General features: G+C 68.8%; 54 protein-coding genes (1 of these 54 cut by a window edge). 29 read left to right on the forward strand and 25 right to left on the reverse strand.

All coding sequences use genetic code 11. The features are described 5' to 3' along the window. Positions 1-786: PucR family transcriptional regulator ligand-binding domain-containing protein (locus B0F77_RS39955; RefSeq protein WP_169731054.1), on the reverse strand; the 786-nt coding region annotated here is incomplete at its 3' end. 115 nt (positions 787-901) lie between these two features. On the opposite strand from B0F77_RS39955, the gene B0F77_RS39960 reads away from it, so the two are divergent. Genes B0F77_RS39960 through B0F77_RS39975 form a run of 4 tightly spaced genes read left to right on the forward strand, consistent with a single transcriptional unit; the run spans position 902 to position 6,286 of the window. After that, positions 902-2,344, forward strand: a complete 1,443-nt coding sequence (locus B0F77_RS39960; RefSeq protein ID WP_086668266.1) for a sodium:solute symporter family protein — start codon at positions 902-904, stop codon at positions 2,342-2,344. Beyond that, entirely contained in the window at positions 2,341-3,279 is a 939-nt protein-coding gene (gene speB / locus B0F77_RS39965) for an agmatinase (RefSeq protein WP_086668267.1), read from the forward strand. Before B0F77_RS39960 ends, speB begins: the two co-directional genes overlap by 4 nt. Beyond that, positions 3,276-4,901 (forward strand): thiamine pyrophosphate-binding protein, encoded by a 1,626-nt coding sequence (locus B0F77_RS39970; protein WP_245849281.1) that lies wholly within the window; start codon positions 3,276-3,278, stop codon positions 4,899-4,901. Before speB ends, B0F77_RS39970 begins: the two co-directional genes overlap by 4 nt. Continuing rightward, positions 4,898-6,286 carry an aminobutyraldehyde dehydrogenase gene (locus tag B0F77_RS39975; RefSeq protein WP_086668269.1) on the forward strand — a complete coding sequence of 463 codons (1,389 nt, stop codon included), beginning with the start codon at positions 4,898-4,900 and terminating at the stop codon, positions 6,284-6,286. The genes B0F77_RS39970 and B0F77_RS39975 overlap by 4 nt, the downstream gene beginning before the upstream one ends. Here the strand turns inward: B0F77_RS39975 and B0F77_RS39980 are convergent. Continuing rightward, entirely contained in the window at positions 6,261-7,049 is a 789-nt protein-coding gene (locus B0F77_RS39980; RefSeq protein ID WP_245849282.1) for an oxygenase MpaB family protein, read from the reverse strand. The two genes, B0F77_RS39975 and B0F77_RS39980, sit on opposite strands and share 26 nt — an antisense overlap. A gap of 4 nt (positions 7,050-7,053) precedes the next feature. Here B0F77_RS39980 and B0F77_RS47430 point away from each other — a divergent pair, with 4 nt between their 5' ends. The 9 genes from B0F77_RS47430 to B0F77_RS40020 all read left to right on the forward strand — a co-directional run bounded on the left by B0F77_RS47430 (position 7,054) and on the right by B0F77_RS40020 (position 14,865). After that, the gene (locus B0F77_RS47430) at positions 7,054-7,236 is read left to right on the forward strand and encodes a hypothetical protein (protein ID WP_143467171.1); all 183 of its coding nucleotides are present in this window, start codon (positions 7,054-7,056) and stop codon (positions 7,234-7,236) included. Positions 7,237-7,280: 44 nt separating this feature from the next. Next, positions 7,281-8,363 (forward strand): sensor histidine kinase, encoded by a 1,083-nt coding sequence (locus B0F77_RS48295; protein WP_086668271.1) that lies wholly within the window; start codon positions 7,281-7,283, stop codon positions 8,361-8,363. Continuing rightward, a complete protein-coding gene (locus B0F77_RS39990) occupies positions 8,360-9,010 on the forward strand; it encodes a response regulator (RefSeq protein ID WP_086668272.1) in 651 nt (216 codons plus the stop codon). Before B0F77_RS48295 ends, B0F77_RS39990 begins: the two co-directional genes overlap by 4 nt. A gap of 114 nt (positions 9,011-9,124) precedes the next feature. Continuing rightward, positions 9,125-10,051, forward strand: a complete 927-nt coding sequence (locus tag B0F77_RS39995; protein WP_086668273.1) for a hypothetical protein — start codon at positions 9,125-9,127, stop codon at positions 10,049-10,051. Beyond that, entirely contained in the window at positions 10,048-11,079 is a 1,032-nt protein-coding gene (locus tag B0F77_RS40000; protein WP_086668274.1) for a hypothetical protein, read from the forward strand. The genes B0F77_RS39995 and B0F77_RS40000 overlap by 4 nt, the downstream gene beginning before the upstream one ends. After that, the gene (locus tag B0F77_RS40005; protein ID WP_086668275.1) at positions 11,076-12,122 is read left to right on the forward strand and encodes a hypothetical protein; all 1,047 of its coding nucleotides are present in this window, start codon (positions 11,076-11,078) and stop codon (positions 12,120-12,122) included. Before B0F77_RS40000 ends, B0F77_RS40005 begins: the two co-directional genes overlap by 4 nt. Next, the gene (gene pgsB, locus B0F77_RS40010; protein ID WP_086668276.1) at positions 12,122-13,303 is read left to right on the forward strand and encodes a poly-gamma-glutamate synthase PgsB; all 1,182 of its coding nucleotides are present in this window, start codon (positions 12,122-12,124) and stop codon (positions 13,301-13,303) included. Before B0F77_RS40005 ends, pgsB begins: the two co-directional genes overlap by 1 nt. Further along, on the forward strand, positions 13,297-13,779 hold the full coding sequence (locus B0F77_RS40015; RefSeq protein WP_086668277.1) for a poly-gamma-glutamate biosynthesis protein PgsC/CapC: 483 nt from the start codon (positions 13,297-13,299) through the stop codon (positions 13,777-13,779). The genes pgsB and B0F77_RS40015 overlap by 7 nt, the downstream gene beginning before the upstream one ends. Before the next feature lie 141 nt (positions 13,780-13,920). Next, complete coding sequence (locus tag B0F77_RS40020; RefSeq protein WP_086668278.1) at positions 13,921-14,865, forward strand: zinc-binding dehydrogenase; 945 nt, start codon at positions 13,921-13,923, stop codon at positions 14,863-14,865. 51 nt (positions 14,866-14,916) lie between these two features. Here the strand turns inward: B0F77_RS40020 and B0F77_RS40025 are convergent, their stop codons facing one another. The 4 genes from B0F77_RS40025 to B0F77_RS40040 all read right to left on the reverse strand — a co-directional run bounded on the left by B0F77_RS40025 (position 14,917) and on the right by B0F77_RS40040 (position 17,879). After that, entirely contained in the window at positions 14,917-15,627 is a 711-nt protein-coding gene (locus B0F77_RS40025; RefSeq protein WP_086668279.1) for an anti-sigma factor family protein, read from the reverse strand. Beyond that, positions 15,624-16,175, reverse strand: coding sequence for a sigma-70 family RNA polymerase sigma factor (locus tag B0F77_RS40030; protein ID WP_086668280.1), 552 nt, complete (start codon positions 16,173-16,175; stop codon positions 15,624-15,626). Before B0F77_RS40030 ends, B0F77_RS40025 begins: the two co-directional genes overlap by 4 nt. A gap of 121 nt (positions 16,176-16,296) precedes the next feature. Next, positions 16,297-17,220, reverse strand: coding sequence for a DUF1996 domain-containing protein (locus B0F77_RS40035; protein WP_245849284.1), 924 nt, complete (start codon positions 17,218-17,220; stop codon positions 16,297-16,299). Positions 17,221-17,369: 149 nt separating this feature from the next. Further along, positions 17,370-17,879 (reverse strand): hypothetical protein, encoded by a 510-nt coding sequence (locus tag B0F77_RS40040; RefSeq protein ID WP_086668282.1) that lies wholly within the window; start codon positions 17,877-17,879, stop codon positions 17,370-17,372. A 252-nt stretch (positions 17,880-18,131) separates the two neighbouring features. Between B0F77_RS40040 and B0F77_RS40045 the strand changes: the two genes are divergently transcribed. Genes B0F77_RS40045 through araD form a run of 3 tightly spaced genes read left to right on the forward strand, consistent with a single transcriptional unit; the run spans position 18,132 to position 21,371 of the window. Beyond that, positions 18,132-18,776 (forward strand): GntR family transcriptional regulator, encoded by a 645-nt coding sequence (locus B0F77_RS40045; protein WP_086668319.1) that lies wholly within the window; start codon positions 18,132-18,134, stop codon positions 18,774-18,776. Continuing rightward, a complete protein-coding gene (locus B0F77_RS40050; protein ID WP_086668283.1) occupies positions 18,763-19,668 on the forward strand; it encodes a dihydrodipicolinate synthase family protein in 906 nt (301 codons plus the stop codon). The genes B0F77_RS40045 and B0F77_RS40050 overlap by 14 nt, the downstream gene beginning before the upstream one ends. Further along, on the forward strand, positions 19,665-21,371 hold the full coding sequence (araD, locus tag B0F77_RS40055) for an L-arabinonate dehydratase (RefSeq protein ID WP_425435790.1): 1,707 nt from the start codon (positions 19,665-19,667) through the stop codon (positions 21,369-21,371). The genes B0F77_RS40050 and araD overlap by 4 nt, the downstream gene beginning before the upstream one ends. Here araD and B0F77_RS40060 read toward each other — a convergent pair. Then, positions 21,333-22,214 (reverse strand): alpha/beta hydrolase family protein, encoded by an 882-nt coding sequence (locus B0F77_RS40060; RefSeq protein WP_086668285.1) that lies wholly within the window; start codon positions 22,212-22,214, stop codon positions 21,333-21,335. The two genes, araD and B0F77_RS40060, sit on opposite strands and share 39 nt — an antisense overlap. 103 nt (positions 22,215-22,317) lie before the next feature. On the opposite strand from B0F77_RS40060, the gene B0F77_RS40065 reads away from it, so the two are divergent. Then, positions 22,318-22,866 carry a TetR/AcrR family transcriptional regulator gene (locus tag B0F77_RS40065; protein WP_086668320.1) on the forward strand — a complete coding sequence of 183 codons (549 nt, stop codon included), beginning with the start codon at positions 22,318-22,320 and terminating at the stop codon, positions 22,864-22,866. On the opposite strand, the gene B0F77_RS40070 is transcribed toward B0F77_RS40065, so the two are convergent. Continuing rightward, the gene (locus B0F77_RS40070; protein ID WP_086668286.1) at positions 22,853-23,080 is read right to left on the reverse strand and encodes a ribbon-helix-helix domain-containing protein; all 228 of its coding nucleotides are present in this window, start codon (positions 23,078-23,080) and stop codon (positions 22,853-22,855) included. The two genes, B0F77_RS40065 and B0F77_RS40070, sit on opposite strands and share 14 nt — an antisense overlap. Before the next feature lie 229 nt (positions 23,081-23,309). Here B0F77_RS40070 and B0F77_RS40075 point away from each other — a divergent pair, with 229 nt between their 5' ends. Continuing rightward, positions 23,310-23,633: a hypothetical protein gene (locus B0F77_RS40075; protein ID WP_086668287.1), complete on the forward strand. Its 324-nt coding sequence runs from the start codon at positions 23,310-23,312 to the stop codon at positions 23,631-23,633. Between the two features lie 44 nt (positions 23,634-23,677). Here the strand turns inward: B0F77_RS40075 and B0F77_RS40080 are convergent, their stop codons facing one another. From B0F77_RS40080 to B0F77_RS40090, 3 genes are all read right to left on the reverse strand, one after another. Next, complete coding sequence (locus tag B0F77_RS40080; protein ID WP_086668288.1) at positions 23,678-24,868, reverse strand: glycosyltransferase; 1,191 nt, start codon at positions 24,866-24,868, stop codon at positions 23,678-23,680. Positions 24,869-24,978: 110 nt separating this feature from the next. Continuing rightward, positions 24,979-25,761: a DUF3422 domain-containing protein gene (locus B0F77_RS40085; RefSeq protein WP_143467172.1), complete on the reverse strand. Its 783-nt coding sequence runs from the start codon at positions 25,759-25,761 to the stop codon at positions 24,979-24,981. 104 nt (positions 25,762-25,865) lie between these two features. Continuing rightward, on the reverse strand, positions 25,866-27,941 hold the full coding sequence (locus tag B0F77_RS40090) for a PQQ-dependent sugar dehydrogenase (protein WP_245849286.1): 2,076 nt from the start codon (positions 27,939-27,941) through the stop codon (positions 25,866-25,868). 138 nt (positions 27,942-28,079) lie between these two features. Between B0F77_RS40090 and B0F77_RS40095 the strand changes: the two genes are divergently transcribed. The 5 genes from B0F77_RS40095 to B0F77_RS40115 are packed head-to-tail and all read left to right on the forward strand — an operon-like array spanning position 28,080 to position 33,084. Beyond that, entirely contained in the window at positions 28,080-29,273 is a 1,194-nt protein-coding gene (locus B0F77_RS40095; RefSeq protein WP_086668290.1) for an extracellular solute-binding protein, read from the forward strand. Then, a complete protein-coding gene (locus B0F77_RS40100; protein ID WP_086668291.1) occupies positions 29,270-30,340 on the forward strand; it encodes an ABC transporter ATP-binding protein in 1,071 nt (356 codons plus the stop codon). Before B0F77_RS40095 ends, B0F77_RS40100 begins: the two co-directional genes overlap by 4 nt. Then, entirely contained in the window at positions 30,337-31,227 is an 891-nt protein-coding gene (locus tag B0F77_RS40105) for an ABC transporter permease (protein WP_086668292.1), read from the forward strand. The genes B0F77_RS40100 and B0F77_RS40105 overlap by 4 nt, the downstream gene beginning before the upstream one ends. Beyond that, positions 31,224-32,048 (forward strand): ABC transporter permease, encoded by an 825-nt coding sequence (locus B0F77_RS40110; protein ID WP_086668293.1) that lies wholly within the window; start codon positions 31,224-31,226, stop codon positions 32,046-32,048. Before B0F77_RS40105 ends, B0F77_RS40110 begins: the two co-directional genes overlap by 4 nt. A gap of 52 nt (positions 32,049-32,100) precedes the next feature. Next, entirely contained in the window at positions 32,101-33,084 is a 984-nt protein-coding gene (locus tag B0F77_RS40115) for a LacI family DNA-binding transcriptional regulator (protein WP_086668294.1), read from the forward strand. Between the two features lie 234 nt (positions 33,085-33,318). Here the strand turns inward: B0F77_RS40115 and B0F77_RS40120 are convergent, their stop codons facing one another. From B0F77_RS40120 to B0F77_RS40130, 3 genes are all read right to left on the reverse strand, one after another. Further along, positions 33,319-35,100 carry an AMP-dependent synthetase/ligase gene (locus B0F77_RS40120; RefSeq protein ID WP_086668295.1) on the reverse strand — a complete coding sequence of 594 codons (1,782 nt, stop codon included), beginning with the start codon at positions 35,098-35,100 and terminating at the stop codon, positions 33,319-33,321. Positions 35,101-35,188: 88 nt separating this feature from the next. After that, entirely contained in the window at positions 35,189-37,327 is a 2,139-nt protein-coding gene (locus B0F77_RS40125) for a molybdopterin oxidoreductase family protein (RefSeq protein ID WP_086668296.1), read from the reverse strand. A gap of 33 nt (positions 37,328-37,360) precedes the next feature. Continuing rightward, entirely contained in the window at positions 37,361-38,008 is a 648-nt protein-coding gene (locus B0F77_RS40130) for a zinc-binding dehydrogenase (protein ID WP_086668297.1), read from the reverse strand. 141 nt (positions 38,009-38,149) lie between these two features. Here B0F77_RS40130 and B0F77_RS40135 point away from each other — a divergent pair, with 141 nt between their 5' ends. Then, a complete protein-coding gene (locus B0F77_RS40135) occupies positions 38,150-39,097 on the forward strand; it encodes an MASE1 domain-containing protein (RefSeq protein WP_211294275.1) in 948 nt (315 codons plus the stop codon). Here the strand turns inward: B0F77_RS40135 and B0F77_RS40140 are convergent. Then, positions 39,094-41,844, reverse strand: coding sequence for an ATP-binding protein (locus B0F77_RS40140; RefSeq protein WP_086668298.1), 2,751 nt, complete (start codon positions 41,842-41,844; stop codon positions 39,094-39,096). The genes B0F77_RS40135 and B0F77_RS40140 overlap by 4 nt on opposite strands. A gap of 250 nt (positions 41,845-42,094) precedes the next feature. On the opposite strand from B0F77_RS40140, the gene B0F77_RS40145 reads away from it, so the two are divergent. After that, positions 42,095-43,300, forward strand: coding sequence for a serine hydrolase domain-containing protein (locus tag B0F77_RS40145; RefSeq protein WP_086668299.1), 1,206 nt, complete (start codon positions 42,095-42,097; stop codon positions 43,298-43,300). On the opposite strand, the gene B0F77_RS40150 is transcribed toward B0F77_RS40145, so the two are convergent. The 4 genes from B0F77_RS40150 to B0F77_RS40165 form a co-directional block, all read right to left on the reverse strand. Then, a complete protein-coding gene (locus B0F77_RS40150; RefSeq protein ID WP_086668300.1) occupies positions 43,297-44,868 on the reverse strand; it encodes an alpha/beta fold hydrolase in 1,572 nt (523 codons plus the stop codon). The genes B0F77_RS40145 and B0F77_RS40150 overlap by 4 nt on opposite strands. Positions 44,869-44,952: 84 nt before the next feature. Further along, positions 44,953-45,366 (reverse strand): DUF3237 domain-containing protein, encoded by a 414-nt coding sequence (locus B0F77_RS40155; protein ID WP_086668301.1) that lies wholly within the window; start codon positions 45,364-45,366, stop codon positions 44,953-44,955. Beyond that, positions 45,366-45,734: an SDR family NAD(P)-dependent oxidoreductase gene (locus B0F77_RS50650; RefSeq protein ID WP_086668302.1), complete on the reverse strand. Its 369-nt coding sequence runs from the start codon at positions 45,732-45,734 to the stop codon at positions 45,366-45,368. Before B0F77_RS50650 ends, B0F77_RS40155 begins: the two co-directional genes overlap by 1 nt. A 51-nt stretch (positions 45,735-45,785) precedes the next feature. After that, complete coding sequence (locus B0F77_RS40165) at positions 45,786-46,409, reverse strand: TetR/AcrR family transcriptional regulator (protein WP_158102956.1); 624 nt, start codon at positions 46,407-46,409, stop codon at positions 45,786-45,788. A gap of 74 nt (positions 46,410-46,483) precedes the next feature. Here B0F77_RS40165 and B0F77_RS40170 point away from each other — a divergent pair, with 74 nt between their 5' ends. Continuing rightward, positions 46,484-47,470, forward strand: a complete 987-nt coding sequence (locus B0F77_RS40170; RefSeq protein ID WP_086668304.1) for a PHP domain-containing protein — start codon at positions 46,484-46,486, stop codon at positions 47,468-47,470. On the opposite strand, the gene B0F77_RS48300 is transcribed toward B0F77_RS40170, so the two are convergent. Beyond that, positions 47,433-48,011 (reverse strand): hypothetical protein, encoded by a 579-nt coding sequence (locus B0F77_RS48300; RefSeq protein ID WP_086668305.1) that lies wholly within the window; start codon positions 48,009-48,011, stop codon positions 47,433-47,435. The genes B0F77_RS40170 and B0F77_RS48300 overlap by 38 nt on opposite strands. A 249-nt stretch (positions 48,012-48,260) precedes the next feature. Between B0F77_RS48300 and B0F77_RS40180 the strand changes: the two genes are divergently transcribed. The 3 genes from B0F77_RS40180 (at position 48,261) to B0F77_RS40190 (ending at position 50,217) form a co-directional block, all read left to right on the forward strand. Then, positions 48,261-48,902, forward strand: a complete 642-nt coding sequence (locus B0F77_RS40180; protein WP_086668306.1) for a sensor histidine kinase — start codon at positions 48,261-48,263, stop codon at positions 48,900-48,902. Beyond that, positions 48,899-49,525, forward strand: coding sequence for a response regulator (locus B0F77_RS40185; protein WP_086668307.1), 627 nt, complete (start codon positions 48,899-48,901; stop codon positions 49,523-49,525). The genes B0F77_RS40180 and B0F77_RS40185 overlap by 4 nt, the downstream gene beginning before the upstream one ends. Before the next feature lie 65 nt (positions 49,526-49,590). Then, a complete protein-coding gene (locus B0F77_RS40190) occupies positions 49,591-50,217 on the forward strand; it encodes a response regulator transcription factor (protein ID WP_086668308.1) in 627 nt (208 codons plus the stop codon). Between the two features lie 242 nt (positions 50,218-50,459). Here B0F77_RS40190 and B0F77_RS40195 read toward each other — a convergent pair whose 3' ends face one another. The 5 genes from B0F77_RS40195 to B0F77_RS40215 form a co-directional block, all read right to left on the reverse strand. After that, positions 50,460-51,755 (reverse strand): COG1470 family protein, encoded by a 1,296-nt coding sequence (locus B0F77_RS40195; protein WP_086668309.1) that lies wholly within the window; start codon positions 51,753-51,755, stop codon positions 50,460-50,462. An 86-nt stretch (positions 51,756-51,841) separates the two neighbouring features. After that, positions 51,842-54,802 carry a VWA domain-containing protein gene (locus tag B0F77_RS40200; protein ID WP_158102957.1) on the reverse strand — a complete coding sequence of 987 codons (2,961 nt, stop codon included), beginning with the start codon at positions 54,800-54,802 and terminating at the stop codon, positions 51,842-51,844. A gap of 2 nt (positions 54,803-54,804) precedes the next feature. Further along, complete coding sequence (locus tag B0F77_RS40205) at positions 54,805-55,749, reverse strand: NADase-type glycan-binding domain-containing protein (protein ID WP_086668311.1); 945 nt, start codon at positions 55,747-55,749, stop codon at positions 54,805-54,807. Beyond that, on the reverse strand, positions 55,746-56,282 hold the full coding sequence (locus B0F77_RS40210) for a phage tail protein (protein ID WP_086668312.1): 537 nt from the start codon (positions 56,280-56,282) through the stop codon (positions 55,746-55,748). The genes B0F77_RS40205 and B0F77_RS40210 overlap by 4 nt, the downstream gene beginning before the upstream one ends. 75 nt (positions 56,283-56,357) lie before the next feature. Next, on the reverse strand, positions 56,358-56,887 hold the 3' end of the coding sequence (locus B0F77_RS40215; protein ID WP_086668323.1) for a putative baseplate assembly protein. The gene runs 1,396 nt beyond the window's last position; the window shows 530 of its 1,926 coding nt (coding positions 1,397-1,926); its start codon lies off the right edge, out of view; its stop codon occupies positions 56,358-56,360.

Genomic DNA, 56,887 nt, shown 5'->3' on the forward strand with positions numbered 1-56,887 from the left:
CCCCAGCACGTTCCCCACCCCCGTCACCCGCGACCGCAGCAACGCCGAGGCCGCGAGCCGGGCGATCTGGCCGCGTTCGCTCGCCAGGTCCCGCCGCAGCAGCCCGAGCAACGCCAGCGCCACCGCGACGACGGCGCGTTCGGCGGGCGACAGCGACGTCGACCGGCGCACCACGAGCACCGCGGACTCCACGGGGTCGAGCGTGACGTGCTCTCCACCCACCTGGGCCGAGGCCGAACGGGGTCCCGAACCGGACGCGACCCGGCGGGCCAGCGTCGCGACGTCGTCCGGTGCCGAGGCGGGATCCACGAGATCGGCCCGGCAGTTCAGCACCACGGCCAGCGTCGTCAGCACCGACTCGACGGGACGGACACGGGTGGCCGCGCGGGTCAGGGCGCGCTGGCTGTCCGCGAGCATCCGCTGCTCCCGCACCGCGATCTCGGCGAGCAGCGCGCCCAGCGCCTGCGACACCGCGAGGAACGGCGTCGACGGCGGCACCTCCAGCAACGGCATCCCGTGCGCCTCGCAGGCCGGCACCAGCGACGACGGCACCGTCGGGAACTCCGGCTCGACGCCGAACCCGATCGCCGAGACCCCGGACGCGACCAGCCCGGCGACGTACGCGGACACGTCCGCCGGGAACCGCACCCCGGCCGTGAGCAGCAGCTCCTCCCCGACCAGGTACGGCGTCGGGTCCTCCAGCTCGGACACGTGCGCCCACCGGATCGGCCGGTCCAGCCCGTCGGCTCCACACAGGACGGTCAGCCCGAGATCGACTCGCGCCACCAGATCTCTGAGTGGGACGGTTTGCACAACCATAAGCCCAGGATTGTGCACAACGACCACTTACCGGCGCCAGCACGCGTTCCTACTGTGACCTGCAACCCAAGGAGGTCCAACAGTGGCTCTCGACTACGCGGTCATCGCCGCCTACGTGCTCGGCATGCTCGGCATGGGCTGGTGGGGCATGCGCCGCGCCACCAGCAAGAGCGAGTACCTGGTCGCCGGACGCAGGCTCGGCTTCGGCCTGTACTCCGGCACCATGTCCGCCGTCGTGCTCGGCGGCGCGTCGACCATCGGCGGCGTCGGGCTCGGCTACAAGTTCGGCATCTCCGGCGCCTGGATGGTGTTCGCCATCGGCCTCGGCATCCTGCTGCTGAGCGCGCTCTTCGCGCGCCGGATCGTGAAGCTGAAGGTCTACACCGTCTCCCAGATGCTCGATCTCCGCTACGGCGGCAACTCCAGCACCGTCTCCGGTCTGGTGATGGCGGCCTACACGCTGATGCTCACCGTCACGTCCACGATCGCGTACTCCACCATCTTCAACGTCCTCTTCGGACTGCCGAAGTCCGTCGGCGTGATCATCGGCGGCAGCATCGTGGTGCTGTACAGCGTTCTGGGCGGCATGTGGTCGATCACGCTCACCGACATCGTGCAGTTCGTCGTGAAGACGGTCGGCATCCTGTTCCTGCTGCTGCCGATCAGCCTCGCGACCGCGGGCGGCTTCGCCGGCATCAAGGAACGTCTCGACGATCCGGCGATGTTCGACGTGGGCAACATCGGCGCGAGCACGATCGTCACCTACCTGCTGATCTACGTGTTCGGCCTGCTGATCGGCCAGGACATCTGGCAGCGCGTGTTCACCGCGAAGTCGCCGGAGGTCGCGACGTGGGGCGGCGTCACCTCCGGCCTCTACTGCCTCGTCTACGCGGTCGCGGGTGCGCTGATCGGCCTCGCGGGCAAGGCGCTGTACCCGAACATCGCGAACAAGGACGAGGCGTTCGCGACGATCGTCGAGGGACTGCTGCCGACCGGTGTGCGCGGGCTCGTGCTCGCCGCCGCGCTGGCCGCCATGATGTCCACCTCGTCCGGCGCTCTCATCGCCTGCGCCACGGTGGCGTCCAACGACATCTGGCGTCGCAAAGCCACGGCCGGTCGCAACACCGCCTCGGACGTCCACGACAACCGGATGTTCACGCTCGTGATCGGTGTCGTCGCGATCGCCATCGCGGTGGCGCTCAACGACGTCGTGGCCGCGTTGACGGTCGCCTACAACATCCTCGTCGGCGGGCTGCTGGTCGCGATCATCGGCGGTCTGGTGTGGAAGCGCGGCACCCGGCTCGGCGCGATGGTGTCGATGGCCATCGGGTCGCTGACGGCGATCGGGTTCATGGTGTTCGTGGGCGTGTACGCGAACGAAGCCATCTACTACAGCCTCGGCGCGTCCTTCGTGACGTACGTCGTGGTCAGCCTGGCCACCCCCGCGACCGATGCCGCGGTGCTCGCGAACTGGGACCGCAGGCTGGCGGGAGAATCAACCGAAGAGGAACTGGTGACCGCATGATCGGCCCCGTCGACTCCTCCCAGGTCCCGCGCTACGCGGGCCCGGCGACCTTCGCGCGGCTGCCCCGCCTCGACCAGGTGGCGCACGCGGACGTCGCGGTGGTGGGAGTCCCGTTCGACACCGGCGTCTCGTACCGGCCGGGTGCGCGGTTCGCGCCCTCGGCCGTGCGGGAGGCGTCCCGGCTGCTCCGGCCCTACCACCCCGGCCTGGACGTGTCGCCGTTCGAACGGATCCAGGTCGCGGACGGCGGGGACATCGCGGTCAACCCGTTCCACATCGGCGAGGCCATCGAGACGATCGAGGGCGCCGCGTCCGATCTGCAGCGCGACGGGACCCGGCTGGTGACCATCGGCGGTGACCACACGATCGCGTTGCCGTTGCTGCGGGCCGTTTCGCGGATCCACGGGCCGGTGGCGTTGCTGCACTTCGACGCGCACCTCGACACGTGGGACACCTACTTCGGCGAGCCCCACACGCACGGGACGCCGTTCCGGCGCGCGGTCGAGGACGGAATCCTCGACACCGAGGCGATCTCGCACGTCGGCACGCGGGGTCCGTTGTACGGCAGGAAGGATCTCGAGGACGACCGGCGGCTCGGGTTCGGCATCGTGACTTCGGCGGACGTCATGCGGCGGGGCGTCGACGAGACAGTGGACGCGCTACGGCAGCGAATCGGCTCACGGCCGTTGTACGTGTCGATCGACATCGACGTGCTGGATCCGGCGCACGCTCCGGGTACGGGAACGCCGGAGGCCGGCGGGATGACCTCGCGGGAGCTGCTGGAGATCCTGCGCGGGCTGCGCGGACTGAACCTGGTCGGGGCGGATGTCGTCGAGGTCGCGCCGGCCTACGACCACGCGGACATCACTTCTGTGGCAGCGTCACACGTGGCTTTCGACCTGGTGAGCTTGTTGGCGCTGAAGGAGGGCAAGTGACTGTGCCGGCTTCTTCTCGGCGAAACGGTGGCGATGTCGTCGTCGAGACGCTCGAAGCGCTCGGCGCGCACACCGTCTTCGGCATCCCCGGCCAGCACGCGCTCGGGCTGTTCGACGCGCTTCGCCGATCCGAGCTGCGGTACGTCGGTTCGCGGACCGAGGTCAACGCCGCTTTCGCCGCCGACGGGCACGCGCGGATCACCGGTTCCGTGACGCCGTTGCTGGTGTCGACCGGGCCGGGCGCGCTGCAAACCCTTGCCGGGCTGCAGGAATCCGCCGCCGCCTCGGCACCGGTGCTGGGGATCTCGTCGCAGATCCCGGCCGCCGGTCTCGGTGGCGTGCGGGGCGGGTACCTGCACGAGCTGACTGATCAGCTGGCGTCGTTCCGGGACGTGGTCAAGCACGCTCGGGTGGTGCGGCACGCCTCGCAGATCCCGTCCGCGCTGGCCGAGGCCTGGGAGATCGCGCTGAGCGCGCCGTTCGGGCCGGTGTGGGTGGAGATCCCGCAGGACGTGCTGCTCGGACCGGCTTCCGTGCCGCCGGTGACCTCGGTGTCGTGGTCTCCGCGCGAGCTTCATCCACGTCCGGAGCTCGTGGCCGAGGCCGTCAGGTTGCTGGACGGGGCTGCCCGGCCGGTGATCCTGGCCGGTGGTGGCGCTGCCGCGGACGAAGTGCTGGAACTGGCGGAGAAGGTGCGGGCGCCGGTCGTGACGACGTTCGGCGGCAAGGGCAACTTCCCCTGGGAACACCCGCTTTCCGCGCAGTCGTGGCTGGAGGACCGGTACACCACCGAGTTCCTGGCGGACGCGGACGTGCTGCTGGTCGTCGGTTCGGGGCTGGGTGAGCTGTCGAGCAACTACCGGACGTTCCAGCCACGTGGTGCGGTGATCCAGATCGAGGCCGACCTCGGCAAGCTGGAGTCGAACTACCCGGCACTCGGCATCCACGCCGACGCGCGGCACGCGTTGCGCGCCTTGGTTTCCGGGGTGAGGGCCCGGCCGGCGGACGGGCTTGCGGAGGGCCGCGTCCGCACGCTCCTGGACCAGGTCCGGGAACGGTTGGCCACGCAGGAACTGGACCTGGAGTGGCAGGTGCTGGGCGCGGTGCGCGCGGCTGTCCCGGACGGCACGCCGACGTGCTGGGACATGACGATCCTGGCCTACTGGGCCTGGTCGGCCTGGGACCCGCGGGGTGGCGAGCAGTTCTCGGCCCAGGGCGCCGGCGGACTCGGTTACGGCTTCCCTGCCGCGCTCGGCGTCGCGGCGGCGGTGGACGGGCCGGTGCTCGCGGTGTCCGGTGACGGCGGCGCGATGTACGGGATCTCGGAACTGGCCGTGGCCGCCCAGCACGGTTCGCGCGTCGTGTGGCTGATCGTCGACGACGGCGGCTACGGCATCCTGCGCGAGTACATGTCCGACGCGTTCGGCCAGGCCACCGCCACCGAGCTGGCCCGGCCGGACTTCGTGGCGCTCGCCGAGGCGTTCGGCGTGCCCGCCACCCGCAGCACACCCGAGTCGCTGCGCGAAGATCTCGCCAAGGCGTTCGCCGGGGACGGCCCGCACGTGGTGGTGCTGCCCGCGGTGTTGCGCATGTTCGCCCCGACGCATCTGGAGCACACGTGACCGTCGCGAACTTCGTCAACGGCGCAGCGGCCTCCGCACAGGAGACCTCGGCGTTGATCGATCCCACGACCGGCGAGGAGTTCGGCCGCGCCGTCATCTCCCGCGCCGCCGAGGTCGACGCGGCGGTGCGCGCGGCGGAGGCGGCCTTCCCCGCGTGGTCCCGCACGACTCCCGGCGAACGCCAGCTGGCGTTGCTGAAACTCGCGGATCTGCTGGAGGCCAACGCGGAAGCGGTCGCCGACGCGGAGGTCCGCGAGACCGGCAAGATCCGGCCGGTCGTGCTCGGCGACGAGATCCCGCAGTGCGTGGACCAGATCCGGTTCTTCGCCGGTGCCGCCCGCGCGCTCGGCACCGCAGCCGCGGGCGAGTACCTCCCCGGCGCCACCTCCTACCAGCGGCGTGAGGCGGTCGGCGTGATCGCGCAGATCACGCCGTGGAACTACCCGCTGATGATGGCGGTGTGGAAGATCGCGCCGGCGCTCGCGGCGGGCAACACGGTCGTGCTCAAGCCCGCCGACACCACGCCGTCGTCGACCGTGCTGCTGGCAACCCTTGCCGCACAGGTGCTGCCGGCAGGCGTGTTCAACGTCGTGCTGGGCGATCGCGACACGGGCCGGTTGCTCGTCGAACACCCGGTGCCGGCCATGGTGTCGCTGACCGGCTCGACGCGGGCCGGCATCGAGGTGGCTCGCAGCGCGGCCGCGACCGTGAAGCGCACGCACCTCGAACTCGGTGGCAACGCGCCGGTTCTGGTGTTCGACGACGTCGACGTGACGGCCGCGGCGGAGGGCGTCGTGGGCGCCGCCTTCTACAACGCGGGCCAGGACTGCACCGCCGCCACCCGTGTGCTGGTGCATTCGGGCGTGCACGACGAGTTCGTCGCGGCGCTGACGAAGGCGGCGTCCGCGTCCGTGCCGGGGCAGGACTTCGGTCCGTTGAACAGCAAGGCCCAGCTGGACCGCGTGCTCGGGCTGCTCGGAAGGTCGTCCGCGACCGTCCACTGTGGTGGCAGGCAGCACGGTTCGGCCGGCTTCTTCCTGGAGCCCACCGTGCTCTCCGGGCTCGCGCAGGACGACGAGCTCGTGCAGGAGGAGGCGTTCGCGCCGGTGATCACCGTGCAGTCGTTCGCGTCCGACGATGAGGCTGTGGCGCTGGCCAACGGCGTGCCGCAAGGACTCGCGTCGTCGATCTGGACCCGTGACACGAGCCGTGCCGCGGCGCTGACGTCACGGCTCGACTTCGGCGTCGTGTGGGTCAACACGCACGGCCTGGTGGCGTCCGAGATGCCGCACGGTGGGTTCGGCGCCTCGGGTTACGGCAAGGACCTCTCGATGCACGGCCTTGAGGACTACACGCGCGTCAAGCACGTGATGATCGCGCACTGACCATTGCGCGGTAAGGCATCGGGTAGTGCAGCAGGCGGGTCGGGACGATCGCGGAGACCAACCGGATCGTCCTGATCCACCGGCGCAGCCTGCGCTCGTCGCCGTCCGTCCACTCCAGACCGAGCTTCGCCCGCAACTCCGGCGGCAGCGTGCCGACGGCGAAGTCCGGCAGCACCCGTGCCGCGACGGGCCGCACGAACGGCCAGAGCAAGCTCGGCAGGTGCTCACCTCCTGGCGCACGACCGGTCCGCAGTTCGAAGGCCTCCAACAGGCCTGGCACGCCGTCGGTGCGAGTCAGCTGAGTGGCGATCACCTCGTCGACGTACTCCCGCAACGCCGGGAGGTCGCTCGGCATCGTCCTGATGCCGAGCGACCTCCCGGTGTCCCGCCACTCCCGGTACAGCCGCGCTTCGTGGATCGCGGGCAGCCGGGGCCGCAGCAACCGGTACGCCGTGAGCAGCGAGTCGAAGCTGGTGGCGTGCACCCAGCGGAACAGTTCCTCGTCCGCGCCGGGAATCGAGGCGTGCGTCCGCTTCAGCCGTTCCGCTTCGGGAGCGGCCAGCTCACCACCGAACAACCGCAGCTGCGACGACGTGATCGTCCGCGACAGCCGCGCGAACGGGTCGGCGCGGTAGCCGTCGCTCACCGCGGCGGCGATCACCGGGTGGGCGACCTGCATCAGCACCGCCCTGCCCAGCACCACCAGCTCGAACCGGGTGTACCAGCCGAGCCGCCACGTCACCGACTCCGGTCCCAGCGTCACGACCATGATCATCCCGCCTGCCGTGCCGTCCGACGGTGATCATTACCCGAAGGGGTTACGCTCCCCCGCCGGCTGCGTGGAGCTCAAGACAGCCCTGCGGTTGTGCGGCAACGAACGCGAACGCGCTGCCCTGGCCCGCAGGCTCGACGGTCTTGTGCGGCCCGGAAACGCGACCCTGCACACTTGAGTCGCCACCGCTCGAGGGTTGGCGCAGCCCTGTCGTCGATTCGAATGAGACCGGTGGTCGTGATCAGCTCCGTGGTCCAGAGGTTCGAAGCGTGCCAACGGAGCTTTCGCAGGAGAAGACCGCAGCTGCTGGTCGACGTCGCGGCCGTCGTGGTGTGCGGGGTCGTCGACGTCGTCTCCGCGACCGAGCCCGGCGGGACGGCCGGTGCGGTCGGTGCCGCCGTTCTGCTCTTGTTGCGCAGGAAGTTCCCCGCCACCGTGGCGGTGCTGGTCGCCTTGATCGGCTTCCTGTCGCCGGTCCCCGTCTTCGCGGCGGCGTTCTGCGCCCTGTACACGGTCGGTACCCGCGCCCGCCTCGCCGCCGGTGCGTTCGCGGTCGCCGCGACGTCGGCGGTGCTGTTGTTCCCCCTGCCGGCCGACGAGGAGCCGTTCAACGCCACCTTCGTCGCGTCGGAGACGGTGTTGCAGATCGTCCTTCCGCTCGCGATCGGCCTGTACATCCGCCGTTACCGGCAGATGGCGGTGATGCAGCGGGACCAGGCCGTCGCCAGGGAACGTGACCGGATCGCCCGCGAGATGCACGACGTCCTCGGCCACAAGCTGAGCCTCATCGCGTTGCACGCGGGCAAGCTGGAACTCGCCGGCACCGCGGACACCGAGACCGCGCGGCTGCTCGGCGGGACCAGCCGTGAGGCCATGCGCGACCTGCGCCAGATCATCGGCGTGCTGGACGCGGAACCGGTGACGGTGGACGACCTGATCGAGAGCTCGCGCCGAGCGGGCGTGCGGGTCGAGTCGGCGTTGTCCGCTGACCTGCGCACTCTGCCGCCGGAGCTGTCCGACGCCGTGCGGCGAGTGGTGCAGGAGGCGTTGACCAACGTGCACAAGCACGCGGGACCGGTGGACGTCGTCGTCGAGTTCGGGATGATGGAGGGCAGGCCGCGCCTGAGGGTCCGCAACAGCGCACCGGCACGGCCACCGCGGACGTGCGGCACCGGCACCGGACGGGGCCTCGCGACGCTGGCGGCGGAGATCGACAGGCTCGGCGGCCGGTTGAGCTGGGGAGCGGAGGCCGACGGCGGCTTCGGTGTGACCGCGGTGTTCGGGACGAGCGAGGAGGTCGGATGATCTCCGTTGTCGTCGCCGACGACGAACAGCTGGTGAGGGCGGGCATCCGGGGTGTGCTGGAGACCGCGCGGGACGTCACGGTCGTGGCGGAGGCGGCCAGCGGATCCGAGGCGCTGCGGCTGGCTCACGAACATCGGCCCGACGTCCTGCTGATGGACATCCACATGCCCGACGGTGACGGGCTGGCGGCGGCCGAACTGGTGTGCAAGCACGTACCGGCCACCGCGGTCGCGATGCTGACCACGTTCACCTACGACCGGTACGTCCAGCGCGCGCTGCACTCGGGTGCCGTGGGGTTCCTGCTCAAGGACATGGAACCGCGAGCGCTCATCGACGCGGTGCGGGCGATAGCCGCCGGCGACGCCTTTCTCGCGCCCCAGGTGACCCGGTCGCTGCTCACCACGTTCCGCGGCCGGGATCCGCGGCGTGCGCACCACGCCCGAACCCGGTTGGCCGCGCTGAGCGAGCTCGAGCGCAAGGTCCTGCGGCTGCTCGCGGAGGGCCTGGCGAACGCGGAGATCGCGCGTTCCTGCGAGATGAGCGAAGGCTCGGTGAAGGCACACGTCAGCCGCATGCTCGTGAAACTCGACTGCGGCAACCGCGTGCAGCTCGCGATGATCGCCTACGACGCGGAGCACGACTACTGACGGGGCCGGTCACCACCCAGGTGACCAGCGGCAGGCCATCCGGGTGTCCAGTGGTGGTTGGACGATAGTTACATCGGGCGGCGACGCCCACCGTAGCCGTGTCACGTTCGATTTGTGATCAAACTCCGCCCGACGGCACGGGCGAGCGTGGCGCTGGTCTTCGCGATCTTCGTCGTCTGGCTCGTGCTGCTTCTTCTTCCCTCCGGTGAGAAGAAGGAAGACAAACCCGAAGCCGCCGGCAAGACCGACCTGCTGTCCGACGTTCAGCAGTTCGCCCAGGGCATGTCCGCCGAGACGGGCTACCAGCGGCCGACCCAGGCCGAGCGCACCGCCGTCCGCGACGGCGTGCAGCGCGTCCTCGACAACGTGCCGAACGAGGCCAAGGACGTGCTCGCCACGGCGGGCTACACCATCCGGGAACGCGTCGACACCGCGACGCAACGCACGTACCACGAGATCTCCGACAACGCCGAGCCCCAGCGCGGCTGGGGCCGGATCATGATCGACACCTCGGGGAGCTCCCGGCTGGGCGTCGAGGTCCCGCATCCCAAGGCCGACCAGGACAGCGAGTCGCTCGGTGTCGAGCTGTTCCGCAAGGTCCCCGGCTCGGTGCTGGTGGTCGCCGGGGCGCACCGCCGTGCCGCGGAGAACCGGGTGGCCGACATGGCGCACACGACCAACAGCGTCTTCGAGGACGTGCACGAGCTGCTGGTGACACGCCGGGTACCGGTCGTGCAGCTGCACGGGTTCCAGAACGAGACCGCCCCCGACAGCGATGTCGTCGTGTCCGCGGGACCGCCGCTGAACAGCCCGTCGGCGGTGCGGATCGCCCAGGGGCTGGAGTCGGCGGGCCTGTCGGTGTGCAAGCCCTGGGAGACCGGGTGCCCCGGTCTGGAGGCGACCACCAACGTGCAGGCGCGGTACTCCGCCGAGCAGAACGCCGACTTCGTCCACGTCGAGGTGTCCAGGGACATCCGCGACAGCCCTTCGGCACGCGACAAGGTCGCGACCGTGCTCGCTGGAAGGACGATCGGAAGATGAGCCGCACGCGTGTTCCCGGTGTGCTGGCCCCCTGGCTCGTCGGGCTGATCCTGTTCTCCCTGCTCGCAGGGGGCGCTACCGCCTACCTGGCGCGGCCGCGCGCGGTCGCTCCGGTACCCCAGTCCGTGCTCGACGCCCGGCGGGAGAGCACGGCCGCGGCCGCCCAGGCCATCACCCGCTCGCTCAACGGCGGGCTGAGCAGCATGGCCGAGATCGCCACCGTCGTCGAGGAATCGCTGAAGCAGCGCAACCGCGCACTGCTGATCCCGTTCCGGGCGCGGATCTGGAAGTCGCTCTACGTCCTGGACCAGACGACCAGGACCGTGGTCGCCCAGGTCGGTGAAGCCGCGCAGCCCGCGGTGCTGGGCGAGCCCCTGCCGAAGGAAGCGGGCATGAAGATCGCCCAGGTCGGCACCGCACATCAGATCGTGCAGTACACACCCGTCGGCAAACCAGCGGACGCGAAGTACCTCCTGGTCGGGCACTACGACCCGAACCGGCTCAGCGACCTGCTCACGGTGGCGGGCGCGGAGGGCACCTGGCTGGTCGACAAAACCGGCTCCGTGATCGCCGGCGTGGGCGCTGTCAAACAGCCACCGGACGGGTTCGTCCCACCGGCTGCGGATCCCGGTGAGAACGCCGTGGGCAGCCGGGCGCAGCAGACGGGCGATCGGACGGACGTGCTCGCCTGGTCCTCCCTGACCGGGCGGGCGCCGGCGAACGCCCTCGGCTGGAGCGTGGTGTCGAACAAACCCGTCACCGACGTCGCCGTGGCCACCGACGACTCCCGTCGTCGCGCCCTCACCGCCGGCGGGATGCTGGCGGCCCTGATCGTGGTCGTGTTCGCGGCCCTGTACCTGTTCGTGCAGCGTCCGATCCGCCGGCTCCGTCAGGTCAGCGGCGAGGCGGAACCGGCACGGCCCGGACCGAAGCACGGCGAGGCGGGACGTGTCGCGCGCACGTTCGCCCAGGCGCGCAGAACCAGGCCCGAGCGGCCGGCCGACGAACAGCTGGCAGGAAAGCTATGACCAAGCGGAACGCCAAGCGAAGCCGCCGCCACCTCCCGATCGCCGTCGTCATCTGGTCCCTCGGCGCCACCGCTTTCCTGGGCCTCGGCGCGGCCATCGCGACCGCTCCCTCGTCCTGGCTGGTCGAGGACATCCCGCAGAGCGTCATGGCCGAACAGCAGACGCGCACCGCGCTGGCCGCTCGCCAGCTGCAACGTTCACTGGACAGCGGCGCGTCCGACCTCAACGCCGTCGCCGCGGGCATCAAGACGCTGAAGGACGTCGAGACACCGGGCCGTCTGCTCACGCAGCTGGTGGCCACCCGAACCCGGTACCGCGGAGCCGCCTACCTCTCACCGAGCGGCGCCGTGCTGGCCAAAGCCGGCGAGGACGTCGACGCCGGCGTGATCGCCGCGTCGGACAAACCGGCGCTCGCCGCCGGCGCGCCACAGGGCGTGTCCCCGCGGGTCTTCGTCGCGGTACCGGTCACCGGTGACCAGGCGGGCCGGATCGTCGCCGAGTTCAAACCGCAGGCGCTGATCCAACCGCTCGCCCTGGCCGGTCCGGGGAACACGCGGCTGCTCAACGCCGACCGGCTGGTGATCGGCGCGACCTCCGGCTTCACCGCGTTCGAGTCGCTGAGCAGGCCGGACCTCGACCAGGCCGCCCAGTCCGCGAAAACCGCGGGAGCGGGCGCCGCCCTGCACGACGTGGACGGCCGCAGGCACGTCGTCAGCTGGGCGCCGGTGACCACGGCAGAACAGACCCGGCAGCTCGGTCTCACCGTGGTCACCGACCGGCCGGAGACATCGCTGACGCTTCCGCACTCATCGGAGAGAAACGAGCTGGTGCTGCTCGGCGTGCTCATCGCGACCTTCACCGTCGTGATCTTCGGCTGGCTCTACGTGGTGGTCATCGGCCCGCTGCGCACCCTGGCCCGCGATGCCGGGCGGATCGCCGGCGGCGACACGACCGGCGCGGTCATCGTCCGCCGCTACGACCACCTCGGCCTCGTCGCACGCGACCTCGAACGCGTCCGGCGCGGTCTGCTCGGGAGGCCCTGATGTTGTTCCTGTACACGGTTTTCGGCGTCGTCCTCGGCATCCTGCTCATCGCGGGCATCGCCGAGCAACGCCGTCACCTGCGCTCTCTGCACAGCATCCCCAACCGCATCCTGGTCAACGGCATCCGCGGCAAGAGCTCGGTCACCCGGCTGTGCGCCGGGGCGTTGCGCGGCGGCGGCATGACGGTCGTCGCGAAGACCACCGGCACGGCGGCCCGGTTCATCCACCCGGACGCCGGCGAGGAGCCGGTGTACCGCAAGTTCGACATCGCCAACGTGGTCGAGCAGATCGGCATCGTCCGCCGCGCCGCGGCGGCCAAGCCGGACGTGCTGGTCATGGAGTGCATGGCGGTCATGCCCCCGCTGCAGGAGGTCAACCAGACCAAGCTCATCCAGTCCACCATCGGCGTGCTGAGCAACGTCCGTGAGGACCACCTGCAGGAGATGGGCCCGACGCTCGAGGACGTGGCGCGGTCGCTGTCGCGGTCCATGCCCGTCGGCGGCGTCTGCGTCACGGCCGAACGCGACCTGCTGCACATCCTGCAGGAGGAGGCCGACAAGCGGTCGTGCCACCTGATCGCCGTCGATCCCGAGGACGTCGCCGACGAGGAGATGGACGGGTTCGCCTACCACAGCTTCAAGGAGAACGTCGCCATCTCGCTGGAGGTCGCACGCCTGGTCGGGGTGTCGCGCGAGGAGGCGCTGAAAGGAATGTGGGAGGCGCCGCCCGATCCCGGCGTGCTCACCGTCGAGTCCTACCGCTTCGGCGCGAAGACGTTGCGGTTCGCCAACGTCTTCGCGGCCAACGATCCAAGGTCCACCGTGATGAACGTGCGACAGCTCATCGAGAGCCGGCAGATCCAGTCCCCGATCTTCACCCTGATCAACTGCCGGCCCGACCGGGTCGAACGCAACGGCCAGATGGGCGAGATCGTGCCCGAACTGCTCACCGACAAACTCTTCGCGATCGGCCACCCCAGCCGGTCGGCACTGGCCAAGGTCCCACCAGGCTGGCAGGGCAAGGCCTTCGACCTGGGCGGTGGCAACCGGCCGGTCGAGGACATCCTCGAAGCGATCGTCGACCAGATCGACGGCGATGCGTCACTGATCGCCATCGGCAACATTCACGGTCAGGGCGAACTGCTGCTGCACCACCTCGAACAGGAGGTGGAACGGTGCTGACCGCGACGTTGACGCCCGAGGTGGCGGTGGTGGCCATCGCCATCGGGCTGGTGTTCTCGCTCGGCTGCTACCTGGTGTCGAACCTCTCGCCAGGCGGGATGATCACCCCCGGCTGGCTGGCCCTGGCCCTGATCACCGACCCGCGCCGGCTGTGGATCATCGCCGGGGTCACCGTCGTGACCTACTTCGGCACGAAACTGCTGCAACGGCTGGTGATCCTGTACGGCAAGAGACTCTTCGCCACGGTGCTGCTGCTCGGCGTGTTCCTGCAGCTGACGATCTTCTTGTTCCTGTCGAGCGACAAGCCGTTCCTGTTCTCCCACGGCACGCTGGGCTTCATCGTGCCCGGCCTGATCGCCTACCAGTGCGTGCGGCAACCGATCAAGGCGACGCTGATCTCGACGAGCGTGGTCACCGGGCTGTCCTACGTCGTCCTGCTCACCGGTGTCCTGCTCAACTTCCTGCCCCACCGCTAGCTCCACGTTCGGGTGACGCACGCGGGGCCCTTTCGCACTGTCAGAGTGCACGAAAGCGCCCCGCGTGCACCACGGCGACCACGTGGAGTGAACCTGCGACCCCTTGACCTCCAGTTAGGTGGAGTTCATAGCGTCGCGGGCATGTTCGCGATTCGGCAGTACGAGTTCGGCCCGGCTTCGAACCTCCTCTTCGAAGAGGTCCCCGACCCGGAGCCCGCCACCGGTCAGGTCCGCATCACCGTGGCGGCCACCGGCGTCCACCTCGTCGACACCACCATCCGCCAGGGCGGCTTCGGCCCCGTCGACTTCCCGATGACGCCGGGCCGCGAGGTCGCCGGTGTCGTCACGACCCTCGGCGACGACGTCTCCCCCGACTGGCTCGGCCGCCGGGTCGTCGCGCACCTCGGCCAGGCCGGCGGCGGTTACGCCGAACTCGCCGTCGCCAACGTGACCGCACTGCACGCGTTGCCCGACGACGTGTCGTTCGAGGCGGCGGTCGCCATGATCGGTACCGGCCGCACGGTCGTCGGGGTGCTCGACGCGGCACGGTTGACCGCTGACGATGTCGTGCTGGTGACGTCGGCGGCCGGCGGCATGGGCGCGCTCTTCGTGCAGGAGGCACGCAACGTCGGCGCGCGGGTCATCGGCCTCGCGAGCGGCGAGAAGCTCGACCACGTGATGGACAACGGCGCGGACGCCGCCATCGACTACACCCGGCAGGGCTGGGCGGACGGGCTCAAGGACATGACCGTGGTGCTCGACGGCGTCGGTGGCGAGGCCGGGACCCAGGCGCGTAAGACGCTGGGGCCGGGCGGGCGGCAGATCATCTACGGCTGGGCGTCCGGGGAGATGACGCAGATCAGCACGGCGGCGTTGTTCGCCAACAGCCTCACCGCGACCGTCGCGCTCGGGCCGGGGCTGATGCGGCGCGGACTCCGCAACCTCGAGGAGGAGTCGATGGCGGGGCTGGCGAGCGGGCGGTTCGTGCCGTCGATCAACCCGCCGTTCGCGCTGCGGGACGCCGCGAAGGCGCACGAGGCGCTGGAATCCCGTGCCACCGTGGGAAAAGTTGTGCTCAAGCCGTGAGAGAAGGGCCGCTCCCGGCAACGGAAGCGGCCCCTCCTTCCTACCCCTCGGTCACGCCTGGACCGGCACCTCGACGAACTTCTTGCCCGCGAAGTTCTCGACCACGACCGACTGGACGTCGGCCGGTGCGACGAGCGCGGACCCGTCGAGGTTGGTGCCCTCGGCGGCGCCCTTCTTGGACACCACCCAGGAACCCGCCTCCTGCCGGCTGCCGTCCTTCGCCACGACGAAGATCCGGCACTTCTCGCCCTCGGGAATGCCGCTGATCGCCATGTTCGTCCTGACCCAGCCCGCGGCGGGGACGACCTTCACGGTCATCGACGCCTTGGTCACCGGGTCGGTGAAGGTGGCGAGCTTGGTGCCCGTCGGATCCGGTGCGACCGTCGTCGGTGTGGGAAGGGCCACCTGCTCATTGGGAGAAGTGGCCTTACCGACGAAGACACCGGCGCCGAGCACCAGCGCGGCCACGACGGCCGCCGCGGCGCCGAGCGCGAACTGACGACGTCGGGCGACGCCGCCGCGTTCACCGCGCACCTGACGCAAGGTGCGCTGCAACAACAGATCGCCGCCCTCGGGCGGCCCGTCCAGCATGGCCTCCGGCGGCACTTCGCCGAGGTAGGCCTCCATGGCGCGCAGTTCTTCGAGCTCACGCGTGCAGTCAGGGCAGGACGCCAGGTGCTCGTCCATGGCATGCACCTCCTGCTCGTCCAGTGCTCCGAGAACATAGGCACCGAGCAGCTGCGGGTCGTGCTGCGTGGTCATCCGGCCACCCCCTTCAGTGCGACCTGTTGACCGACGAACGTCTCCCTCAGGGCTCGCAACGCGTAATACGATCTTGATTTGACGGTGCCCGGTGGTACCCCGAGCGCCTGCGCCGCCTCCGTCACACTGCGACCGCGGAAATAGATCTCCATCAGCACGTCGCGGTGATCAGAGGACAACCTGTCGAGCGCTTCCAGCACCACCACCGAGTCGACGACCTGGTCGGCGTGGTCACGCTCGATCGGTGGCGTCGCCGGAGACTCGGCCACCTCCTGCGGGCGCGCCGCCTTGGCGCGCACCCTGTCGGTGACGATGTTGCGCGCCACCGTGAGCAACCAGCCGCGCACCGATCCCTTGCCGTTCACGAGGGCGTCGGGATGGCGCCACGCTCGGACGAGGGTCTCCTGGACCACGTCCTCGGCAGCCGCCCGATCGCCGGTCAACCGCGTCGCGTACGCCAGCAGTGCCCGACCGTGCTCCTCGTAGAGCGACCGGATCAGTGCCTCGTCGGCCGCGGTCTCCCGTTTGCGGGAGAACAAAGCCGCCATCCACCCACTCCTCCCCGCCCGCGAACACCTCATGCGGGCGTTCTCTTTCCCAGACCTCAGCCGACACACGAGCAAAGACGGGCTTCGGTTCAACGAAAGTCGACTAAAAGATCTGCGGATGTTAGCGGGAGCCGTTGAGCTGCCGGACCAGTTCACTCATCAGGGCTACCGGCATGACGTTGATGAACATCGCGTGGTCGGTTGCCGGGTCCCGCATCTCCTCGGCAAAGCTGTCGATCGCGAACGGCCTGCCTGCCGGGATGTCGTAGCCGACCGTGACGTGCAGCCGCGGGATCGGGAACGTCCGCGGCGGGCATGCGCCGCCCACCAGAGGAAAGACCACGTGCGTGCGGTGTGATGCGCTGTCGGTGTTGTTGCCGTCCCAGCAGCTGCCGAAGTCGTAACTGCGCAACGTGGTCGCGCTGCCGCACAACGGGTATTTCGTCGTATAGCGGCCTGGTTTGTCCGCGCAGCCCCACCGCGCCCGCGTGTTCGGGCCGTGGTCGTTGGTGAACGCGCTCGGATCGCCGGTGATCAGGCGCACAAACCGCGGCATCGGCAGCACGGCGCTGACCGGGCTGCCCTCGTACCGGATCTCCACGCTCTTGGGCTTCAGCACCTCGCCGGTGTTGCCGTGCAGCCCGCCACCGTCGGCGTGCGCGTCGTGGCCCGTGCGGTCGGTCAGGCGCAGCACCGGCCAGTAGTACGTGGAGAGGTCGCCCTTCTCGCACGTGCTGGGCGCGGCCGCGAGAGAGTCGTTCGTCGACCTCGCGTCGGCCGACTTGTTGCCCACGTACTCGTGTGTGTGGTGCGCGCCGAACGGGATGCCCGGCGAGACGACCGGGTTGTCCGCGTTGAGGTGCCGCTCCTCGTTGGTGCCGCACTCGATGACCACGCTCGGCGTGTCCGGCTCGGTCAGCACCTGATCGAGCTCGCTGACGTACTGGTCAGCGTTGGAAGTCCCGTACAACACTGCGGCGGAGGCCCCGATGACGAGGACCACGACCGCCGCGACCACCAGGGTCATCGGTTTGTTCGGGGCCACGGCTACAGCTTGCCAAGCGGCGCGGTGAGACCAAAGGGGGGTGTCTCAGTTCGGGGGTTCACGTTGCTCCACGTCGTCGATGAAGGGACCCTTCCTCCACCTGAGGTTTATGAAGGGTCCCTTCATCGGGAGCTAGTGGCGTGTCGCTACTAGTTCGCGGTCACCAGCGGCTGGTGATCGTGGTTCATCACGCTGACCCCGGCCACGTCGCCGGCCCGCACCATCGCGGACCCGGCCAGAGTCACTTCACCGTCGTGCGCCCTCCACGAGCCGGCGGTGAACTTCCTTCCGTCCTTCGTGTGCACGACGAGCCAGCAGGCTTCCCCGTCCTGCATGCCGTCGACCGTGGCGACCAGCCTCAGGCCGCCCTCGGTGTCGGTGACCTTCACGGCCAGGTGCGCTCCGGCCGACGAGGTCCCCTGCAGGAGCTCGCCTGCGTCGTCCACGCCGCCGAGCCCCATGCCCTGACCCATCCAGACGCCACCGGCGAGCACGCCGGCGACCATGAAGGTCGAGGTCAGGGCCGTGATGCGGCCTCGGCGGCGCACGGCCTGGTGTCTTTCCTCGCGGACCGTGCCCAGCGTGCGCCGCAGCAGGTGGTCCGCGTTCTGCGGAGGCCCGTCGAGCGCGGCCTCCGGTGGCAGTTCTTCCATCAGCATGTGTCGTTCTCGTTCAACTCGTTGGTGCCCAGGGACGTTCGGTGCCATGCGCCGGCGGACGAGGCAATGGACACGGTCACGCGGAACGATGCACTCAATTTTCTCCATCTCCGGTCCCCGCGTACTTGCGGTGACCGACACCTTCAAAACGAGTGCGCGAGTGAGTTGGTTCAACGCAGATACAACGAGGTTGCGCAGCCCGCAGAAGACGGTTGACCTGGGCCTCCAGCACCTCCTAGGGTCTCGTATATGATGTATGACCGGGTGGAAGCGCCTCCTGCGTCGCGCACGGACTTTGTTCTGGAATCGATCAAAGAAGCGATTCTCAACGGAAAACTGAAGCCCGGTCAGGCGCTCGTGGAAACAGATCTCGCGGCCACGCTGAACGTGTCGAAGACGCCCGTGCGCGAGGCGCTCAAGACGCTCGCCGGGTCCGGGCTCGTCGTCATGAGCCCGTACAAAGGTGCCGCCGTTCGCACGGTCGACGCCGAGATGGCCGGCTCCGTCTACGACGTGCGCATGCTGATGGAGCCCGAGGCGCTGCGTCGCGCGGTCCAGCTGGGCGCCTCGTTCGACGACGCGGCGCTGGCGCTGGAGGACGTGGGCGATCTGGCCCGGCGGTCATTGGCCAACCGCCGTTTCCACCGCGCGCTGTACGCCGGGTGCGGCAACCCGTTGATGATCCAGATCCTGGACGGGCTGCGCGACCAGGCCGCGCTGATCACCGTCGCCGGCTGGGGCATCTGCCCGACCTGGGACGACGAGGCCGCCGAGCACCGCGCGATCCTGGCCGCCGCCGTCGCGGGCTGGGGCGACCTCGCGTCCGAACTCCTCCGCCGCCACATCCAGACCTTCGCCGACCGAGTAGTTGAGGAGCTTCCCGATGGCGTTCGATGACCTCTCCGAACGGCTCGCGTCCGTCGTGGCGATCACCGTCACGCCGTTCGACGCCGACGGTGCGATCGACGAGAAGAACTACGCGGCGATCGTGGACCGGATGGTGGAGGGCGGCGTTTCGGTCGTCACGCCGAACGGCAACACGAGCGAGTTCTACACACTCTCGCCCGCCGAGACCGAGCGTGCCCTGTCCATCACCGTGGACGCCGTCGGGGACCGTGCCGCGATCATCGCGGGCGTGGGACATGATCTCGCGTCGGCGGTGACGGCGGCGAAGTTCGCTGATCGGGCCGGCGCCCAGGGAATCATGATCCACCAGCCGGTGCATCCGTACGTGTCCCTGGACGGCTGGGTCGACTACCACCGGGCGATCGCCGCCGCGGTGCCCGAGCTGAGCGTGATCCTGTACGTGCGGAACCCGCGGATCGGCGGCGCGCAGATCGCGGCTCTGGCGGATTCCTGCCCGAACGTCGTGGGCGTCAAGTACGCGGTGCCGGACCCGGTTCGTTTCGCCGCGGTGGCCAGGGATGCCGGTCTCGACCGGCTGACGTGGGTCGCCGGGCTGGCCGAACTGTCCGCGCCGGGTTACTTCGCGGTGGGAGCGACGGGGTTCACGTCCGGGCTGGCGAACGTGGCACCGCAGCTGTCGGTGCAGATGTTCCGGGCGCTGCAGGCGGGCGAGTTCGGTGCGGCGATGGAGTTCTGGGAGTTCATCCGGAAGTTCGAGGAGCTGCGGGCGTTGAACGAGTCCGCGAACAACGTGTCCGTGGTGAAGGAAGCGTTGGCACAGCTGGGGTTGTGCCGTCGTGACGTGCGGCCGCCGGCTTCCGTGTTGTCCGAGGCCGATCGTTCTGCCGTTGGTGTGCTGCTGAACTCGTGGAGCCTGCTGTGAAGCTGCGCAGCGCGGAGTGGTTCGAGGGCGAGGGACTGCGGGCGTTCTCGCACAACGCGCGCATGCGCCAGCTCGGGATGAACCCCGCCGAGCACCTGGGCAAGCCGGTCATCGCCATCCTGAACACGTGGAGCGGCATCAACCCGTGCCACATGCATTTGCGCGAGCGGGCACAGCAGGTCGAGCGCGGGGTCTGGGAGGCCGGCGGATATCCGTTGGAGTTCCCCGTTTCCACGCTGTCGGAGACGTACCAGAAGCCGACGCCCATGCTGTACCGGAACATGCTGTCGATGGAGACCGAGGAGATCCTGCGGTCGTACCCGGTCGACGGCTGCGTGCTGATGGGTGGCTGTGACAAGACCACGCCCGCGTTGTTGATGGGCGCCGCTTCTGCTGGATTACCAACGGTTTTCGTGCCCGCCGGGCCGATGCTGCGCGGCAACTGGCGGGGCGAGAAGCTCGCGTCCGGCACCGACATGTGGCGGTTCTGGGACGAGAAGCGCGCGGGGACGATCTCGGGTGCCGACTGGGCGGAGATCCAGTCCGGGCTGGCCCGCTCCCCCGGCACGTGCATGACGATGGGCACCGCGTCGACGATGACCGCGGCGGCGGAGGCGTTGGGCCTCACTTTGCCTGGCGCGTCGTCGATTCCGGCCGTCGACTCGGCGCACTACCGGATGGCGGCCGCGTCAGGCATGCGGGTCGTCGAGATGGTGCGCGAGGGACTGACGATCGGTGACGTGCTGTCCGCGGAGGCGTACGAGGACGCGATCCGGACCGTGCTGGCGCTGGGCGGGTCCACCAACTCCTACATCCACCTGATCGCGATGGCCGGGCGGTCGCAGATCCCGTTGTCGCTGGACGACTTCGACCGGTTGTCGCGCGAGGTGCCGGTGCTGGCGTCCGTCCAGCCCGCCGGTGAGCACCTGATGGAGGACTTCTACTACGCGGGCGGGCTGCGCGGGCTGCTGTCGCGGTTGCGGGATTCGTTGCACCTCAAGCGGCTCACGGTGACCGGGCGGACGTTCGGCGAGGACCTCGAAGGTGCCGAGGTCTTCGACTCGTCGGTGATTCGTGCGGTGGACGACCCCATTTCTGCCGAAGGCGGGCTGGCCGTCCTGCGCGGCAACCTGGCGCCGGACGGTGCGGTGATCAAGTACGTCGCCGCGGAACCCGCGTTGTGGAAGCACACCGGACCCGCCGTGGTTTTCCACGGCTACAAGGATTTGCAGGCACGGATCAACTCGCCGGACCTGGAGGTCACGCGCGACTCGGTGATCGTGCTCGCCGGTGGAGGGCCCAAGGGCGGGCCCGGCATGCCGGAATACGGGATGCTGCCGATCCCGGACAAGCTGCTGCGCGAGGGTGTCCGGGACATGGTGCGCGTGTCGGACGCGCGGATGAGCGGAACTTCTTACGGCGCATGCGTTCTGCACGTCGCCCCGGAGGCGCACGTGGGCGGCCCGCTGGCGTTGGTGCGAGACGGCGACCTCGTCACGCTGGACGTCGAGGCGCGGGTGTTGCGCGTGGAGATCTCCGACGAGGAGATGTCACGGCGCCGGGCGGCCTGGGTCGAGCCACCGCCGAAGTTCGAACGCGGTTACGGCGCTTTGTACTACGAGCACATCACACAGGCCAACGAGGGCTGCGACTTCGAGTTCCTGTCACGGCCGGGACTGAACCCCGAACCCAACGCCCACTAGCACCGCCTTCTGCCAGTCGTCGGTGTTGTGGAGCTGACTGCGCAGGTAGGCGGTAGTGAGCCGCTGGACCTCCGCGACCCTCTCCGGGCTCTCGTCGGTGGTCTCGGCGACGTCGTAGCCGGCGACGCCGCCGAACCCGTGCTCGGCGCCTTCGAGCACGAGGAGGTCCTTCTGGCCGGGCGACAGGTGGTACGGGTCCATGTGCCACTCGGGCCCGTTGGTCGTGAGGTGCTCCGAGCCGTCCTTGTCGCCGGCGACGACGAGTGCCGGGGTGGTCATGTCGCTGAAGTCCGGGGTCAGCATGAACGCGTAGCTCCCCTTGACGACGTCGGTGAGCCCTTCGCCGCGGCCCGTCGAGCCGAGCAGCACGCCCGCCCTGATCCGTTCGTCCTTGAGACTGACGCCCTCGGTCGTCATGCCCAGCAACAGGCTCGCCGTGTGTCCGCCCATGGAGTGGCCGGCGACCGCGATCTTCGTGCGGTCGAGGCGGTTCTGCAACTGCGGCACGGCCTTCTCGATCTCGTCGAGCCGGTCGATGATCGCCGACATGTCCTCGGCCCTGGACCGCCAGTACATCGGCGCACCAGGGGTGTCCGCCGGGAGGTCGATCGTGCGGGAGCTCAGGTGCGTCGGCTGCAGGACGACGAAACCCTGCTCGGCCCAGTGGTTCGCGAGCGGCGCGTAGCCGTTCAGCGAGGAGAGGTGGTTCGAGTAGCCCTGGCCGTGGGACAGCAGGATGATCGGCAGCTCGGTGCCCTCGGTCGGCGCGCTCACCTTCAACTGCAGGTCAACGGGCCTTCCGGGAATTTCGAGCACGACAGGACTAACCGTGAAGACGGTCATGACGTTCCCTTCGGGTAAGCTCGCCGCTTAAGTGGAGCGACGTTCCGGAACGATACGGAGCGCTGTTCCGCTTTGTCAACCGATCCGTCCGAGGGGAGTGCGCGTGCCACCACGCAAGCGGGCCGACGCCGTGCGCAACGAGCAGACGCTGCTCGCGGCCGCGGCAGAGGTGTTCGTCAGGTCCGGCGTCGACGCGCCGATCCGCGAGATCGCGGCCGAGGCGGGCGTCGGCATGGGCACGATCTACCGCCACTTCCCCACCCGCGCCGACCTCGTCGTGGCCGTCTACCGCCACCAGGTCGAGGCGTGTGCGCAGGCGGGACCGGAGCTGCTGTCCACTTCGGACTCACCGTTCGCCGCGCTGCGGGCGTGGGTCGACCTGTTCGTGGACTTCCTGGTGACCAAACACGGGCTCGCCAACGCCCTGCAGTCCGACAGCAGCGGGTTCGAGTCGCTGCACGCGTACTTCATCGACCGGTTGGGGCCGGTGTGCGCCGAGCTGCTGGAGGCGAGCGAGATCAAGGACATCCAGCCGTACGAGCTGATGCGCGGCATCGGGAACCTCTGCATCGGCCGGGACGACGACCCGCGCTACAACCCGCGACGGGTGATCGAACTGCTGCTGGACGGGCTCACGGTCAGAAAATCTTGACGATGCGGTCGATGCCGTTCTCGTCCCGCACCACCAGTTCGTTGCCCTCACGCATCTGCGCTTCCACGAACTCGTAGAGCTGCACCGCGCGGTTCACGATGTCGACCTTCTTCATGCCGGTGCGCGCCTGGAGCTTGCCCAGCGCGGCAGCCGAGTCCGCGATCAACGCGACGTTGACGCGCTCGACGACGGCCGGCTTGTCCTGCTGAGTCATGCCTCCATCCTCGCAGATCACCACACCTTCGGCCACTTTTTGACACAGAAAATGTGGCGAATCGGTTGCGGAAGCCTGTCTGTATGGCGCTATGCTGACGACAGACCGCGCGACATCGGCGTCGGAAGCCTTGCCGGGGGGCGAGGCGTCTGACGACATCGCGACGGTCTGCCTGGCCGCCGCATTCAAGTCGGGTGCAACGGTGTGCCACGGGGAGAAAGGGACACTTGTGAAGGCAAGTGTTGAGGCTCCGGACCTGGGCGAGCCGGAACCGAACGAAGAGCCTGGCGACACGGCACAGCTGCGCATCGAGTTCGACGACAAAGCCGTGGCCGTCACAGGACCGTCGGGCCGGTTGAACGACCTGACCGACTCGATGTCGCTGACCATCGCCACCGTTGGTGGTGTGGCCGGACCGACGCTGGCATTGGGAGCACTTCCCGAGGGCACGCCGGTGTGGGCCACTGGAGCCGTGGTCGGTGCACAGCTGGTGTTTCTGGCGTACGTGGTCACCACGATCTTCATACGCCGCCGGCGGACGCGGTCCGCCTAGACGCTGAGGGGCACTCCACCTGGAGTGCCCCTCAAGGCGTTTTTCTAGCCCACCAACAACTTCGCGGCCACCTCCGCACCGTCCGCCCGGACCTTGCCCGCCACCTCGGTCGCGCGGGCCCGGGTCTCCGGAGCCAGGGCGGTCTTGAGCGCGACGGACAACGACTCGAAGGTCGGCGTCGGACCGTCGTGCGCCGCGCCGATGCCCAGCTCTGCCACCCGGCGGGCCCAGAACGGCTGGTCCACGATCTGCGGCACGATCACCTGAGGCGCACCGGCGCGGGCCGCGGTCGTCGTGGTGCCGCCACCGCCGTGGTGCACCACAGCGGCGACGCGGCGGAACAGTTCCTGCTGGTTGACCTCGCCGACGACGAAGCAGTCGTCAGCGGAGTCGATCCGGGCCAGGTCCGCCCAGCCGCGGGCCAGCAGCACGCGGCGCCCCTGGGCGCGGACCGCGTCCACGGCCACCTGGCCGATGTCCTTCGAGGTGTGCATCGGCATGCTGCCGAAGCCGACGTACACCGGCGGTTCGCCCGCTTCCAGGAACGCGACCAGGTCGGGCGCGAGCGGCCGGGTGTCCGGCAGGATCCAGGCGCCGGTCTGGGTGACCTCGAGGCCGAGCAGTTCCTCCGCCGGCCACAGCAGCGGGTCCGCCGCCAGCAACAGCTCGCCGGTGTAGACGTGGTCGCGGACGTTGTCCACCGGCGGCATGCCCAGCGCCGCCCGGTGGGTGTTCAGCGGCGGGCCGTACATCGCGTTCACGTTCTCCGCGTCGATGGCCCACAGCACCCGGTTGTCGGTCTCCTCCGGCGGGAGCGGCTTGCCCGGTCGTCCCGACGGCCTGCGGTGCGGCGACGGCAGCGAGATGGTGTGGAACATCGCCAGCACGTAACGGATCCCCAGGTTTTCGGCCACCGACCGCGCGCCCGCCGGCATCAGGCCGGTCACCACCATCACGTCACACCCCTCGGCCGCCCGCGCCACCGGGCCGAACCACTCGTCGACCAGCGCGGCCGCGACGGTGGGCGGATCCACCCGCCCGCTGGTCACCAGCTCGCGCACCGACTGTCCGAACGGGACGAACGGCACCTCGTGCTCGGCCAGCCTGTGCTCGAACTCCTCGTCCGGCGGCACGCACACCACCGCCTCCGCTCCCGCGGTCCGCAACGCCACGGCGAGCGCGATCAGCGGTTCGACGTCCCCACGCGAACCCCACCCTGCCAACAGAACACGCACTTCGAACTCCCCAGTGTTCGCCGAATCTGGCTGAGGCCGGAGAGTGTGCAGCATGAACGGGGTCTTGCCGCAAGCCCCCAGGTGCGCTATATGTTGAAGTGGGGAGAGAGCTATTCCTCGACTGGCTCCGGCTTCTCGCGCTTCTTGCGCAACCAGCGGATGAACGTCCACGCGGCGCCCGCGATCACCGGCACGCTCAAACCGGTCAAAGCGCCGTAGTCCTTCATGAACTTCCCGAAGCTGTAAGAGAAGTTGACCTCGACTTCGACCTCGTGCGCGTAAGTCCGGTAGTGGATCGGGACGCCACCGGTGTCCTTGGCGACGTACAGCACGAAGTCGAGGCGCAGGCTGCCGCTCTTCTGCGGGCGAACGTCCCACGCCCACTCGGCGAACCCTCCGTCGGGCAGTTCGCGCTGACCGTCGTCGCCACCGACGCTGGTGATCTGGAATTCCGGGCCGCTCAGATGGGCGGTGAGCGCGCTGCCGACCTTCGCGGGCGCCACGGAGACGCGCCCGGTGCCGGGCAGACCGGACGTCAGGTCGGGCGGCACGTCGCGGCCGGCCACCCGGACGGTGACGCGCTGGGCCTCGTTGACGCGCATGGGCGACGGGGCGCGGTAGACGACCTGGCCGTCCGCGAGCTGGAACCTCGTGGTGGACGGCGTGGCGGACCGCGTCGTGGGTGGTGTGGCGCATGGCAACAACGGATCGCACGGTGTCGGGGTGATCGGCCACCCCGTGAGATCGGGCGTGGACGTGGGCCACGGGGGCGTCGAAGGTGACGTCGTGACCGGAGCCGATGCGTGCTGGTTCTCGTTGAGAACAACGAGGAAACACACAGTCACCAACACCACGAACAACCCGAGCGAGACAAGGACGGCGCGCCAGTTCATCGCGGTCACCTCCTCCCCTTCCCAGGTCGGTCCTGCTCACCTCGCCGTTACGCGAGGAAGCCCCCGGACGAGGTGTCCAGGGGCTTCCAGTCAGGGAAGTGCGGCTAGTTCAGCGCCACCTTCAAGATCTTGGTGTTGCTGTTGCCCGCGGTGGAGTCCTTGTCACCGTTGGACGTGGTGACCCACAGCGAACCGTCCGGGGCGGGTTCCGGCGTCCGCAGCCGGCCGTAGGTGCCCTGGAAGTGCGACGTGGTGGTGCCGACCGACGAGCCGTTGATCTGCATGCGGTACAGACGTTCGCCGCGCAGGGCGGCCAGGAACAGCACGTCGTTCACGATCGCGAGGCCCGACGGGGACGCGGAGCCGACCGAGAAGGTCTTCTTCGGTGCCACGTAACCGCCGCACGAGCCGGAGGTGCCTTCGCAGGAGGGCCAGCCGTAGTTGCCGCCCTTCTGCAGCAGGTTGACCTCGTCCATGTTCGAGTTGCCGAGCTCGGCCTGCCACATGCGGCCCTGCGAGTCCGTGGCGAGGCCCTGGACGTTGCGGTGGCCGTACGTCCAGACGTAGCGCGCGTTGCCGCCCTCGCTGAAGAACGGGTTGTCCGAAGGCACGGAGCCGTCGGGGTTCAGGCGCAGGACCTTGCCGCCCAGGTTCTGCTTGTTCTGGGCGTTCGCGCCGTTCTGGCCGTCGCCGGTGCCCGCGTAGAGCTTGCCGTCGGCACCGAAGCGCAGGCGGCCGCCGTTGTGGAACTTGTTGCGCGGGATGCCGGTCAGCAACGTGGTCCAGCCGGTCAGCGAGTTGCCCTCGATCTTCGCCCGCACGATCCGGTTGTCGCCGGAAGCCGTGTGGTAGACGTAGATCAGGCCGTCCGAGGCGAACGTCGGCGACAGCTCGATGCCGAGCAGACCGCCCTCGCCGTTGGTGCCGGAAACGCCGGGGACCTTGCCCAAAGTCGTTTTGGTGCCCGACGGCGTGATCCTGACGATGTCCTGCGCGTCGCGGCGCGAGTAGACGCCGTCACCGTTGGGCAGGAAAGCGAGGCCCCACGGCACGTCGTTGTCGGTCGCGATCTGCGTGACGGCACCGACCTGGTCGCCACCGGACCTGGTCTTCACCGTCACCGCGTTCGAGGCGGGGCCGACGTTGCCGACGGCGTCGAAAGCCTTGACGGTGAAGGTGTACTCGGTGTTGGCCGCACGGCCGCCGATGGTCACGGACGTGCCGGTCGCGTCACCGACCTTCGTCACTCCGGTGTAGATCTCGTAGCGGGTCACGCCGACGTTGTCCGTCGCCGCGTCCCACGCCAGCGACACGGAGTTCGCCGTCGCGCCGGTGGAACGCAGGTTCTTCGGCGCGGTCGGCGGGATCGGGTCGTCCTCGGCCGGCGGGGTTTTGAACTCCGCCGTGTTGGACGCCTGCGAGATGTTGCCCGCCGCGTCCTTCGCGTTGACGTAGAAGCCGTACGTGACGTTCGGCTTCAGGCCCGTCATCACCGTCGAGGTCGGCGTGGCCGGCACGGACTTCACGAACTGGCCGAGGTTGTAGATCTCGTACGAGGTCACCGCGACGTTGTCCGTCGAGGCCGTCCACGTCAGCTTCGCGGAGTCGGACTTGATGTCTGACGCGACGAGGTTCGCCGGGGCCGACGGCGGTTCCGGGTCGACCGGGCCGGAGTTGCCGAAGACCTGGAACTCCTGCAGGGAGTAGCCGTACGAGGTGCCGGTGCGGCAACGCGTCGTGCCGTACACGCGGACATAACGGCCCCGCCCGGTGACCGCCAGGTCCTCGACACCACCCTTGCCGTCGGCGGTGTTGTGGATGGACGTCCAGCTCGAGTCGTTCTCAGAGGTCTCGACCCGGTACGCCTTGGCGCACGAGAGGTCCCACTGCAGCCGGACCCGGCTGATGTTCGCGGACGCGCCGAGATCGACGCGAAGCCAGGCCGGATCGGTGTTCGACTTGCTGGCCCAGCGCGTGGCCGAGTTGCCGTCGACCGCGTTCTTCGGCGCGTAGTTCGCACCGCCGGACGCCGACTCGGTCGCGGGCTTGCCTTGGGACAGCAGGACATCGGCTGCGACCGCCGCGGGTGCGGCGGACACGAGCGAGGTCACCGCCACTGCGAGCGCAGTGGCCAGGATGCCGGTTCTGGTGACCGGCAGCCGCCGTGAACGGGGTGCCACAGGAGCCTCCCACTTTCGTTGGGAACGGAGGGTGCGGCGGCGGGCATTGCGTTCGGCTGGCGGCGGGTGTACGAGTGTTACAGAAAAACCGTAAACGTTTTCGAGCGCCAGGTCCAGAGTCAGTTAGGGAGCCCCCAGATGCGCTGGACAAGGAAGTTACAGCTCGTCATCCCCGCCCTGTTGGTCGTCACCGCGTGTGGTGCGCCGGAGACCCCGCAGGCGCAGGACGCACCCACGACAGTGCCGGACAAGCCGTCGAAACCGGTCGAGCTCAACGTCCTCGACGTGGCCGGCAACCTGCAGCTCACCCAGGGCATGATCGACGAGTTCGTCAAGGCCAGCCCCGACTTCGTCAGCAAGGTCAACTACACCAAGGCGACCGCGCCGGACATGCCGGGCAAGCTCAAGGCCGAGCAGAACTCCGGCACCTCCCAGACCCACCTCGTGCTGACCGGTACCGACGGATTGTCCTCGGTGATCGAGCAGAAACTGGTCTACGAACTGCTCCCCGGATATTCGGCGAAGCTGCCGGACCTCGAGAAGACCTACCTCCCGCCCGCCTGGGAAATGCAGAAGCTCGCCCAGGGCCAGGGTGTCGCCGTCACCTACTACCCCGCCGGGCCGCTGCTGGAGTACGACCCGGCCAAGGTGCCCACCGCTCCGACGTCTCCCGCCGAACTGCTGGAGTGGGCCAAGGCGCACCCCGGCAAGTTCCAGTACGCGCGGCCCGCGAACTCCGGTCCTGGCAGGACGTTCCTGATGGGACTTCCCTACCTGCTCGGCGACTCGGACCCCAAGGACCCGGAGAAGGGCTGGGAGAAGACCTGGGCGTACCTCAAGGAACTGGGGCAGTACGTCGACAACTACCCCGGCGGCACCACCGATGTCATGAAGAACCTGGCGAACGGCACGTCGTGGATGGTCGCCTCGACCACCGGCTGGGACATCAACCCGCGCGTGCTCGGCTCGGTGCCGGAGGGCATGAAGATCGCGACCTTCAAGGGCTTCCACTGGGTCACCGACGCGCACTACGCGGTGGTGCCGAAGGGCGTCTCTGGTGACGTGCTGGCGGCGAACCTGGCCCTGATCAAGTTCATGCTGGATCCCAAGCAGCAGGCCAAGGCCTACGACAAGGGCTACTTCTACCCCGGTCCGGCGGTCAAGGACGTCACGCTGAAGATGGCGCCGCAGGAGTCGCAGGACGCGATCGCGAAGTTCGGCCGCGCCGAGTACGACAAGCTGATCACGGACAACCCCAAGGAGACCTCGCTTCCGGCGGCGCAGCAGGTGAAGGCGTTCCAGCGGTGGGACAGGGAGATCGGCAAGAAATGAGCCCTCACATCTCCGGGCAACGGTTTGCCGAGCTGCACCTGGACCACGTGCGGCGGGCGTTCGGGGACACCGTTGCCCTTCAGGGCATGGACCTGACGATCAAGGGCGGCGAGTTCGTCGCCCTGCTCGGGCCGTCCGGCTGCGGGAAGTCCACCGCGTTGAACTGCCTGGCGGGGCTGCTGCCGTTGACCGGCGGGCGGATCACGCTGGACGGCAGGCGCATCGACGACCTGCCGCCGGAGAAGCGCGGGTTCGGCATGGTGTTCCAGAACTACGCGCTGTTCCCGCACATGTCGGTGCGGCGCAACATCGGGTTCGGGCTGTCCATGCGCAAGACCGCCAAGGCCGAGCTGAACCGGCGGGTGGACGAGGCCGTGCGGCTCGTTCAGCTCGAAGAACACGAGCACAAGTTCCCGGCACAGCTTTCCGGCGGCCAGCAGCAACGGGTGGCGATCGCCCGCGCGATCGTCCTTGAACCACCACTGGTGCTGATGGACGAACCACTGTCCAACCTGGACGCCGCGTTGCGCCTGGAGATGCGCACCGAGATCCGCAGGCTGCACCAGTCGCTGGGGCTCACCACCGTCTACGTCACGCACGACCAGGAGGAGGCGCTGGCCCTCGCCGACCGTCTCGTGGTCCTGCGGCTCGGCGAGGTGCAGCAGGTCGGTTCGCCGGAGGAGGTCTACGCACACCCGGTGAACCGGTACGTCGCCGGATTCATGGGCTACCGCAACATGATCCCGGTGACCGTCACCGCCGAGGACGGCGAGAACGCGACCGTCCGCACCGAGGACGGCATCGAACTCGTTGGCGTCAAACGGGAAGAGCTGTCCGACAAGGCTGTCGCGGCGGTCCGGCCCGAGGACTTCACGGTCGTCACCGAGGCCGGGGACAACACGCTCGAAGCCACCGTCGAGATCGTCGAGTACCACGGCCGTGAGCAGGCGGTGGAAGCGCGACTGAAGAACGGCGAACAGCTGCACGTCCGCACGAACTCACGACTGGCTCCCGGCGACACCATCCGGCTGAAGGTGCCGACCGAACGCGTCCTGGTGTTCACATGACGACCGTGATGGAGAGGGCTTCACTCAAGCATCGGCTGGCCGAGAAGGGCGTCGACCGCGTCCTGTGGCTGCTGGCGCCGGGCGCGGTGTTCGTGGTGCTGCTGTTCGTCTACCCGTTCCTGTACGGGTTGCAGCTCAGCTTCCAGCCGAAGGGCGGCGGCAGCCCGTTCCAGAACTACGTCACCTTCTTCCAGGACGAGTACCTGGCGGAGACCGTCTGGATCACGCTGCGGCTCGGGTTGCCGGCGGCGCTGTTCAACGTGCTCGCGTCCATCCCGATCGCGTTCCGGATGCGCGGCCGGTTCCGGGGCAAGAGAGCGCTCACCACACTGCTCGTCATCCCGATCACCCTCGGCACCGTGCTGACGGCGGAAGGGCTCCTCGCGTTCTTCGGGCCGACGGGGTGGTTCAACCGGATCCTGCTGGCACTGGGCGCGGACGAGCCGGCGAAGCTGACCCACAACTACTGGGGCGTGCTGTTCAGCCTTATCATCACCGGCTTCCCGTTCGCGTTCCTGCTGACACTGTCGTACCTGTCCGGCATCGACCCCACGCTCGAACAGGCCGCGGCGACGCTGGGAGCCTCGAAGCGGCAACGGTTCCGGACGATCACCATGCCGTTGCTGGCACCCGGCCTGGCCGTCACGTTCTGTCTTTCGTTCGTGCTCGCGTTCTCCGTGTTCCCGAGTGCGGTCATGGTCGGCGACCCGGCCGGTGAGACGCACGTGATGTCGATCGCCGCGTACGAGACGGCGTTGCGGGACAACGACTTCGCGCTGGGCTCGGCGATCGCGATGCTGATGGCGCTGGTGATGCTGATCGTGATCGGCGTGGTGCTCATCTGGCGCACGACGCTCTACCGCGGTGCGACGGGAGGCAAGGGATGAGGCTCGCTGCTCGTCCGTCCGTGTGGCTGACATGGGGCGCTCTGGCGTTCTTCATGCTGAACCTGATCGGCATCGTGGGCGCCGTCGTCACGAACTCGTTCGCCGAGTCGTGGTTCGGCACGTGGCTGCCCAATGGGTACACCGGCAAGTGGTACGGCGAGGCGTGGCGCGACTACCGGCTGTTGGACGTGCTCGTCGTGACGTTCCAGGTCGCGATCTCGGTCGTCGTCATCTCCGTCCTCATCGGAGTTCCTACTGCCTACGCACTGGCGCGCCGCAACTTCCCCGGCAAGAAGCTGCTCAACGTGCTGTTCCTGCTGCCGATCCTGATGCCCCCGATGACGTACGGCATCCCGCTCGCGACGGTGCTGTACAAGTTCCACCTGGCGGGCAGCATGTTCGGCGTGATCGCGGCGAACCTGGTGCCGGCCGTGCCGTTCGTGGTGCTGACGATGACGCCGTTCATCGAGCAGATCGACACGAAGATCGAGTCGGCGGCCCGGATGTGCGGCGCCACCACGTTCGCCATCTTCACCCGCGTGCTCGCGCCGCTGCTCGTACCAGGCATCCTGGCGGCGTCGATCCTGGTGCTCGTGCGGACGGTGGGCATGTTCGAACTGACGTTCCTCACGGCCGGTCCGACCAGCCAGACGCTGGTGGTGTCGCTGTACGAGGCCATGTCGTCCGCGGGCATCAGGCCACAACAGATGGTCGACTCGATGGCCGTGATCTACACGGCGTCCATGCTGGTCCTGCTGGTGATCGCGCTCAGGTTCGTGAACCCGACCCAGCTCGTGACCAGACTCAAGGACCCGGCCTGACACCTGACCCGTCATGATTGTTTCAACCGGCAGTTCGAGGGTGAGGTAACCAGTGGCAGTCACCATCCGCGACGTGGCACGCAGGGCGCACGTATCGGTCGCCACCGTTTCGCGTGCGCTGACCTCCCCCGAACTGGTCCGCCCGGAGACCAGATCACGGGTGCTGGCCGCCGCCTCCGACCTCGGCTACCAGCCCAACCGGGCGGCTCGAGGGCTGATCACCGGCAAGACCGGCAACATCGGCATCGTCGTGCCGGACCTCGACAACCCGTTCTTCACGGGCGTGCTCAAGGCCGTGCAGGCACGCGCGATGCAGGCGGACTACGCGGTGTTCGTGGCGGACAGCGACGAGGACCCGGTGGCCGAGGCCAAGCTCGTGCACGCGATGGCCAAGCAGGTCGACGGCGTCGTGCTGTGCGCGCCGGGCCTGGAGGACTCGCAGGTCTACGAGGTGGCCGGCGCGACGTCGCTGGTGCTGCTGAACCGGCGCCTGCCCGGCGTGCCCGCCGCGTTGATGGACTCGGCGGGTGGAATGCACGCGATCATCGACCACCTCGTCGCGTTGGGACACCGGCGGATCGCCTACCTGAACGGGCCGCGCACCTCGTGGTCCAACCAGGAGCGTCGCCGGGGCCTGTTGTCGGCGGTTGCCCAGCACGGCGTGGATCTGGTGGATCTCGGACCGTTCGCGCCGCGCTACGAAGGCGGATTGCAGGCCGCTGACTTGGCCGTGGCGGCCGATACGACCGCGATCGTCGCCTACAACGACATCATGGCTCTGGGCGTCCTGGCGCGGCTCAGGGACCGCGGAATCTCGGTTCCCGGCGACGTGTCGGTGACCGGGTTCGACGACCTGACGTACGCGGCGCTGTGCTCGCCCGCGTTGACAACGGTGGCAATGCCTGTGGCGCAGGCGGGACGCACGGCCGTGAACCTGTTGCTCGACTGGCTGGACTCGGACAACACCGAGGTTCCGCAGATCGTGGCGGAGACGCAACTCATCGTGCGGGGCACCACCACACCACCGCGCCGGTAACTGCGATGAAGGGCTCCTTCATCCACCTGAGGTGGATGAAGGAGCCCTTCATCCCAAAATGCAAGGCGGCCCCGGCAAGGGCGTCTGGGGGGAGTACGCCGTGAGCCGGGGCCGCGAAGCGGCTGGGCCCGAGGGGGGAGGGGGCCTGGCACCGCTTGGTGTTCCACTCTGCCCTGAGCGGACGGAATCCGCCAGGGTGGATGTACCTGTTTTTGGATTTCTCGTACGTACGGGTTACTCGTAGAGCCCTTCGTACAACCCAGAGTGAACGCGGTGCACCACCGTGCGCTTCACCTTCAACGTCGGGGTGAGCTCACCTTCCTCCTGCGACAGATCGCGGGTGAGCAGCGCGAACTTCTTCACCTGGGAAACACTGGCGAAGTGCGAGTTCGCTTCGTCAACAACTCCCTGCACGAGCGTTCGCACGTCCGGGTGACCCACCAAAGATTCGAGGTCGGACGGCAAGCCGCGCGCGGTCGCCCACGGCACGATCTCGTCGGCGTCCAGTGTGATCAGGGCCACACAGTAGGGCTTGCGGTCGCCGAACAGCACGGCGTGCGAGATCCAGCGCGACTGGCGCAGCACGTTCTCCACGTTCGCCGGCGCGATGTTCTTGCCACCGGCGGTGATGATGATGTCCTTCTTGCGCCCCGTGATCGTGACGAAACCGTCCGCGTCGATCTCCCCGAGGTCGCCGGTGTGCAGCCAGCCGTCCTGGATCGTGGCAGCCGTCGCCTCGTCGTTGCGCCAGTAGCCGGCGAACACGTGCGGGCCGCGCATCAGCAGCTCGCCGTCCTCCCCCACCTTCATCTCCAGGCCCGCGATGCCGGACGCGCCGACCGAGCCGAGCTTGAAACGGTTCAACGTGTTGATCGTGCCCACCGCGGTGGACTCGGTCATGCCGTAGCCCTCCAGCACTGGCACGCCGGCCGCGTGGAAGAACTGCAGCACCTCACGCGAGATCGGCGCGGCACCGGAGAGCGCCTGCACGAGCTGACCGCCGAACACCGCGCGCACCTTGGCGAACAGCGCGTCGACCTGTTCGAACGCCGCTGCCATCTCGGCAGGGACGGACTCGCCAACGGCACGACGCCGCCGCACCTCCAGTCCCAGCGTCACGGCCTGTGCGAGCTGTTCCGCGGGCACGGCCGAGGTGACGAACGTGTAGATCTTCTCGAAGATCCGCGGCACCGAGGGCAGGAAGGTCGGCCGGACCTCGGCCAGCTCCGGCACGATCGCCGTCATGTCGCCGCCGAAGTACGCCAGCGCGCCGCCGCGGTACATGGTGCTGAACATGACGATCTGCGCGAAGACGTGCGCGAGCGGCAGGAACAGGTAGACGGTGCCGGTCATCGCGTCGATGCGGGCTTCTTCGGCGAGACGGCACAACGCGACCCAGTTCGCGTTGGTCAGCACGCATCCCTTGGGCGGACCGGTGGTGCCCGAGGTGTAGATGATCAGGCTCGGGTCCTCCGGCCTGATCGCGGCCCGGCGGGTGTCCAGTTCGGCGGCCAGCGGCGCGGTGCGGCCGGTGTCCTGCAGCTCGGCCACCCGCGGGCGGTCACCAGCCGGGTCGATCGTGAAAACTGTTCGCAGTTCGGGAAGTTCCGGGCGCACCGCGTCGACCTTGACGCACTGGGCCTCGTCCTCGGCCACCACGATCGACGCGCCGGAGTCGCCGACCACCCAGGCGATCTCCTCGGACGTGCTGGACGGGTAGATCGGCACGACGATGCCGCCCGCCGCGAGCACGGCCAGTTCCACCGCCGTCCACTCAGGACGGGTGTTGGCCAGCACGCAGACCCGGTCGCCCGGCTTCAGTCCGGCGTGGACGAACCCAGAGGCGAGGTCCAGCACCAGCTCGGAGATCTCGGCGTAGGTCTGCTCACGCCACTCGCCGTCCTGCTTGAACCGCCACGCCACCGCGTCGCCGTAGGCCTGCTCCGCGAGGAACGGCAGGTCGGCTATCCGGCGGACGGTCTGCACCGCGTTCGGGCTGGTGACTCCGGCGGTCATGGCGGCTCCTGTTCGGATCTTGCGGGATTCTGGCAACCATGAACGGCGCTTTTGTGGACCTGAGGTCCACAAAAGCGCCGTTCATGGTTTAGGCGGGCACGACCTGCACACGGGTGCCGTTCAGCACGGCGGTGCCCGAGAGCGGGTCGATGCGGAGGTCGTCGGTGAGGAGGTTGACGTTCACGCCGGCGTGCTCACGGGCGACGGTGAGCTGTGTGCCGGGCTGGTCGTGGCCCCAGCCGTGCGGCATCGAGACGACGCCGGGCGCGATGTCGGCGGTGACCTCGACCAGCACCTCGATCTTGCCGACGCGCGAGGTGACCTGGGCGGACCTGCCGTCCTCCAGACCGAGGCGGTCGGCGTCGCCGGGGTTGACCAGCAGCGTGCACAACGGCTTGCCCTTCACCAGCGCGGGCACGTTGTGCATCCAGGAGTTGTTGGTCCGCAGGTGCCGGCGGCCGACGAGCACCATCTCGGTCTCGGGGTGTGCCAACGCTTCGAGCACGCGCGGAAAGTCGTCCACGATCGGCTGCGGGGTCAGTTCGATCCGGCCGGACTCCGTGCGCAGGATCTCCGGCAGGCGCGGGGTGAGCGGGCCGAGGTCGATGCCGTGCGGATTGTCGAGCAGCTGCTGGAGCGAGACCCCGTACGGGCCGGTGCGGAGTTTGAGGTCCAGCAAGCGTTCCTCGCGCGTCGCGCCCTCGGGTTCGAAGTCGGCACCGGCCTTCTGCTTGAGGCCGGCCAGCTGGAAGGCCGCGATGGCGTCGAGATCGGCCTCGGCGCCCAGGCCGCTGAAGATCGTGGTGAGCCGGAAGAAGATGTCCGTCTCGTCGACCCTGCCTTCCTCCAGCGGGATCGCCGCGCGCGAGTACTTCACGACGTTGCGGACCGAGTTGTTGAGGAACGCGATGTCGTAGTGGTCGCGGCGGGACGGCGGCGGCGTCGGCAGGATGACGTCCGCGTGCCGGGTCGTCTCGTTGAGGTACGGGTCGACGCTGACCATGAAGTCCAGCCCGGACAGGGCGTCGTTCACCCTGGCGGAGTTCGGCAACGACAGCGCGGGGTTGCCGCCGATCGTGAACAGCGCCCGCACCTGGCCGTCGCCGGGCGTCTCGATCTCGTCGACCATCGTGACGGCCGGGTACTCCCCCATCACCTCGGGGTGGCCCTTGACCCGGCTGTGCCAGCGGCCGATGCCGAAACCCTTGCCGCGGCCCGCACCGCGCTTGCTGTGCGCGGGCAACGGCCACATCACGCCGCCGGGCCGGTCCAAGTTGCCGGTGAGGATGTTGAGCGTGTCGACCGCCCACGACGCGACCGTGCCGAACTCGACGGTCGTGGTGCCGATACGGCCGTACACAGCAGCGCGTTCCGCTTCAGCCAACTGCCGTGCGAGCGCACGGATCGTGGCGGCCTCAACGCCCGTGCGTTCCGCAACGGCCTCAGGGGTGAACGGCGCGACGTGCTGACGGATCACCGTGTGGTCGGTGACGTGCTCGGCGAGGTCCTTGAGGTCGACGAGTTCCTGCGCGAACAGCTCGTGGATCAACGCCAGCAGCAGGAACACGTCCGTGCCGGGCCGGATCACGACGTGCTGGTCGGCGGCTGCGGCCGTGCGGCTGCGGCGCGGGTCTACGACGACGAACGAACCGCCGCGTTTCTGCAGGTCCTTGAACCGGCCGGGCGCGTCCGGGACCGTCCACAGGCTGCCGTTGGAAGAGAACGGGTCCGCGCCGAGCACCAGCATGAAGTCGGTGCGGTCGATGTCGGGCACCGGGATCGAGAAGATGCTGCCGTACATGTGGCCGCACTGGACGTGCTTGGGCATCTGGTCGACCGTGCTGGCGGTGAAGACGTTGCGGCTGCCCAGCGCCTTGCGCAGCGGCCCGGCGTAGAGGCCGCCGGCGAGCGAGTGCACGACCGGGTTGCCGAGGTACATCGCGATCGTGTCGCGGTCCGGGAAGTCCTTCAGCCGTTCGTCGATGTAGCGGAAGGCCTCGTCCCAGGTCGCTTCCCGGAACTCACCGTCGCGCTTGATCAGCGGGGTGCTCAGCCGGTCGGGATCGGCGTCGAGCGTGCCGAGGGAGGCGCCCTTGGGGCAGATGAAGCCCCTGCTGAAGTCGTCCTCGCGGTCGCCGCGCACCTTCGTGATGCGGTCGCCCTCGACCGTCAGCTCCAGCCCGCACGTCGCTTCGCACAGCGGGCAGGTCGTGAACACGGTCCTCATGGGTCCCCTTCACCAGCTTGTTACCAACGAGTACTAGTCAGCTGCCATCGGACGCAACCGCCCAGCCGAGGTCAACCCGAACAGCTCACTGACCGCCCTTGCGATCATGTCTGGCCGGTCGAGGGTGTGCTCGAAACGGAACCCGATGACCGCGCGCGAACCCGCGAGCAGACCGGTCATCTTGATGGATTCGTCCTGGTCAGCGCCATAACAGACGATCCTGCCGAACGGCGCTAGAACCTCTAACGAAAGTTTGAGCATGTCACCGGGATCGAGTACGACATCAACCGGTTTGCCCTCGTTCGCCTGAATCAGCCGTGCGGCGAGCCCGTCCTGATCGGACTCGACGGCGACGTCGGCGCCGAGCCTGAGCGCCCTGCGCCGGCGGGCCTGGCTGGAGTCCGTCGCGATCACGCGTCCGGCGGCGAAACTCCGGGCCAGCTGGACCGCGATCGTGCCGACCTCGCTCGCGGCGTCGTGCACGACGATCGACTCGTCCGGCCTGAGGTGCGCGCACGTGCGGAGGAGGTGCCACGCCGTTGTGCCTGCTCTGGCCAATGTCAGCGCTTCGTCGTCGGTGACGCCCGCGGGCACCGGGAGGTGCAGACGGCCGGCGACGACCACCACTCGACGTCCGCCGTCCTCCACCCGGACCTCGTCGACCGGCTCGGCTGTGCGCATGTAGCCATCTCACGTTCTCGCGGCGACGGGCTGTAGTGCGGCTTCCACGACAACTAAGCCATTACCTACGGATTGAGTCCGAGTGGGTACGCCCTGTCGCCGGGTCTGGCGGTCCTGTGTACACGGGTGGAGCATGTGCCGGTGAACGCCGCACTGCGCACCACCTTCACCATGCTCGCGGTGGCGGTCGCCTACTACGCGACGGCCAAGGTGGGACTGGTACTGGCGCTCGTCAAGGGCCAGGTCACTCCACTGTGGCTGCCCACCGGGATCTCGGTGGCGGCGCTGCTGATGTCGGGCCTCAGGATCTGGCCGGGCATCGCGCTCGGCGCGCTCAGCGCCAACATCGCGCTCGGCGCGGGCCCGTGGGCGATCGTGATGATCACGATCGGCAACACCGCGGCGCCGCTGGCCGCCTGGTACCTGCTGACGCGGTTCGGGTTCCGCCCGCAGATCGACCGGCTCCGCGACGCGCTGCTGCTGGTCTTCGCGGGTGCCCTCGGCGCGATGCTGATCAGCGCGCTGATCGGCGCGACGGCGTTGAAGATCGACGGCAACATCCCGTGGCATGAGATGCCCGCTGTCGTGGCGGTCTGGTGGACCGGCGACGCGATGGGCGTGCTGGTGTTCACGCCGCTGCTGCTCACACTGCCCCGGCAGTGGTACGCCTCGCCCCGCCGGCTGGCGGAGGCCTGCGCGTTGCTGATCGCCACGGCGTTCGTCGCGACGTTCGTGACGGTGTCCGAGTCGCGACTGTTGTTCCTGGTGTTCCCGATGCTGATCTGGGCCGCACTGAGGTTCCAGCACGCGATCGCCGCACCGTGCGCCGTGGTCATCTCGATCGCGGCCGTGATGTCGGCGGCCAGCGGGCACTTCGTGGACAACGACCTGCTGGGCACGATGATCGTGCTGCAGGCGTTCAACGGGTCGGTGGCGCTGACCGGGCTGATCCTGAGCGCCATCACCAGCGAGCGCAACGAGGCTCGGCAGGCCATCGAGCACGCGTGCGAGCAACTGGCCGAAACCGTTGCGCGGTACCAGGAAGAGGGCGTGCGCAAACGCTTGGGCAAGGTCGTGCCGCCTGGCTAACGTTGTTGCATCGCGTCCAGCACGCGCGCCAGTTCGAGACGTGACGAGACGTGCAGCTTCGCGTAGATCCGCGACAGGTAGACCTCGATCGTCCGCGGGCTGTAGTGCAGGGCGGCGGCGATGTCGCGGTTGCGCATGCCCTGCTGCACCAGCCGTGCCACGTTCTCCTCGGCCTCGGTGAGCAGCCCCGGCGCCTTCGAGCGGGCCCTGGGCACCTTGGCGCCCAACGTCCTCAGCCGATTGCCCGCCTGGCGCCTGAGTCCGTGCGCGCCGAGCCGCTGGAACGCCGTGTAGGCCTCGACGAGCACCGGCACCTCGTCTTTCGAGGCCTCGCCGAGAGCCAGTTGCGCGCGGGCCTTCTCGAACTCCAGCCCGCCGAGCGCCGCCTCGGACACCGCCTCCCTGAGCAGGTCGACGTCCTGCCGCGCCACGCCGGTCACCCTGCGGATCGTGGTGCGGGACCAGGGCGACACCCTCGTGGCGGACACCGCGGACAGCCGGTCCAACGCTTCGCCGGCGGCTTTCGCTTGGCCGCGTTCCAGGTCGAGTTCGATCATCCGCGCGACCAGGACGCAGGAGTAGGCGGACTCCAGCCGTTCGCCCACGGCATTGGCGAGCAGGTCGTAGGCCTTGGTCAGCTCTCCTCGCGCGATCAGGTACTCGGCCAGTGCGACGGCGTGCAGCTTCGAGATGTTGATCGACTGCGGGGCCGGCATCGCGGCCAGCCGGGCGGCCACGTCCAGCTCACCGCGCCACGTGCGGATGGACAGTTCGATCGCGTGCAGCACGCCGAGCGCCTGATCGGCCTGGGCCGCCTCGACGTCGGGGAGCCAGCGGCCGATGCCGTCCAGTGCGGCGTCCCAGCGGCCGCCCAGCCAGTCCAGGGCGATGCGCGACGCGGCACGTTCGGCGCGAAAGCCGTGCGAGCCGACCTGGTCGACGAGTTCCTCGGCCCGCCGCACCCGCCACGAGGCGTCGTGCACGAGCCCGGCGAGCGCGGTGATCGACGCGCACACGGAGAGGGCCTGCAGTTCGAGCATCGGCTGGCCGTCGCTGCAGGACAGGGCGCGGTTGGCGAACTCGACGGTCTTGTCGTGCTGGAACAGCAACGAGGTCAGCATCGCCAGGTGTTCGAAGACGATCACGCCCTCGGCCGGTGAGCTGATCGGCAACGCCTCTACGCGCGCGACTTCCTTTGCCGCGTCCTCGTAGCGGTCGTTGTAGATGAGCAGCACGGCGCGTTGGGCTTCCAACGACGCTGGGGCTGAACCACGCGCGACTTCGACGTCTGCCAGTTCCATCGCTTCTGCCGTGCGTCCGACCGAGAAGAGCGACGAGATCACGGCCGTGGCGACGCGAGTGCGTTCGTGGCCGGTCTCCAACGACTCCAAGGCCGCGAGGCCCGGTTCGATCGCCAACGCCGGACGAGAGGCCCTGGCCAGTACGCGGCATTGCAGCGCGAGCAACTCGGCGCGCTCAGGTGCGTTGCGCGGCAACAACTGCAGGGCTTTGGCACATAGGGCGGCAGCGGTTTCGGGTGCGGTCGCACGAGCGAGTGACGCGGCTTCGGCCAGCACTCCGACGGCCACCCGATCACCGGGCGCGGCGGACTCGGCAAGGTGCCAGGCGAGTTGCAGCAGGTCGACCTGGAGGCCCTGCGAGCGATCTTCGAGCAGCCGTGCGGAGATCAGCGAGTGCAGGTGACGTCGTTGCGCCGGCCCCACCTCGTGATAGAGCGCCTCACCAACCAGTGCGTGCGAGAAGCGATAGCCGCGGTCGTCGTCGTGCACCACGATGTGTGCGCGCAGCAGTTCGTCGAACGCCTCGACAACGGTCTCCTCCGGCAGTGACGCGACACGGGCGAGGAGAGAGATCTGGTCGAGGCGAACCCTTCTGAACACCGCAACCGCGCGCGCAACCAGCCGTGTGTCGTGCTCCAGCGGTGCAACACGCCTCAGCACGGCTTCGCGCCGAGTCAGCCGAATCGCGTCCGGTGACACCGCGAGCCGGGCACGGTTGCCGTCGACCGTCACGAGATCGAGTTCCCTCAACGACCGCGCGATCTCGGTGACGAAGAAGGGGTTGCCGTCGGACCGTTGCTGGACCTCACGGGCCAGCCCCTCGTCCACCGCCGTCTGCAACACCGACTCGACGATCCGCACCACATCCGCACCCGACAGCGGTGCGAGCTCGATCCGCATGACCTCGGCGTGCTGCTCGACGCGGTCCAGCAGACTCTCCGCGCCCGGTTCGCTGACGTGCGAACGACTGGCGGTGATCAGCACGAGCGGCGCCGCCGACACCCGCCGCAGCACCAACGTCAACAGGGCCAGGGAGTCGTCGTCGACGTGGTCGAGATCGTCGATCAACAAGGCCGCCGGCCGTGTGGCCGTGAGCTCGGTGAGCAGCCGCACGACCCGATCACAAGCACGCCCGAACCACGCACCGGAGTCCTCGGTCACCGAGATCTCCAACGCCGCCAACACATCCGCACGACTCTTGTCCGCCGCACCGAGCGAACGAACCAACGCCACCACCGCGCCATACGGGATGCGTTTGCCCAACACGTCCGACGCCGAAGTCAGCACCGCGCAGTGCCGTTCCCGCAACCGCCGCTCGATCTCCGCGAGCAACGACGTCTTGCCGATCCCCGGCTCGCCACTGACCGGCACCACCACGAGCCCCGTGGCCGGCGCCTGGTCGACGCGGTCGAGCACGGCGCGCAGCTCCGGTTCCCGCCCCCACAACTCGGGCGCGGCGCGGAGCGGAGTGTCGGCGATGACGGCCTCCCGGCAAACTTCGGCGGAGCTGCGCCGAGTCTTCCATGTGGGTGTCGCAACCAGGCAAGTGCCGCTTTCCGTGCCGGATCACTCACTCTCAGTAGCACTTTCGGCTCTAGGTGGGGCCGAACGCGTTAGCCACTGAGTGTTCCCTACTGATCCGTGGTTCCTCTCAGTGATGCCCTGAAGGTCCCAGCCGCCGGGACGAGGAGCGTCGATGTCGATTCAGGGAACCTGCACCCCGCAGTTCGCCGAGGTGCGCACCGAGTTCGAACGCAACTTCGCCGAACGCGGCGAGGTCGGCGCCTCCGTGCACGTGACCCTCGACGGCGAACCCGTCGTGGACCTCTGGGGCGGCGTGGCCGACCCCCTCACCGGTCGGCCGTGGTCGGAGGAAACCATCGTGCACGTGTGGTCGTGCACCAAAGCCGCAACCTCGCTGTGCGCACACATCCTCGCGTCACGCGGCGAGCTGGACCTGAACGCACCAGTCATTCACTACTGGCCCGAGTACGGCGCTGAGGGCAAGGACAGGACGTTGGTCCGCCACGTCCTCTCCCACCAGGCGGGCCTGCCGGCCCTCACCGAATGGCTCCCCGCAGGCGCCTTCTACGACTGGGACCTGGTCACCTCAGCGCTGGCCGCGCAAAAACCCTTGTGGGAACCGGGAACGAGACACGGCTACCACGGCCTGACGTTCGGCTTCCTCGTGGGTGAGATCGTCCGCCGGGTCAGCGGCGTGACCCTCGGCCAGTTCTTCGAGAAGGAGGTCTCCGGCCCCCTCGGCCTGGACTTCTGGATGGGCCTGCCGGACGACCTGGAACCCCATGTCGCGCACACGATCCCGGTGGACCCGACCCAGCCGGGCATCCTGCTGCCTTCCTTGTTCACCACCGCCATGACCCAACCGGAATCCATGCCGGGCCTGATGCTCCTCAACAACGGCGGCTACATGGCCCCGGGCGAATCCGACTCCCGCGCCGCCCACACCGCCGAAATGGGCGCGATCGGCGGTATCTCCAACGCCCGCGGCCTGGCCGGCATGTACCGCCCACTGGCGTTGGGCGGCTCCTACAACGGCGTGCGCCTGGTCGAGGAGTCCCAGCTCCCGCAGATGTCGACCACCGTGGTCTCCGGCCACGACGCCGTCGTCGGAGTGCCGTCACGGTTCGCGCTCGGCTTCCAGAAGCAGGTCGACAACTCCTACCTCCCGCCCAACGACGCCGAGGGCCTGCGGATGCCAGAGGAGGCGTTCGGCCACACCGGCATGGGCGGCTCGCTGGGGTTCGCCGACCCACGTGCCCGAATCTCCTTCGGCTACGCGATGAACAAACAGGGCCCTGGCCTCGCCCTCAACGAACGAGGCCAGTCCCTGGTGGACGCGCTCTACCGCGCACTCGGCTCCGGACGCCAGAAGCCCTAGAACGGCTTGGGTTCCGCGGCGATCTCCCCGAGGATGTCGCTGAGCGGCCGCGAAGACTGCACCGACAGCGAAGCGGCCGTGCCCGGCGGCACGTTCTCGGCGATGTCCGTGCCGGCACAGGTCACCCGTGAGGCCGGCAAGATCCCCGACACCAGGTACTTGTTGACCAATGCGTCAACACAAGCGTTGCGCCGCAACGCATAGTGCCCATGCTGTCCGTCGTTGGAAACACTGATCAACGGGACACCCAGATGCTCGGCCATGACCCGCCCGTTGGCCAGCGGAGTCTGGGTGTCCCCATCAGAGTTGACCACCAGCCCGGCCGGGTACTTCCGCGTGATCGCCGGAATCTTCTCCGGCCGCGTGAACGCCCGGAACGTGCAGTTCGTAGGCGCCATGTAGTCAACCGTGCCGCCGTACGGGTTCGTGTCGCGCCACCGCTTCATGTCGTTGTAGTAGGTGTTCACATCGGTGAACCAGTCCCACTCACAAGTGACAGCCTGGTACGTACCAGCAGAAGTAGGCTCGATGTCGCCCTTCTTCAAAGCGGCAACGATCGCGGAGGCCTCCCCGGAATCAGCAGTCCCCGCGACCACCGAAGCGATGTGCCGCGAGAACGCGGCCCAAGACCGCCGATACCGAGTAGCCCCCACCGCATAGTCGAACGACGACACGTCGGAGTACCCACCGAACGGCCCAGCCTTCAACTTCTCCGCGATCCCGTCCAGCACCGACCGCACAGCGGCGGGTGTGGCGCCGAGCCCGTAGGTGCCGTTGCGAGCAGCAGTCCACTCAGTCCACTTCTTGAGGTTGTCCGTGATGGCGTCCACCACGTCGACATCCTGCTCGTGCCAGGTCTTCAACGGATCCAGCGCGGAGTCCAGAACGCTGCGGTCCAACGACTTGGGGAACATCGACCCGAACACGGCCCCGAGCTGCGTACCGTACGAGTACCCGACGTAGGAGACCTTCTTCTCTCCCAACGCCCCGCGGATCACATCCATGTCGCGAGCGGTGTTCATGGTGGAGACGAACCGACGCATCTCACCACCACCGCGCTGGCAGTTCTCCTCAAGCGCCCGCGCGTACTCGGACCAGTTGGAGAGCTGCGAATCCGTTGGCCGCGAAGGGAACTCGTCGTCCGACGACGTGGAGATGCACCGCAGCTGGGTGGACCGTCCCACACCGCGCGGATCCATACCGATCACGTCGTAGATCTTCAACACGTCGGTCTGTGCGTTGAACCAGTGCACGGCACCGAGTCCGGACCCACCGGGCCCACCCGGGTTGGTCAGCAGAACACCCCTACGACGCGCGGGATCCGCGGCCTTCTTCCGTGAGATCGCGATTTCCAGGTTTCCGTTGCCAGGGTTCCTGTAGTCCATCGGCACGACGACCGTGGCGCAGTCGATCCCGGTCGAGGGCGTGACCCAGCCGGCCGGGCAGTCGGCCCAGGCGACGGTCTGGTGGTAGTACTCGTCCAACGGTCCCGCTGCCGCCTGGGCCGTGCCCACCAGGGACATGAACAGCGGAGCGACCAAAGCCGCCGCGCCCCAACGCTTGCTCACCGCGCACCCCTCCCGATCGTCGGTCAGCGACAGACGCTTCCGCAGTCGCCGACCCGATCGACACCCCCGAAGGTCGGGTGAATTTCACCGCACCTCGCACACCTCGTAGGTCAGCACCGAACCGTCCAGAACGCCCTTCGCCACGGCCTGCACGCGGTTGAGCCAGCGATAGCGGTCGTCTCCGGTCTCGAACAACGGGGCCGCGTACAACGGAGCACCAACACCATTCGAGACGTCGACCCGCCCTGAGTAGTGCAAGAACACGTACGCGCCGTCGTGAGTCAGCAACACGGACCGCACGTCCAGGGTCGCGGTGCCGTCCGGGCCGATGGTCAGCCAGTCGGCGGTCGACGTGCCGTGCATCTCGCCGCGCAACCGGTCACCGACGAACGAACCGGACGCCACCTCGTAGATCAGCCGATCACCGGATGGCGTTTTCGGGAGCGTGTAAGGCTTTCGCAGGACTGCGGTCATCGTCCCCAACGGCACGAGCTCCATCACGCCACCGTCCCGCCGTCGACGACGAGGATCGAACCGGTGGTGTAGGCGGAGGCCAGGTACGCCACCGCACCGGCGACCTCGGCCGCCTCACCCACCCGTCCCAGTGCGGTCTTCGCGACGACGGACGACACGACGCCAGGGATCTCGTCGTCGTGACCGATGTCGGCGACGACGGGCAGGACCTCGACCTCGAACTCGCGTTCCAGGTCCGACGCGACCGACTTGGTGGCCTCGGCGGTACGCGCGACCACCGCAACGCTCGCCCCCGCGCGGGCCAGCGCCCGCGCCGACTCCAGGCCGATGCCACGGGTGCCGCCGGTGACCAGCGCGACGTGTCCGATCAGCGAAAACGGGTTGCTCGACATGGTGGCGAAATTATTCGACACACTGTCGATTCGACAACGGCGAACGCTTATCTACCGGGGAACCCCGTACACGGACCGCAGCCACACGGCGGTCAGGGTGTCGACGACCTCGCGATCCCTGGCCGCCGACCTCCGCGAGAGCGACAGGCTGTAACACATGGTCTCGTTCATCGAGACCAGCACGGTCGCCAGCGCACGCGCGGTGGGCGGGCCCGGCACGGCCACGCCGGCCTCGCGTTCGATCTCGATCTGCGTCGCGGTCGACTCGACGAACCTGCGGGCGACTCCGGCCCAGAACCCGCGCACCAGCTCGCTCGTGTCGCGCGCACGGACGGACGCACGCAAGACGGGACCGTGCGTTCGCCACAACGAAACGGTGCCCGCGATCGCCCGCCGGATCGAGTCCTCCGGCGGTTCACCACCGCGCCGCAACCACAGTGCCGCGGAGTCGTAGAGGCCTTCCGCGACCCGTTCGGACAGCGCGTACAGCACGGCTTCACGCGATTCGAAGTGGAAGTAGAACGTGGACCGGGAGATTCCCGCGCCCGACGTCAGTTCGTCGACGGCGATCTGGTCGAGCGACTTCGTCCCGAGCAGGTGCTCCGCGGTGTCGAGAATGGCCTGCGACGTCAGATCGCCCTTGCTGCGCTTGCGCCGCGAGCCGGTTGGGGACATGGCGAACATCATCGTGGATCGACGCGACCCCAACAACACAGGGCGTGCGGCCGGTGGATGAGGTAGGAAGAGGTATGGATCCGGTCAAGGCGTTGAAGCAGGTGGCCTTCCACCTCGAACGTGCGGGTGAACCGACCTACCGCGTCCAGGCGTTCCGCAACGCGGCGGCGGTGCTCGCCGAGCTGGACCCCGCGGACGTGGAGAAACGCGCGAAACTCGGCACGCTCACCGATCTGAAGGGCGTCGGGAAGTCCACCGCGGGCGTGGTCCTGGACGCGCTCGCGAACCGCGAGCCCGCCTATCTCGCGAAGCTCCGGCACGTCGACATCACCGGCGGCGAGGAACTGCGCGCGAAGCTCAAGGGCGACTGCCACGTCCACTCCGACTGGTCCGACGGCGGCAGCCCGATCAGGGACATGGCCGAGGCGGCCCGCGATCTCGGCCACGAGTTCATGGTGCTGACCGACCACTCGCCGCGGCTGACCGTCGCGAATGGACTGACCAGGGAGCGCCTGGAGAAGCAGCTGGAGGTCGTCGCCGAGCTGAACGTCGAGCTGGCGCCGTTCCTGATCCTCACCGGGATCGAGGTCGACATCCTCGACGACGGTTCGCTCGACCAGGACGAGGACCTGCTGGCACGGCTGGACGTCGTGGTCGCGAGCGTCCACTCGAAACTGAAGATGCCGAAAGCCGAGATGACCTCGCGCATGGTCAACGCCGTCGCGAACCCGCACGTCGACATCCTCGGTCACTGCACGGGACGCCTGGTCGTGGGCAAGGGCCGGCCGGAGTCGCAGTTCGACGCGGCACGGGTCTTCGAGGCCTGCGCCGAGCACGGCACCGCGGTCGAGATCAACTCACGGCCGGAGCGCCTCGATCCCCCGCGCCGGCTGCTCAGCCTCGCCGTCGACGCCGGCTGCACGTTCTCGATCGACAGCGACGCGCACGCACCCGGTCAGCTGGACTGGCTGAACTACGGCTGCGCGCGGGCGGAGGAGTGCGGTGTCACGCCGGATCTAGTGATCAACACCCGGTCCGCAGCTGAGCTGCTGTCCGGGTGAGGTGCTCGTACCAGGAGACCAGCGGCCCGGTGTCGGCCAGTGCACGGGTCAGCGCCACCCGGCACAGGTCCCGGACGGGCTCGGGATCCCACCCGGACAGGAGCCCGTCGATCGTCCCCAGCGATCCCAGCGCGTACCGCTCCAGTCCGGAGCAGATCGGCACGACGGTCCCGTCCTGCTTGACGACCAGCGGATCGACCCGCACGAACGCCGACGGGTCCGCCCGCAGCAGTGCGGCGGACGTGACGTCGAACTGGACCTCGACGGCGTCGTCCTCGGCGACCCGGTTCAGCTCCACCGCCGCGTAGACGAGGTCGACCCGGTCCACGCCGTGCGGCCGCACCCGGACCTTGCGCGCGCCCTCCCCCACCGCCGCCGTCGCCAGGCGCCGCAGCACGGACACGTTGTCCGGCACCAGGTCGATCAGCACCGTCGTCCGGTGGCCGTTGGCGGCGCATTCACCCACATCGTCCAACCCCACCACGAGCTCGGCTCCCGGCACGGCCGTGAGCCAGCGAGGGTCGTGGACCTCGACTCCCATATCTGTGAGGAGCGTCCATTCGGCCGACAAATACCTCCGTACCGCTCACCGGGCCATTTGGATTTCCCATCTGGCTGTATCACGCCGACCGGCGCTTCCATCAGAGTGCAAACGAACCAGTGCGGCATTGGTCACCCGAGCGGGCCACCAGGCCGGATGGGCCGATCAGGGGACTTGCGGCCACACCTTCGGGAACGCCGGAAACGGGTACCGACGTCCAAGCGACGTCCTAGTTGGAGGGGAGGCAGCATGCGCCGCCAGTTCATCGTGCCCGCGGAGTCATGCGCCAGGAGTGCGGCAGAGGCACGCCGCACGGTGCTGCGCGACCTCCACGACGGTGTCGGCCCATCGCTCGCCGCGGTCGCCCTCGGGCTGCGGTCGGTACGGCAGCTGCTCACCAGCGACCCGGCCGGCGCGGCCAGGCTGCTCGCGCTCCTCGAGGACGAGATGCACTCCGCGATCGGCGACATCAAGGCGTTGGTGGCGAACGAGAGCCCGTCCTCGGTGACCGGGCTCGGTCTGGCCGGCGCCGTCCAGCAGTTCGTGGCCGCGCTGACGTCGAGGCTGCACGTCGCGATCGATGTCGTGGTGCTCGGCGAGCTTCCGCCCCTGCCCGACGCGGTGAGCGTGGCGGCGTACCGGATCATCCGCGAGGCGCTGACGAACGTCGTCACGCACGCCGACGCGCGCACGTGCCAGGTACGGCTGTGGTTCGACACGGAGCTGCACGTCGAGGTCGTCGACGACGGCGTGGGCACCGTTGAAGCGTCGAACGGCGTCGGGCTCGCGTCGATGCGCCAGCGCGCCGACGAGCTCGGCGGGAGCTGCCGCGTCGAGTCCGGACGCGACGGCGGCACCAGACTCGCCGCGGCCCTGCCCCTGAGATCATGACCTTGCGCGCCCTGGTCGTGGACGACCACCCGCTCTTCCGCCGCGGCGTCATGGCGGCCCTCAGCGACAACGGCATCGACGTCCTCGACGAGGCTTCCGGTGGCACGGCGGCGGTCGAGCTGGCCGCCAGGCTGCAGCCCGACGTGATCGTCATGGACCTCAACATGCCCGACCTCGGCGGCATCGAGGCGACCCGGCGGATCGTCGCCGCACAGCCGTCCGCACGCGTGCTCGTGCTGACCATGTTCGACGACGAGGAATCGGTGTTCGCGGCGATGCGAGCCGGCGCGCGGGGATATCTGGTGAAGTCCTCGCGGCCCCAGCAGATCGTGGACGCCGTGCGCGCGGTCGGGGAGGGTGAGGCGATCTTCAGCCCGGCCGTCGCCACCCGGCTGCTCGAGTTCTTCGCCACCGCACCACGTCCGAGCACGCTCCCGGAGCTGACCGGCCGCGAACGCGAGGTGGCCCGGCTCATGGCGGCGGGCAAGGGCAACGCCGTCATCGCCAGAGAGATGTTCCTGAGCACCAAAACAGTGCGCAACCACGTGTCCAACATCCTCCGCAAGTTGCAGGTCGCAGATCGCGCCCAAGCGATAAACCTGTTCCGGGACAGTTCGGGATAACTGCCCCTGTCTACCGGGACACTCCGGGACGGACGATTGATGGGCAGACGTCAGAAGGGGAGCTGATGAACGCCGAACCCGTAACCGTTGTCCTGCACGCCGCCGACTCGATCACTCGCGCGGGCGTGATCGTCGCACTGCGCTCGCGCCCGGAGATCCGGCTCGTCGAACCGGAGACCGCGGAGAGCTGCGTCGCGCTCGTCGTCGCGGAACGTCTCGACGAGAACGTCCTGCAACTGCTGAGAAAGCTGCAGTGCCAGCCCAATCCGGGCATCGTGCTCGTCACCGGCGACGTGGCCGACTCCGAACTGCTCGACATCGTCGGCAGTGGCGTGTCCGCCGTGCTGCGCCGTGCCGAGGCCACCCCGGACACGCTGGTCCGGCTGATCCGCGCGGCCCACGCCGGGGAGGGTTCGCTGCCCGCGGACCTGCTCGGCCGACTGCTGGGCCGGGTGTCGCAGCTGCAGCGCAACGTGTTGCGTCCCAACGGCCTCAACCTCGCCGGCATGTCCAGCCGGGAGACCGAGGTGCTGCGGATGATCGCCGACGGCCTGGAGACCAGGGAGATCGCGGAGCGGCTGTGCTACTCGCAGCGGACGGTGAAGTCGATCCTGCACGACATCACCAACCGCTTCCAGCTGCGCAACCGCGCCCACGCCGTGGCCTTCGCCCTCCGTGAAGGTCTGATCTGAGCCGCTGACCGCAAACCCTCGTGACCGGTTGGTGCTGAGGGCGTCTGCAAGTACCACCAACCCTTGATCGAATCGCCGACAACTACCCCCAACCTGTTCGCCGTCCGACGAACTGGCGCGCCGGACGCGAGAGCCCGATGGCGGTGTTGGTAGTAGGAAAGTGCCTGTTGATGTTGGGTTGGTGGTACTTGCAGACGCCATCAAGCCACGGGGGGCTGGAGCGAAGGCCTCATCTGAGTTGCTCATTCCGCACGGCCGTTCAGGACGACTGAAGGGGTGCAGGCGCCCTTCGGCTGCGGGTTCTGGCAGCTCACCCGGAACACGATCTTCTCGCCCGGCTGGAACCGCAGCGGTTCCTGGAAGTGCTCGTCGCGGTCCCGGAAGTTCCCGAGTCCGATGACCCGGATGACGCTGCGCGTCCCGGCCGCGTCCCGGACGAGCTGGGCGGTGCCCGTGTCACCCTTCGCGTTCTCGAAGAAGATGTCCTTGATGAGCAACGTCTTCTTGTCGTCCGGCGGGGTGAAGGTCACGTCGGTGAACGTGCCGGCGTTCGCGACGATCGCGGAGGTGGAGTCGAGCCGGAACGTCACCGGTTCGCCCTTCTCGGCGGGCTTGGGCAGCGTCGGCGTCGCACTCGTGTCGCCCGGTTTGATGCCCAGCGCGTCCAGGGCCTGACCGGCGTTGGCCGCAGCCTGCTTCGACTCGTCCTTGGCCGCACCGGCCGCGCTGGCCGCCTCGTCGGCCTTCTCCTTGATCTCCTTGCTCTCCTGCTGCATGGCTTCGCGGGCCGCGGACTTCACGGCCGGCGCCAGCACCGAGAACCACAGCGCCACCAGGGCTCCCACGAGCAACAGCAGCGCGATCAGGGCGGGCAGCAACCACTTCGGCAGCAGCTGGCGCTGGACCATCGTGCCCTGGGCGAGCAGCGGCTCGCCCTGTTCCGGCATGACCTCGACCTGGAACGGGCGCCGCTGGGGCTCACCGCGCCAGAACGTCTTGCGCGGCCTGGCCTGCAGGCCGACGAACGCCGTGGTGCCCGGCGGGAGCGAGATCTCCGTGCGGTCCAGCCGCAAGTCGAGATCGTCCTCGGGATCGACCGCCCGCAGCCGCAGCAGCGCGGGCGCGTTGCCCACGTTGTCGACGGCGACCTCGTACTTGGCCTTGCGAGCGCCCTCCGCCTTGGCCGGCACCAGTTCCGCGGCCACGTCGGTGAACGCGCCGACCACGACGACGCCCTCTTCGACGACCGAGCCGTGCGGGTCCTCGCGTGAGATCACCCGGACGCCGAACGGGACGGAGCCCGCGAGGACGCCGGTCTCCCGGGGAGGCGTGAACCGGACCAGCACGGGCGCGGACTCGCCGGGGTTGAGGTTGACCACGGCCGGTTCGGCGTGGCTCCACGACGCGGCATCGCCGACGACGTCGATCGTGAACTGGTCCACCAACTCGCCGGCGTTGCGCACCATGACCTGGCAGGTGACGTCCCCGCCCGGTGCGACCGCGAGGTCCGAAGTGGACAGTGTCGCTGTTGCTCCCATGACTTGAAGTCTCCTTCTTCGGCCGCTGGAGGACAGCGGCGGTTCAGACGTGGGCGGGTGCGCTCATCTCTGCCCGTTGGTGCAGCTCATCCGCGCTCGACGAAGTCCGACGGCTGCACGGTGCTCGGCAGCGCGAGGAAGTCCGCGGACTTCACCTCGCCGAACTTCGTGCCCTCGACGGAAACGGCCTGCGCCTGCCGGATTCCTTCTGAGTCGTTGTGGAAGACCAGCAGCTGCGCGGCGAACGTGCCGTCGGCGGTGGTGAGCTCCCCCGGTGTCTCGGAGATGCCGACGGTCCAGCCGAGTCTGATCTTCGCTCCCGGCGGGAAGTCCTTGCCCTGCAGCGAGACCACGCCGCCGAGCGGTCCGGCCTGCTGGTCGACGGTCAGCGTGGGCTGTTTGATCACGATCCGCGTCACGGCGAGGTTGTCCTGCGCGTTCTGGTCCGGGCCGGTCGCGATCACGACGCCGACCAGTTCGCGGTCAACGGCCTGGGTGGCCGGGATGGTGAACTCGACCTCGGCCTGGCCGTCGGGCCCGAGCGTGCCGACCGCGCATTCCGGCTGGCAGCCGAACGCCGAGGCGACCACCCGCACGTCGGTCAGCGTCGACCCGGAACTGTTGAGCAGCTTGAACGTCACGCTGACGTCGTCGCCGCCGACGAACGCCGGCACCGGGTTCGCCGCCACCGCGAGCGAGAGGGAACCGGTGCGTTCCAGGACTTTCACGGTGACCTGGGAGGTGAGCGCGCCGACGGCGGCGGTCACCACGTGCTCGCCCGCGGTGACACCGGTGGCCTCACCGCTCACGGTCTTGCGTTCTCCCGGGGCGATCGGACCGAGGTTCGTGCCGGCCGGACCACCCTGCAGGCCTGGCGGCACGGTCACGGTGAGCGTGGCGGGGGCGGGCGCGAAGCCGGAGTTCGTGACCGCCACCTCGATGGTCGTCTTGCCGTTGAACGGGATCTCGGCGGGGGTGGCCGTGGTGGTCACGGCCAGCCTGGGAAGTCGTTGCACGGCAGGCTGACCGGCGTTGCGGGTCAGCAGCTGCGGAGTGCCGCCCTGGACCGGCACGGTGTAGAGGTCCGGCGGCGCCTCGATGTCCCGGCTCTGGAAGACGAGCCTGGTCCCGTCGGGCAGCCAGGTGGCGTCGCTCGGACGGACGATGGTGCCGACGTCCTCCACGATCCGGCGCGCACCGGTGCCGTCCGCGTTGGCCACGCAGATCCGCTCGTCCTGGGTGAACGCGAGGCTCTTGCCGTCCGGAGACCACGCCGGATGCTCGTCGTTGCGGGCGTCGCACGGTTCGGCGAAGCGCGGCGACAGGTCGAGCTGACTGCTGCCGTCCGGGGTGACGAGCCAGATCCGGGCGCCCTCGGAGTCCTTGGCGGTGACCGTGACGACGGCGGTGTCGGTACCGGTGTTGCCCTGGGCGTCGGTCGCGGTGCACGTCACGGTGGTGGTGCCGATCGGGAACTTCGTGCCGGACGGCGGTGTGCACACGGGGGTGAGCGGCTGGCCCTGGCTGTTGGTCGCGCTCGCCTGGTACGCGACCGTCGCGCCGGTGCCGTCCTCTGCCTGCACGGTCACGTCGTCGACGCGCACCAACGGTTGCACGAGATCGGCCACCCGCACGGTGACGGTCTGCAGGTACTCGGGGCGGACACCCGGCTCCTTGTTGAGCCGGAACTCGATGGTGCAGCGCAACGTGCTGCCCGGCGCGGCGGTCGGGGCGACGGTGAACTTCTCGGCGAACGTGAAGTCCTGCCCGCTCGGCCCGGTGACCGGTCCCGGCGGGGTCAGCTCGACGCTGAGCCCGGTGTCGCACTTCGACACCGGCGTGATGGTCGCCGGGAGATCGGTGATGCCCTTGAGGATGGCCTGGCCGATCTCCTGCGCACCGCTGGTGAGCTGCTTGACCACGCCGTCGGTCTGCTTGGCGACCTCGGTGGCCTGCCCCTCGGAGTCGAGCCGGCGTCCGGTGGGAGGGCCGGTGTCGACGCCGATGACGCGGATGTTCGCCTTCTTCAACGCGGCGATGGCGTTGGCGATCGTGTCGTCCTCATCCGGTCCCGGCAGGGTGGGCTCGTCGCCGATGAGCACGACGACCCGGCTCGAGTCCGGCCGGAAGTCGAACGCACCGCTGGCGGTCTCGATCAACGCGTTGGCCCACATCTCCTCCGAGTTCTCCTCGTCGACCAGTGTCACCCCCTGCACGGCGGCCACCGGGTCGTCGGTCAGCTGGACCTCGCGTTTGAAGAGCCTGATCTTGTGGTTCTCGGGGCCCGCGTAGGTGGCGACGCCGAAGCGGGTCTCCCGCTGCACGTCCTTGACGTCCTTGACGATCGCCTTCAGCTGGTCCTTCACCGCCTGCAACTCGTCACCCATCGACCTGCTGGCGTCGATGAGCAGCACCACGTCCGGGTTCGGCGGGATGCGCGAGGTGTGCACGACCTGGTTCAGGTCGAACGTGCTGCCGCTGCGGCCGGGGCGGTCGGTGTCGGGCTGGGTGACCTGCGGTGGCGGCGTGATGATGGTGCTGGAGCGGCGGCTGATCGCGATCGTCCTGCCGTCCGGCGACCAGTCCGGCTGGGTGTCCTCGGCCCGGATGTGCTTCGGAACTCCGATCTCGCCGGTCTTCACGCCGTCCGCCACGCGGTAGATCCCGACGACCGGGCGGGAGCCGTCACCGATCGGGATCCAGGTGACGAGCGCGATCTGGGTGCCGTCCGGGGACCACGCCGGCTGCGTCTGGGTGAGCGTCTCGTCGTTGAGCCGCCTGGGGTTCGTGCCGTCGGCATTGGCGATCATGACATGCCGGTCGTCGACGTAGGCGAGCTTGGTGCCGTCGAGCGAGAACGCAGGGTCGTGCTGTTCGCGCGGGTTGTTCGTCAGGTTGGTGCGCGTGTTTCCGTTGCTGTCGACGGTGAAGATGTCGCCGTCACTGGTGAAGCCGATGTTGAACGGCTCGGTCTGCGGTGGCTGGGCAACGGCTACCGGCACCGGGGCCGCCAGCAACGCCACGAGCAACAACGGAAATACGCGCACGGTCAATTCACCTGCTTCTGGAACAGTTCGATCTCGCTGATCACCGTGTCGGTGCTCTCGGCGGACGGGTAGACGCCCGCGATGAGCACCTGGACCTGCTTGACGCCGTCACCGTTCTTGATGGCGTGCTGCTGCTCCTCCGGCGTGTCGGTGAGGGTGATGTCGTCGGTCTTGCCGGTGTCGAACACCAGCGTGAGGCGCTGTGGCCGTTGGGAGCCCAGGTACTTCTTCGGATCGCCACTGTGAATGATCATCCGCCGCAGGTCCGCGGCATGGTCGAAGTTGATCGTCAGCGCGGCGGTCTTCGGGTCGGTCTGGGCGGCCCAGAAGGTGGCGGTGTTGCTGTCCATCGCGAAGCTCGCCGGGTGCTCTGGGCGTTCCTGCGAGGCCGAGATCGTGCTCTGCCGGACGGGAACCAGGTTCGCGACGAAGATGCCGACGACCGTGTTCTTCGCGTCGATCACCTGGGTGTTCACGTTGCTCCGGAACGGCTGGGAGAACCCGTACAGGCCACCGAACAGCAGCACCGCGACCGCGAGCGCCCACCGGAACGCCTTGCCGACGCCCTGCCTGAGCTTGGTGGTGGTTCTGACGCGTTTCGGCCGGGCACCGCTTGTCCTCACCTTCGGGCCTCTGGTCGGCAGCCAGCGCTTCCACCAGAGTTGCTTCTGCGCGACCGCGTCGTGCAGCGAGTGGCCGCAGACGTTGCAGAACTTCCTGGTGGGCACGTTGCCGGACCCGCACTGCCCGCAGATCAGGTCACCGGGCTGGGCCTGGCGCCGCATCGTCTGTTGTGGACGGTGGTGCGGCTGCTGCTGGGGCGCGGCGTCCGGCCGGACCGGCCCGGCCTGGACCTGGGCACCGGTCCACTTCAGGAAGTCGCCGCAGTTGCCGCAGAACTCGGCGTTCGGCGCGTTGTGCTCCCCGCAGGTCTGACAGACGATCATGTGGTCACCTCGACAGTCGTGGCGACGTGGGCGGGCACCATCCGGCGCACCGCCGCGGTGATCCGCGCCCGGTCGACCCCGTCCGGGTTCGCCACCCGGATGCGGATCAGCACGTGCGCGGGAGAACTGCCGGGCATCGGGCCCTGCTGGTGCTGGGAGACCGAGGTTCCGCCGCTGTCCGCGATGTCGACGCGGCCGCCGGTGAGCAGCCACACGTGCTCGGCGAGACCCCTCCTGGTGCCGCGGAACCGGTGCAGCCGCACGGCACGCGCGACGAGCTCGCGGCGTTGGGCTGCCGACCAGCTCTCGTCGAGGTCGAGCGCCACCCAGCCGGCCAGCCAGTCGACGAAGTCCGCCGGGGCGAGGCGCGGGTCGAGGTAGGCGGGGAAGCAGTCGAGGACGGTGAAGACCGGGGCGAGGACCTCGTCGAGCGCCTGAGTGAAGCGCTGGGTGAAGTCGTCGTCGGTGTAGACGGAGGGCATGCGCTCGCCGAGTGGGTGAGGCGAGATGAGGTGGTCCACCGCACTACGCATGCCCGCCTCCTCGTCGCTCGGCCGCCGCCCGACTGGGTGGCGGGGAGGTGAGGTCGTCCAACGCGATGCTCATGGTCAGCTCCTCACCACCCGGACCTGGTGCCCGTACGAGAAAGCCAGCCCGTTCGGCGGCAGGTCGATCCGCTGCACCGCCTGCCCGCGCTCCCCCGTCACCAGGTTCGCCGCGAACAACCGGACGTCCTCCACCAGCTCGACACCCTGAATCCGTTGCAGCACCGCGTAAACCTCCCCGGAGTGCACCGGCCGCCCGAACGGCCACCCGTCGCCGTCCGCACCGCCGCGGATCGGGTCGAGGTAGTCCCCCAGCGCGTCCATCGCGCGCGCCCGCACCGCCTCGGTCGGTGTGCCGGTTCGCGCCTTGAGGTCCGCGACGACCGTGATGCCCTGGTAGAACGGCGGCTCGACACTCACCCGCGCCCCGACGCACCTGCGGGCGTCGAGGTGGCGCGCGATCCGTTCCAACGTTTCCTGATCCACCTGGAAGGCCGCGAAGTTCGGCTCCTCGTGCTCCGGAACCGCCGGCACGACCAGCACGCGCACCCCGTCATCGCCCGGCGCGCACCGGACCCGTTTGACCTCCGGAG

Source organism: Lentzea kentuckyensis (genome assembly GCF_002150765.1).
GTDB classification, from domain to species: domain Bacteria; phylum Actinomycetota; class Actinomycetes; order Mycobacteriales; family Pseudonocardiaceae; genus Lentzea; species Lentzea kentuckyensis.

Bases quoted from the DNA above. Each gene is read 5' to 3' on its own strand.
- B0F77_RS40110 (WP_086668293.1), top strand. From the start codon at position 31,224: ATGAGGCTCGCTGCTCGTCCGTCCGTGTGGCTGACATGGGGCGCTCTG.
- speB (WP_086668267.1), top strand. From the start codon at position 2,341: ATGATCGGCCCCGTCGACTCCTCCCAGGTCCCGCGCTACGCGGGCCCG.
- B0F77_RS40125 (WP_086668296.1), bottom strand. From the start codon at position 37,327: ATGAGGACCGTGTTCACGACCTGCCCGCTGTGCGAAGCGACGTGCGGG.
- B0F77_RS40095 (WP_086668290.1), top strand. From the start codon at position 28,080: ATGCGCTGGACAAGGAAGTTACAGCTCGTCATCCCCGCCCTGTTGGTC.
- B0F77_RS40190 (WP_086668308.1), top strand. From the start codon at position 49,591: ATGAACGCCGAACCCGTAACCGTTGTCCTGCACGCCGCCGACTCGATC.
- B0F77_RS40195 (WP_086668309.1), bottom strand. From the start codon at position 51,755: ATGGGAGCAACAGCGACACTGTCCACTTCGGACCTCGCGGTCGCACCG.
- B0F77_RS40070 (WP_086668286.1), bottom strand. From the start codon at position 23,080: ATGACTCAGCAGGACAAGCCGGCCGTCGTCGAGCGCGTCAACGTCGCG.
- B0F77_RS40085 (WP_143467172.1), bottom strand. From the start codon at position 25,761: ATGAACTGGCGCGCCGTCCTTGTCTCGCTCGGGTTGTTCGTGGTGTTG.
- B0F77_RS40105 (WP_086668292.1), top strand. From the start codon at position 30,337: ATGACGACCGTGATGGAGAGGGCTTCACTCAAGCATCGGCTGGCCGAG.
- pgsB (WP_086668276.1), top strand. From the start codon at position 12,122: ATGTTGTTCCTGTACACGGTTTTCGGCGTCGTCCTCGGCATCCTGCTC.
- B0F77_RS40040 (WP_086668282.1), bottom strand. From the start codon at position 17,879: ATGCTGATGGAAGAACTGCCACCGGAGGCCGCGCTCGACGGGCCTCCG.
- B0F77_RS40020 (WP_086668278.1), top strand. From the start codon at position 13,921: ATGTTCGCGATTCGGCAGTACGAGTTCGGCCCGGCTTCGAACCTCCTC.
- B0F77_RS40000 (WP_086668274.1), top strand. From the start codon at position 10,048: ATGAGCCGCACGCGTGTTCCCGGTGTGCTGGCCCCCTGGCTCGTCGGG.
- B0F77_RS40025 (WP_086668279.1), bottom strand. From the start codon at position 15,627: ATGACCACGCAGCACGACCCGCAGCTGCTCGGTGCCTATGTTCTCGGA.
- B0F77_RS40100 (WP_086668291.1), top strand. From the start codon at position 29,270: ATGAGCCCTCACATCTCCGGGCAACGGTTTGCCGAGCTGCACCTGGAC.
- B0F77_RS48300 (WP_086668305.1), bottom strand. From the start codon at position 48,011: ATGGGAGTCGAGGTCCACGACCCTCGCTGGCTCACGGCCGTGCCGGGA.
- B0F77_RS40180 (WP_086668306.1), top strand. From the start codon at position 48,261: ATGCGCCGCCAGTTCATCGTGCCCGCGGAGTCATGCGCCAGGAGTGCG.
- B0F77_RS40005 (WP_086668275.1), top strand. From the start codon at position 11,076: ATGACCAAGCGGAACGCCAAGCGAAGCCGCCGCCACCTCCCGATCGCC.
- B0F77_RS40185 (WP_086668307.1), top strand. From the start codon at position 48,899: ATGACCTTGCGCGCCCTGGTCGTGGACGACCACCCGCTCTTCCGCCGC.
- B0F77_RS40165 (WP_158102956.1), bottom strand. From the start codon at position 46,409: ATGTCCCCAACCGGCTCGCGGCGCAAGCGCAGCAAGGGCGATCTGACG.
- B0F77_RS48295 (WP_086668271.1), top strand. From the start codon at position 7,281: ATGAGACCGGTGGTCGTGATCAGCTCCGTGGTCCAGAGGTTCGAAGCG.
- B0F77_RS40205 (WP_086668311.1), bottom strand. From the start codon at position 55,749: ATGATCGTCTGTCAGACCTGCGGGGAGCACAACGCGCCGAACGCCGAG.
- B0F77_RS40145 (WP_086668299.1), top strand. From the start codon at position 42,095: ATGTCGATTCAGGGAACCTGCACCCCGCAGTTCGCCGAGGTGCGCACC.
- B0F77_RS40060 (WP_086668285.1), bottom strand. From the start codon at position 22,214: ATGACCGTCTTCACGGTTAGTCCTGTCGTGCTCGAAATTCCCGGAAGG.
- B0F77_RS40210 (WP_086668312.1), bottom strand. From the start codon at position 56,282: ATGCGTAGTGCGGTGGACCACCTCATCTCGCCTCACCCACTCGGCGAG.
- B0F77_RS50650 (WP_086668302.1), bottom strand. From the start codon at position 45,734: ATGTCGAGCAACCCGTTTTCGCTGATCGGACACGTCGCGCTGGTCACC.
- B0F77_RS47430 (WP_143467171.1), top strand. From the start codon at position 7,054: ATGATCATCCCGCCTGCCGTGCCGTCCGACGGTGATCATTACCCGAAG.
- B0F77_RS40050 (WP_086668283.1), top strand. From the start codon at position 18,763: ATGGCGTTCGATGACCTCTCCGAACGGCTCGCGTCCGTCGTGGCGATC.
- B0F77_RS40120 (WP_086668295.1), bottom strand. From the start codon at position 35,100: ATGACCGCCGGAGTCACCAGCCCGAACGCGGTGCAGACCGTCCGCCGG.
- B0F77_RS40130 (WP_086668297.1), bottom strand. From the start codon at position 38,008: ATGCGCACAGCCGAGCCGGTCGACGAGGTCCGGGTGGAGGACGGCGGA.
- B0F77_RS40170 (WP_086668304.1), top strand. From the start codon at position 46,484: ATGGATCCGGTCAAGGCGTTGAAGCAGGTGGCCTTCCACCTCGAACGT.
- B0F77_RS40155 (WP_086668301.1), bottom strand. From the start codon at position 45,366: ATGGAGCTCGTGCCGTTGGGGACGATGACCGCAGTCCTGCGAAAGCCT.
- B0F77_RS40030 (WP_086668280.1), bottom strand. From the start codon at position 16,175: ATGGCGGCTTTGTTCTCCCGCAAACGGGAGACCGCGGCCGACGAGGCA.
- B0F77_RS40045 (WP_086668319.1), top strand. From the start codon at position 18,132: ATGTATGACCGGGTGGAAGCGCCTCCTGCGTCGCGCACGGACTTTGTT.
- B0F77_RS39990 (WP_086668272.1), top strand. From the start codon at position 8,360: ATGATCTCCGTTGTCGTCGCCGACGACGAACAGCTGGTGAGGGCGGGC.